General features: G+C 67.9%; 40 protein-coding genes (1 of these 40 running past the window's edge). 16 read left to right on the forward strand and 24 right to left on the reverse strand.

Annotated elements, in window-relative coordinates; all coding sequences use genetic code 11:
• From O9271_RS16255 to O9271_RS16270, 4 genes are all read right to left on the reverse strand, one after another.
• On the reverse strand, positions 1–709 hold the 5' portion of the coding sequence (locus O9271_RS16255; RefSeq protein ID WP_298271987.1) for a hypothetical protein. It extends 893 nt beyond the left edge of the window; the window shows 709 of its 1,602 coding nt (coding positions 1–709); its start codon is at positions 707–709; its stop codon lies off the left edge, out of view.
• Positions 710–726: 17 nt separating this feature from the next.
• On the reverse strand, positions 727–3,861 hold the full coding sequence (locus tag O9271_RS16260) for a SusC/RagA family TonB-linked outer membrane protein (RefSeq protein WP_298271989.1): 3,135 nt from the start codon (positions 3,859–3,861) through the stop codon (positions 727–729).
• A gap of 146 nt (positions 3,862–4,007) precedes the next feature.
• Positions 4,008–5,603 (reverse strand): amidohydrolase family protein, encoded by a 1,596-nt coding sequence (locus tag O9271_RS16265; RefSeq protein WP_298271992.1) that lies wholly within the window; start codon positions 5,601–5,603, stop codon positions 4,008–4,010.
• Positions 5,600–6,541, reverse strand: coding sequence for an ornithine cyclodeaminase family protein (locus O9271_RS16270; protein ID WP_298271995.1), 942 nt, complete (start codon positions 6,539–6,541; stop codon positions 5,600–5,602). Before O9271_RS16270 ends, O9271_RS16265 begins: the two co-directional genes overlap by 4 nt.
• Before the next feature lie 170 nt (positions 6,542–6,711).
• On the opposite strand from O9271_RS16270, the gene O9271_RS16275 reads away from it, so the two are divergent.
• Together O9271_RS16275 and O9271_RS16280 are read left to right on the forward strand one after the other, a co-directional pair.
• On the forward strand, positions 6,712–7,965 hold the full coding sequence (locus O9271_RS16275; protein WP_298271998.1) for an FAD-binding oxidoreductase: 1,254 nt from the start codon (positions 6,712–6,714) through the stop codon (positions 7,963–7,965).
• A 65-nt stretch (positions 7,966–8,030) separates the two neighbouring features.
• Positions 8,031–8,432: a GxxExxY protein gene (locus tag O9271_RS16280; protein WP_291267560.1), complete on the forward strand. Its 402-nt coding sequence runs from the start codon at positions 8,031–8,033 to the stop codon at positions 8,430–8,432.
• Positions 8,433–8,569: 137 nt separating this feature from the next.
• Here O9271_RS16280 and O9271_RS16285 read toward each other — a convergent pair whose 3' ends face one another.
• Positions 8,570–9,952: an MFS transporter gene (locus O9271_RS16285; protein ID WP_298272000.1), complete on the reverse strand. Its 1,383-nt coding sequence runs from the start codon at positions 9,950–9,952 to the stop codon at positions 8,570–8,572.
• A 37-nt stretch (positions 9,953–9,989) separates the two neighbouring features.
• On the opposite strand from O9271_RS16285, the gene O9271_RS16290 reads away from it, so the two are divergent.
• Positions 9,990–10,589 carry a rhomboid family intramembrane serine protease gene (locus O9271_RS16290; protein WP_298272002.1) on the forward strand — a complete coding sequence of 200 codons (600 nt, stop codon included), beginning with the start codon at positions 9,990–9,992 and terminating at the stop codon, positions 10,587–10,589.
• A gap of 21 nt (positions 10,590–10,610) precedes the next feature.
• Here the strand turns inward: O9271_RS16290 and O9271_RS16295 are convergent, their stop codons facing one another.
• Positions 10,611–12,140, reverse strand: coding sequence for an HDOD domain-containing protein (locus tag O9271_RS16295; protein ID WP_298272005.1), 1,530 nt, complete (start codon positions 12,138–12,140; stop codon positions 10,611–10,613).
• 102 nt (positions 12,141–12,242) lie between these two features.
• Between O9271_RS16295 and O9271_RS16300 the strand changes: the two genes are divergently transcribed.
• Positions 12,243–12,629 (forward strand): RidA family protein, encoded by a 387-nt coding sequence (locus O9271_RS16300; protein WP_343213932.1) that lies wholly within the window; start codon positions 12,243–12,245, stop codon positions 12,627–12,629.
• Between the two features lie 123 nt (positions 12,630–12,752).
• Here the strand turns inward: O9271_RS16300 and O9271_RS16305 are convergent, their stop codons facing one another.
• On the reverse strand, positions 12,753–14,315 hold the full coding sequence (locus tag O9271_RS16305) for an amidase family protein (RefSeq protein ID WP_298272013.1): 1,563 nt from the start codon (positions 14,313–14,315) through the stop codon (positions 12,753–12,755).
• A gap of 344 nt (positions 14,316–14,659) precedes the next feature.
• On the opposite strand from O9271_RS16305, the gene O9271_RS16310 reads away from it, so the two are divergent.
• Together O9271_RS16310 and O9271_RS16315 are read left to right on the forward strand one after the other, a co-directional pair.
• Positions 14,660–16,108, forward strand: a complete 1,449-nt coding sequence (locus tag O9271_RS16310; RefSeq protein WP_298272015.1) for an MATE family efflux transporter — start codon at positions 14,660–14,662, stop codon at positions 16,106–16,108.
• Between the two features lie 115 nt (positions 16,109–16,223).
• Positions 16,224–17,672 (forward strand): hypothetical protein, encoded by a 1,449-nt coding sequence (locus O9271_RS16315; RefSeq protein ID WP_298272017.1) that lies wholly within the window; start codon positions 16,224–16,226, stop codon positions 17,670–17,672.
• A gap of 58 nt (positions 17,673–17,730) precedes the next feature.
• Here the strand turns inward: O9271_RS16315 and O9271_RS16320 are convergent, their stop codons facing one another.
• Positions 17,731–19,911, reverse strand: coding sequence for a serine/threonine-protein kinase (locus O9271_RS16320; protein ID WP_298272020.1), 2,181 nt, complete (start codon positions 19,909–19,911; stop codon positions 17,731–17,733).
• Between the two features lie 579 nt (positions 19,912–20,490).
• Here O9271_RS16320 and O9271_RS16325 point away from each other — a divergent pair.
• The gene (locus tag O9271_RS16325; protein ID WP_298272024.1) at positions 20,491–21,300 is read left to right on the forward strand and encodes a hypothetical protein; all 810 of its coding nucleotides are present in this window, start codon (positions 20,491–20,493) and stop codon (positions 21,298–21,300) included.
• 9 nt (positions 21,301–21,309) lie between these two features.
• Here O9271_RS16325 and O9271_RS16330 read toward each other — a convergent pair whose 3' ends face one another.
• The 4 genes from O9271_RS16330 to O9271_RS16345 all read right to left on the reverse strand — a co-directional run bounded on the left by O9271_RS16330 (position 21,310) and on the right by O9271_RS16345 (position 26,982).
• Positions 21,310–21,882: a hypothetical protein gene (locus tag O9271_RS16330; protein WP_298272027.1), complete on the reverse strand. Its 573-nt coding sequence runs from the start codon at positions 21,880–21,882 to the stop codon at positions 21,310–21,312.
• Positions 21,883–21,905: 23 nt separating this feature from the next.
• Positions 21,906–22,331: an SRPBCC domain-containing protein gene (locus O9271_RS16335; protein ID WP_298272029.1), complete on the reverse strand. Its 426-nt coding sequence runs from the start codon at positions 22,329–22,331 to the stop codon at positions 21,906–21,908.
• A gap of 68 nt (positions 22,332–22,399) precedes the next feature.
• Positions 22,400–23,800 carry an alkaline phosphatase family protein gene (locus O9271_RS16340; RefSeq protein WP_298272032.1) on the reverse strand — a complete coding sequence of 467 codons (1,401 nt, stop codon included), beginning with the start codon at positions 23,798–23,800 and terminating at the stop codon, positions 22,400–22,402.
• A 23-nt stretch (positions 23,801–23,823) separates the two neighbouring features.
• Positions 23,824–26,982 carry a TonB-dependent receptor gene (locus O9271_RS16345; RefSeq protein ID WP_298272034.1) on the reverse strand — a complete coding sequence of 1,053 codons (3,159 nt, stop codon included), beginning with the start codon at positions 26,980–26,982 and terminating at the stop codon, positions 23,824–23,826.
• Positions 26,983–27,164: 182 nt separating this feature from the next.
• On the opposite strand from O9271_RS16345, the gene O9271_RS16350 reads away from it, so the two are divergent.
• Positions 27,165–28,364, forward strand: a complete 1,200-nt coding sequence (locus O9271_RS16350; protein ID WP_298272037.1) for a hypothetical protein — start codon at positions 27,165–27,167, stop codon at positions 28,362–28,364.
• Between the two features lie 34 nt (positions 28,365–28,398).
• Here O9271_RS16350 and O9271_RS16355 read toward each other — a convergent pair whose 3' ends face one another.
• Entirely contained in the window at positions 28,399–29,655 is a 1,257-nt protein-coding gene (locus tag O9271_RS16355) for a hypothetical protein (RefSeq protein ID WP_298272040.1), read from the reverse strand.
• 71 nt (positions 29,656–29,726) lie between these two features.
• Between O9271_RS16355 and O9271_RS16360 the strand changes: the two genes are divergently transcribed.
• The 3 genes from O9271_RS16360 (at position 29,727) to O9271_RS16370 (ending at position 36,104) form a co-directional block, all read left to right on the forward strand.
• Positions 29,727–31,490 carry an amidohydrolase gene (locus tag O9271_RS16360; RefSeq protein ID WP_298272043.1) on the forward strand — a complete coding sequence of 588 codons (1,764 nt, stop codon included), beginning with the start codon at positions 29,727–29,729 and terminating at the stop codon, positions 31,488–31,490.
• Positions 31,491–31,639: 149 nt separating this feature from the next.
• Complete coding sequence (locus O9271_RS16365) at positions 31,640–34,690, forward strand: SusC/RagA family TonB-linked outer membrane protein (RefSeq protein WP_298272046.1); 3,051 nt, start codon at positions 31,640–31,642, stop codon at positions 34,688–34,690.
• Position 34,691: 1 nt separating this feature from the next.
• On the forward strand, positions 34,692–36,104 hold the full coding sequence (locus O9271_RS16370) for a hypothetical protein (RefSeq protein WP_298272048.1): 1,413 nt from the start codon (positions 34,692–34,694) through the stop codon (positions 36,102–36,104).
• Positions 36,105–36,181: 77 nt separating this feature from the next.
• Here O9271_RS16370 and O9271_RS16375 read toward each other — a convergent pair whose 3' ends face one another.
• The 6 genes from O9271_RS16375 to O9271_RS16400 all read right to left on the reverse strand — a co-directional run bounded on the left by O9271_RS16375 (position 36,182) and on the right by O9271_RS16400 (position 45,853).
• Positions 36,182–37,174: an alkaline phosphatase family protein gene (locus tag O9271_RS16375; RefSeq protein ID WP_298272051.1), complete on the reverse strand. Its 993-nt coding sequence runs from the start codon at positions 37,172–37,174 to the stop codon at positions 36,182–36,184.
• 87 nt (positions 37,175–37,261) lie between these two features.
• Positions 37,262–37,879: a GNAT family N-acetyltransferase gene (locus O9271_RS16380; protein WP_298272053.1), complete on the reverse strand. Its 618-nt coding sequence runs from the start codon at positions 37,877–37,879 to the stop codon at positions 37,262–37,264.
• Between the two features lie 9 nt (positions 37,880–37,888).
• Entirely contained in the window at positions 37,889–39,559 is a 1,671-nt protein-coding gene (locus O9271_RS16385; RefSeq protein WP_298272056.1) for an amidohydrolase family protein, read from the reverse strand.
• Positions 39,556–43,737, reverse strand: coding sequence for a serine hydrolase (locus O9271_RS16390; RefSeq protein WP_298272059.1), 4,182 nt, complete (start codon positions 43,735–43,737; stop codon positions 39,556–39,558). The genes O9271_RS16385 and O9271_RS16390 overlap by 4 nt, the downstream gene beginning before the upstream one ends.
• 12 nt (positions 43,738–43,749) lie before the next feature.
• Positions 43,750–44,346, reverse strand: coding sequence for a TetR/AcrR family transcriptional regulator (locus O9271_RS16395; protein ID WP_298272062.1), 597 nt, complete (start codon positions 44,344–44,346; stop codon positions 43,750–43,752).
• Positions 44,347–44,470: 124 nt separating this feature from the next.
• On the reverse strand, positions 44,471–45,853 hold the full coding sequence (locus O9271_RS16400; RefSeq protein ID WP_298272205.1) for a hypothetical protein: 1,383 nt from the start codon (positions 45,851–45,853) through the stop codon (positions 44,471–44,473).
• Positions 45,854–46,001: 148 nt separating this feature from the next.
• On the opposite strand from O9271_RS16400, the gene O9271_RS16405 reads away from it, so the two are divergent.
• A complete protein-coding gene (locus O9271_RS16405; RefSeq protein WP_298272064.1) occupies positions 46,002–46,475 on the forward strand; it encodes a DUF1269 domain-containing protein in 474 nt (157 codons plus the stop codon).
• Between the two features lie 394 nt (positions 46,476–46,869).
• Entirely contained in the window at positions 46,870–47,700 is an 831-nt protein-coding gene (locus tag O9271_RS16410) for a M48 family metallopeptidase (RefSeq protein WP_298272067.1), read from the forward strand.
• A gap of 16 nt (positions 47,701–47,716) precedes the next feature.
• On the opposite strand, the gene O9271_RS16415 is transcribed toward O9271_RS16410, so the two are convergent.
• The 4 genes from O9271_RS16415 to O9271_RS16430 all read right to left on the reverse strand — a co-directional run bounded on the left by O9271_RS16415 (position 47,717) and on the right by O9271_RS16430 (position 53,231).
• Complete coding sequence (locus O9271_RS16415) at positions 47,717–48,616, reverse strand: hypothetical protein (protein ID WP_298272071.1); 900 nt, start codon at positions 48,614–48,616, stop codon at positions 47,717–47,719.
• A 21-nt stretch (positions 48,617–48,637) separates the two neighbouring features.
• Positions 48,638–50,095 carry an RluA family pseudouridine synthase gene (locus tag O9271_RS16420; protein WP_298272074.1) on the reverse strand — a complete coding sequence of 486 codons (1,458 nt, stop codon included), beginning with the start codon at positions 50,093–50,095 and terminating at the stop codon, positions 48,638–48,640.
• A 41-nt stretch (positions 50,096–50,136) separates the two neighbouring features.
• A complete protein-coding gene (locus tag O9271_RS16425) occupies positions 50,137–52,500 on the reverse strand; it encodes a TonB-dependent receptor (RefSeq protein ID WP_298272077.1) in 2,364 nt (787 codons plus the stop codon).
• A gap of 65 nt (positions 52,501–52,565) precedes the next feature.
• Complete coding sequence (locus O9271_RS16430) at positions 52,566–53,231, reverse strand: TetR/AcrR family transcriptional regulator (protein WP_298272079.1); 666 nt, start codon at positions 53,229–53,231, stop codon at positions 52,566–52,568.
• Between the two features lie 213 nt (positions 53,232–53,444).
• Here O9271_RS16430 and O9271_RS16435 point away from each other — a divergent pair, with 213 nt between their 5' ends.
• The 3 genes from O9271_RS16435 (at position 53,445) to O9271_RS16445 (ending at position 55,591) form a co-directional block, all read left to right on the forward strand.
• Positions 53,445–54,050 carry a Crp/Fnr family transcriptional regulator gene (locus tag O9271_RS16435; RefSeq protein ID WP_298272083.1) on the forward strand — a complete coding sequence of 202 codons (606 nt, stop codon included), beginning with the start codon at positions 53,445–53,447 and terminating at the stop codon, positions 54,048–54,050.
• Between the two features lie 99 nt (positions 54,051–54,149).
• Positions 54,150–54,779: a hypothetical protein gene (locus tag O9271_RS16440; RefSeq protein WP_298272085.1), complete on the forward strand. Its 630-nt coding sequence runs from the start codon at positions 54,150–54,152 to the stop codon at positions 54,777–54,779.
• A 35-nt stretch (positions 54,780–54,814) separates the two neighbouring features.
• A complete protein-coding gene (locus tag O9271_RS16445; RefSeq protein WP_298272088.1) occupies positions 54,815–55,591 on the forward strand; it encodes a DUF4386 family protein in 777 nt (258 codons plus the stop codon).
• Between the two features lie 53 nt (positions 55,592–55,644).
• Here O9271_RS16445 and O9271_RS16450 read toward each other — a convergent pair whose 3' ends face one another.
• Complete coding sequence (locus O9271_RS16450) at positions 55,645–57,219, reverse strand: S8 family serine peptidase (protein ID WP_298272090.1); 1,575 nt, start codon at positions 57,217–57,219, stop codon at positions 55,645–55,647.
• Positions 57,220–57,671 lie beyond the last annotated feature (452 nt).

The following is a 57,671-nucleotide window of genomic DNA, read 5'->3' on the forward strand; positions in this document are numbered from 1 at the left end:
TGCGCGCCGCGTACGAATTGGCGAGGCGCACGAACTGGTCGCGCGTGAGACTCTGGTATAGCCACGCGTCCGCCGGGAAGGTCATGGACGGTTGCGTCTGCGCCACGGCGATCGCCGAATCGAGCTGCCGGATGGCGAACGCCGCCACCTGCCGGTACTCCGTGAACTGCGGGGTGCGCACGGTGTCGAGCTGCGTGGACTCGTCGATGAGCGGCGCCTTGTCGAAATAGAAGCCGATGTGCCCGTACGACAGCCCCTGCATGAACTTGCCCATCGCCTTGGCGCGTGCCGTACGCACGGGGTTCTCGATTACGAGCCCGCGGTTGATCGATCCCACCACGTCGTTGACGGACGACACGGTACGGAACAGCTGGAACCAGGGCGTTTCGTTCACGAAGCGGCGCACGTTCACGGGGCTGTTGTTCCACCCCTGCCGCGGCTCGGCGCTCAGTTCGAGCTGGCCGAAGTCGGCGAAGCCCGAGGTGATTTCGCGCGCCATGGTGCTGAAGGCCCACGAGGGATAGTCATCGTGTCCCGCCACCGGCCACCAGGTGCGGAAGGAGGTGGCCACGAAGTTTTCGGTAGTGAGCGGCTGCGCCGTGGCGCGCTCCGCATCGGGGCGATTGGGATTCACCACGTCGAGGTCCTGGCAGGACGCCGCAACGAGGAGCAATCCCACCGGCCAGACGAACTTCTTGAGTGTGTGCATGATGAGTCGTGCGCCGGTCAGAAGATGATCTCAACACTACCCGTGATCGTGCGGTAGCGAGGATAGTCGAAGCTGTCGAGGCGGTTGAGGACCGAGCCGACCTCGGGGTCGTAGCCCTTGTACCGCGTGAAGGTGAGCATGTTGCGGCCAATCAGCGACACGCTGGCCTGCTCGGCGCCGAGGCGCGCAAGCGCAGAAGCAAAGGTGCGCGGCAGCCGGTACTTGAGCGACAGCTCGCGCAGCTTCACGAAGCTTGCGTCTTCCACGAACCAGTCGGTCGGACTGTTGGCCGCGTACAGCGCCACGTAATAGTCCGTCGTCTTCTTGAGCTCCTCTGCCTTGCCCGCCTGGTCCACGTCGGTGTGACGCCCCCACTGGTACATGCGCTGCCGCGTCTGGTTGTACGCGTCGCCGCCCACCTGGGCATCCCACAGCATGAACAGCTGCACGCCGCGCCAGCCAATCGTGTTCGACCAGCCGAGGCGGAAGTCGGGGTTACCATCACCGATCTTCACCACGGCCGCATTGCCCACCGAGTCGAGGGCCGTGATGGGCTGACCCCACCGGTACACGCCGTTGCCAATGGTGGCACTGGTGCCCCAGAGCCGCTTCGTCACTCCCTCGGTGAAGCTGTTGCCGGCACCCACCCACACCAGGAGCCCCTCATCGTTCACCTGGAACTCGTTGGCACGCGCGCCCACACTGGCCGGCAGTTCACCGGCACCGCGCATGAAGCGGAACCCGTACATGTTGCCCAGCGTCTCGTTCGCGCAGCGGAAGGCGATCGTCTGGGTGACAAAGCAGGGCCGGTTGAACTCGGTAATGCGGTTACGTGACCGATCGGCCACGAACCCGGTCCGCCACGAGAACGTGGGGCGTCGAATCACCTGCGCTTCGAAGGTGCCTTCCCACGTGCTGCCAGTCACCGTGCCCGCATTCTGCCACTGGTTGGCGTAACCGAAGTACCCGGCCAGCGGAATGAGGATGAGCTGGTCGGTGGTCTTCTGCCGCGCACGCGACAGCTGCAGCGAGTAGCGGTTCTTGATGATGGCGTCGAGGCCGAACTCCGTTTCCTTCGAGTACTCCGGGCGCAGATTGCGATTGCCCAGGTTCGCCTTCACCAAGCCGCCGCCTTCCACGAAGTTGAAGGTCTCGAACTGGTCGTTGAAGTCGGGACGGCCGCCGGCGGTACCCTGCGAGGCGCGCAGCTTGAACTCGTTGAAGAACGACTTGAAGGGGAACCACGCCTCTTCCGACAGCCGGTACGCGGCCGAGCCGCGGTAGTACCAGTGGACCTGCTGGTCGGGGCCGAACAGCGAGCTGCCGTCCTGGCGCGCCAGCGCGTCCACGATGAGCTTGCCGCGCCAGTCGGCGGCGCCGCTCACGAAGAACGAGTTGGTCTTGATCGTTTCGCTCGTACTCGACACGAAGCGCACGGTGGCGTTGTTGAGGCTGTTCACCCCGGGCGCCGCGAAGATCTGGCCACTCGCATTCACCAGATCGTTGGTTTCCCGCTCGATGAGGCCGCGCACGGTGCTGCGGAGCGTCACGTCACCCACCCGCTTGAGCAGGTTGGCCGACAGCGACGCATTGAGGGCGTTCGTCACGCCGTTGAAGCGCGAGATCTCCCCGGGACCGCCGTTGGCGAATCCCTCCGTCTTCACCCCCTGATCGAGGAAGAAATCGTTGGCGCGATCGGAGCGGTCGTAGGAGAGATTGGCGTCGACCGTAAGCCAGGAGCGCGGCGTGTAGCGTCCCTCGAGGCTGCCCTGGAGGCGACCGCGGTTGCGATTGCGGCTTTCCGTGGACAGCACGTAGAGCGGGTTCTCTTCGCGCCCCTCGAAGTCCGGCTGGAAGACGTACGGGGTCCCGTCGGGGTCGCGCTGCCGCAGGTTGACGTCGGGGGCCTGATTGATGAGGTCGAAGAAGACATCGTCGTACAAGTTGAGCCGCTTCGACTTGCTGTAGTACGCGCTCACGCCGAACTGCAGGTCGCTGCGCGGACGATGATCGAGGTTGAGGCGGAAGTCATTCTGGTCGTAGCGCCCGCTGTTGAGCACCACGCCATCTTCCCGCTGATTCACGAACGCGAAGAACCAGTTGGTCTTGCCGCCGTTCTGTGCGATGTTGAGCGAGTTGCGCGTGAAGTTGCCGGGATCGAAGAACTCGTCGACCTGGTTGAAATACGTCCCCGGCGCGTACGGCCGATCCTGAATGCGCTCGAAGGCGGGGCGCGGTACGCGCTGTTCACGTGGTACCCGCTGGCCGGCCGCATTGGTGTAGGCGCCGGTCTCGTCGGCCAGGAAGAAATGCTGGTTCGCCCAGTCCACGGTGCGCGCGAGCGAGTTGGCCCCGTACTCGGTGCGCAACGTGAACTTCGTCGTCCCCTCGGCCAGGGTGTTGCCGCGGCGCGTGCGAATCTGAATGACGCCCGCCGACGCGCGGGACCCGTACAGCGAGGCGGCTGAGGCGCCCTTCACCACCTCGATGCTTTCAATGTCCATGGACTGCAGGTCGGCGCTGGCCGCGTCGAAGGACTGCGACTGGATGACGCCGTCCACGACCACCAGCGGCGCGTTCGACTTGCTGATCGACGTGGGGCTGCGGAGCTGGATGTTGGTGCCGCCACCAGCCTGCCCGGTGGGCACCACGCTCACACCGGCGATCTTGCCCTGGATCGTTTCCAGCGCGTTGGTGGCGGGCACCGGCGCATCCTCCGCCGAAACGCGTCCGACCGAGAAGGGCACCCGCGTACCGCTGGTGGGGTCCACCACGCCGGTGGTGACGATGGCCTGCAGGTTGAGCGCCGCGGCCGTCATCTTGAGGTCATACGTGAGCGTCTGCCCGGCCACGACAGCCACCCCGGTGCGCTGCACGCGCCGATAGCCCAGGCGGATGGCCTCGAGCCCGTACGAGCCCGCCGGAACCGACGCGAACAGGAAGCGACCATCGGTGCTGGTGCGCGCCTCCAGGCGGGTGGTGCCACGGGACAGGAAGAGCTGCACGGATTGGAGCGGCTGCCCCGTCGCCGAGTCGGTGACGACTCCGCTGACGCGGCCGGCAGCGCCGCCCTGCGCCGACAGCGGCGCGATGAGGGCACCGCCAAGCAGCAGTGCCGCGAACGACAGCGTCGCGGCAATTCGGTTGACCATCTGGCCTCCAGACATGGTGAACAAGCGCGGGAACTCCCTACCCGGTACGGTTACCACGCCTGTCGTGTTGACGCCAGATTTCGCCGATTGGCCAGGCCTGATGGCGACTCGTCCCCGACGCCGCACGACGCCGGCACACCGACGCGTCAGCGCCGTCGGAGCGCCTTGCCGGCCATCACGTTGGTGGCAGTGCCGTTGGCCACGGCGGCGCGGCCGTTCACGAACACCCAGCGCATCCCGGTCGCCATTTTGCGCGGTGCGGTGTACGTGGCTGCTTCGCGCAGCTCCGCGGGATCGAAGACCAGCACGTCCGCAAAGGCCCCGACACGCAGCACGCCGCGGTCGGCGAGGCCGTAGGTGGCCGCAACCTGCCCCGACGCCGAAGCGACCATGCGCTCCATGGAAATGACCGGCTTGTCGAGCACGTAACGTCGGATCTTGCGCGGATACGTGGCGAAGAGCCGCGGGTGCCCGTCGGAGCCGTCGCTGCTCGTCATCACGAACGGGTCGCGCATGAAGGTCTCGATATCGGTTTCGGTCATGTTGAAGCTCGCCACGCCCATATCGATGCCACGCAGCACCAGATCGAGCGCGGTCTCCACGGCGGGCTGGCCCACCTCGGCCGCTACCTGCCTGAGTGTCTTGCCCAGGTAGGGGACCGCATCGATGTTGCCGTCGATGAGCAGGAGCGTCGAATCGCCGCCACGACGCCGGAGATTGTCGCGCATGTCGGCCAGCAGTTGCGCACGCAGCGTGGCATCCGCCGCGCGCAGGCGCAGCGAGTCGCGACCACCCGCCTGGGCCCAACGCGGCATGAGCGCAGCGCTGAGGCCCGTTCCGCTGGCCGTCCACGGGTACTGGTCGGCCACCACCGGGCACCCGCGGGCGCGGGCCTCGCGCATGATGGCCAGCACGCTGTCGGCGCTGCCCCACAGATCCACGCCCAGCGCCTTGATGTGGCCGATGTTGGTGGTGAGTCCCGATTCGCAGCCAATGCGGATGGCTTCGCGGGTGGAGGCGAAGAGGCCGATGCTGTAGCTGCTTTCGTCACGCTGATGGGTGTCGTAGACGCCACCGAACGGCTTGGCCGCCGACACCACGTCGATGACCTCGTCGGTGCGCGCGTACGTCTGCGGCACGTAGAAGAGGCCGCTGCCCACGCCGTAGGCCCCTTCCTGCATGGCCTTGGCAATGAGCGCGCGCATGGTGGCGCGCTGGGCCGGCGTGGCGGAAGCCGAGGAGTTGCCCATCACGCGGCTGCGCACCGTGCCGAAGCCCGTGAGCGCGTAAGTGTTGGTGCCCAGCCCGAGCGCCTCCGAGGAATCGAGCACCTGCTGCACCTCCAGCGGTCCCCGACCGTCGGCCCCCAGCACGACCGTGGTGATCCCCTGCATGAGCGACGACAGATTGCGCCGCCGTTCGAGGCCGAGCCGCGGCAACCCTTCATAGGCGTGCGTGTGCGGATCGATGAAGCCGGGCGTGACGATCTGCCCGCGGGCATCGATGCGCTGGCGCACGACCGTGTTGGCGGGCACCGGCCCCACGAACACGATGCGCGCACCGCGGATCCCCAGCGCCGCCTCACGCGGCGCGGCGCCCGTGCCGTCGTACACCCGACCACCGGTGATGAGGACGTCCACGGTGTCCTGCGCCGCCAGCGCCACTGGTGTTGCCACAAGGGCCACCAGCAGGGGAACGAGAGCGTGCCGGTGCGATCGGCGCAGCAGCGACCGAGACATCATGAGGTGACCGGAAAGTGGACGGCGGCAGCCAGCTGCGCCGCGGCGAGGTCTTCGAGCGCGTGCCCCACGGACTTGAACAACGTACGATCACGCGCGTCGCGTCGCGCAATGACCTCGCCGCGCAGCACGGCCCCCAGATCCCCCACGATCTGCTCACGGGAGAGCGTGCCGTCGGCGAGCGGTTGCACGAGATCCCCGGCTTCACGCAGCGCGCTTTCGGCGTGGTCCACCACGATACGCGCGCCGGCCACTGCCGCGTTGTCGGCCTCGCGCATGCCCGGCGTGAAGCCGCCCACCAAATCGAGGTGCGTACCGGCGCGAAGCCACGCGCCCTGCACGATCGGCTCGTGCGCCGTGGTCACGCAGCTCACGATGTCGGCGGCCGCCGCCGCCTCGTCGAGCCGCGATGCCGCGCTCACGGGAAGCCCTTCGTCGAGGAGCGTGGTGGCCAGGCGCTGCGCCGTGGTGACATCACGCCCCCAGAGTTCGACCTGCGTGAGCGACGGCAGCAGCGCGCAATATGCCCGTACCATCCAGGGGGCGAGTCGCCCCACGCCCACCACCAGCAGGCGCGTTGGAGCGGCCGCCAGGAGGGCACGGGCCGCCAGCGCCGAGGTGGCCGCCGTGCGGCGGACGGTGAGGGCGTCGCCGTCGAGCAGCGCCCGCGGTGCACCGGTGAGCCGGTCGAGCAGCAGGTACGAGGCGTCCACGGTATGGCCCCCGTGATGCGCCGCGGTCGGGATGACCGTGACCAGCTTCACACCAATGGCCTGCGCATTCCACGCGGGCATGAGCAGGAGTGTATCCGCCGACGACAGGGCGTGCGCGGTCCGCACCGGCGCCACGGGGGGCACCATGAAGGCCGCCGCCAGCGCATCGGCCAGTGGCCCCCACGGCAGCGCGGCGTGGACCTGTTCAGCGGAGAGTTGAGGAAGCACTTTGTGCGCGGTTGGTGTGCAGCGCGCGGCCCGGCGGTCGCGGCAACGGCCCAAGGTACCACCCGGCGCGTCGGGTCGCAGCAGGCGCCGGGGGGAGCGCCGAGCGGCGGCCTCACCGGTCATGGCAGACATGACGGTATCGAGTCACAAGGCATTCACTCTGGAGTCACATGCGCAGTCAGCAGCCGTGGGAAACACGTGAGTGGCAGCGTCCCTTGCACGTGGTCATCGTGGGTGGCGGGGTCATGGGCGCCGCCACCGCGTGGTTTCTGGCTCGCGAGCAGGGCGTGCAGGTCACGGTCATCGAACGGGACCTGGCCTATACGCGCGCGTCGAGCGCGCTCAGCGTGTGTGCCATCCGGCAGCAGTTCTCCACCGCCATCAATATCCGCATCTCGCAGGACAGCCTGGCGTTCTATCGCGCCATCGGTCATGCGCTGGCCGTGGGCGATGAGGTGCCCAACATCGGCCTCGTCGAGCCGGGATATCTGTACCTGGCCGCCACCGCGGGGGGCGCCGAGGTGCTGCAGGGGCAGCATGCGCTGCAGCAGCAGCATGACGTCCATACGGCGCTGCTGGCGCCGGCGGCGCTCACCGCGCACTTCCCGTGGCTGCAGGCGGACGATCTGGTGCTGGGATCACTCGGTCTTTCCACCGCCACGAGCGGCGAGGGGTGGTTTGACGGCTATGCCGCGCTGCAGGCCTTCCGTGTGGCCGCCGTCGGTGCCGGCGTGACGTTCCTTGAAGACGAGGCCGTCGATTTCGTGGTGGAGACGCACGACGGGCCGGCCACGGTGCGCGCCGTACACACGGCGGGAGGCCGGTCCCTTGCCGGCGACGCCGTCGTGATTGCGGCCGGCGCCTGGTCGGCGCGGGTGGCCGACCAGCTGGGCGTGGCGCTGCCGGTACACGCGCGTAAGCGTGACGTGTTTGCCTTCGAGGCCGACGTGGAGTTGCGCGACGCGAACGGGGGACTGGCGCCGCTGGTGATCGATCCGAGCGGGGTCTGGTTCCGTCCGGAGCTGCAGGCCGGCCGCTTCCTGTGCGGTGCGCCCCCACGTGATGGTGACCCGGACGACGTGCCGCTCGATCAGGTCGATCGCGGCCTCTTCGACGAGGTCATCTGGCCCGTGCTGGCCGCCCGCGTTCCGGCCTTCGATGCGCTGCGCGTGACGAGCAGCTGGGCGGGGTACTACGAAATGAACAGTTTCGACCACAACGGCCTGGTGGGGTTGCTCGCGCCCTACGGCAACGCCTACACGGCCTGTGGCTTTTCGGGGCACGGGCTGCAGCAGGCGCCCGCAGTGGGTCGCGGCCTCGCAGAGCTCATTGCCACGGGCCGCTATCTCACGCTCGATCTGTCGCCGCTGCGTGTTTCACGCATCGCGGAAGGGCGGCCGCTGCTGGAGAAGAACGTGATCTGACCGCACGCCGGCACCTGGTAACGCACGCGATGACGCGCGACTGATGCCACGCGACAGTGTATGGCATGCGCCCCATCGATCACCTCACCGGTGACATTATCGAGTCGGCCATCGAGATCCATCGTGCGCTGGGGCCCGGGCTGCTCGAGTCGGCGTATGAGGAACTACTGGCCGGTGAACTGCATCGTCGCGGATTTGCGCTTCGACGTCAGGCCATGATCCCGTTCTCGTGGAAGGACCAGCGCGTCCAGTTCGGTTTTCGTGTGGATCTGCTCGTGAACGAGCGGGTGCTTGTGGAAATCAAGGCCACGGATCGTCCCAATCCGGTCTTTGCTCGGCAAGTGCTTACGTACCTGCGTCTCATGCAGTTGCCGGTCGGCCTGCTCATCAACTTCGGCACCTACCGTCTCGTTGATGGGATCCAGCGCGTCACCAATCACGATGCTCCCTACGTCGACCCCCCCTGACGTCGTCTGGCCAACCCGGCATAAAGGGGGAACTGACTGCTGGAGAAGCGGAGAAAAGGAGGGTCCGGTGCGAAAGCTCGATGCCCCGCCGGCGCCGCGTGGCTCCCCGTTTCTCCGTTTCTCCGATTCTCTGCATGTCAGTTCGGCGTCACCGCGCTCGTGTGCGGGCGCATGATGGTCGCGATCACCACGGCGCCGGTGAGCCCCAGCAGGGCGAGCGCGACGAACGCGACCGCCGAGCTGCCCGTGGCCACCCGCACGCGACCGATGAGGTCCGGCCCGAAATGGCCGCCGAGGTTGCCGATGCTGTTGATCCACGCGATGCCCGCGGCGGCGGCACTGCCGCGAAGAAACGAGGTCGGGATGGACCAGAAGGTGCTCATGCTCGAGAGCACGCCAGCCGCCACCAGCGACAGCGCCACCAGTGACGCCACCACGTGCGTACCAACCACGGCGAGCAGCGCCAACCCGGCCGTGGTGCACAGCAACGCCGCCGTGACGTGCCAGCGGCGCTCACCGGTGCGATCGGAGTGCTGCCCCCACCAGAGCATCGACGCCCCGGCAATGCCCCACGGGATCATCGCCAGCAGCCCCACCTGCAGGTAGGCCGTGCGGGCGAGGCCGAGTTCCTGAATGATGGTCGGCATCCAGAAGTTCACGCCGTACAACGCGACCGCCAGCGTGAAGTACACGAACGCCAACGCCCACACGCGGCCGCTGCCGAACGCGGCACGCAAGCCACCGTGCCCACCACGGCCGGCAGGGGCGGACGCGGACGCGGCCGCGGCATCATCGGCCGCCAGACGGGCCAATACGAGCGTACGCTCGGCCTCACCGAGCCATCGCGCCTGCGCCGGTCCGTCGGGAAGCCACAGCAGCACGGCGACACCCATCACGAGACTCGGTGCACTCTCCAGCACGAACAGCCAGCGCCATCCGGCCCACCCGCTCACCCCCTCGAAGGCGTCCATGATGAATCCCGAGAGCGGCGCCCCCAGCACATTGGCCACCGCGACGGCCGTCATGAACTTCGCATACGCGCGACCGCGACGATCCGCCGGAAACCAGTAGGTGAGGTAGAGCACGATGCCCGGGAAGAACCCCGCCTCCGCCATACCCAGCAACAGGCGCAGCGTGTAGAAACCGAAGACATCGGCCGTGACCCCGAAGAGCGCCGGCAGCGGCCCCCAGGGAATGACGTCGACGAAGGCAAAGGAGGCCGACACGAGTGCCCACGTGATCATGATGCGGGCAATCCATCGTCTGGCGCCGACGCGCAACAGCAGCAGGTTGCTGGGCACCTCGAACAGAAAGTAGCCAAGGAAGAAGATGCCAGCACCGAATCCGTAGACAGCATCGCTCCACCCCAGTTCACCGACCATCTGCAGCTTGGCGAACCCGACGTTCACCCGGTCGAGGTAGGCCACGATGTAGCAGGAGAACAGCAAGGGCAGCAGCCGCCAGCCGATGCGGCGAAACGTGGCCGCTTCATCGGGCGTAGGGAGCGCAGGACTCGTCATGCCGCGAACTTACCGCCCCGCATTACACTTCGTGCTCATGCCCCGCAGATCGCGCACCTCGCTCACCGACTCGGCCGCGCGCACGACGCGGCAGGTCACCCGCTCCCTCCGTACCCAGGCCGTCACGCTGGGCACGATGCTGGGGACGTTCTGGGTGACGTTCGCGGTCAACAGCCTGCTCGGCGGAGCACTCACCGGATTCGGCATCGTGCCGCGCACGACCGATGGGCTGCGCGGCATCCTCTTCGCGCCGTTTCTGCACGGTAACGTCAATCACCTCGTTGCCAATACGGTACCCTTCGCCGCGCTCGGGTGGATGGTGATGTTGCGCGACGCACGGCATTTCCTGCCCGTCACGGCGTTCGCTATGCTCGGCGCCGGCCTCATGGCCTGGACACTGGGGGCGCCGGGGTCGGTCCACATTGGCGCCAGCGGCGTGGTGTTCGGCTACCTCGGCTTTCTGCTGCTGGCTGGCGTGTACGCGCGCAGCTTCTGGAGCATCGCGCTCAGTCTGGTCACGGCGAGCCTCTGGGGCGGCCTCGTGCTCGGCATTGCCCCGAGCCAGCCGGGCATCAGCTGGCAGGCTCACCTCGGGGGGTTCCTCGGCGGTATCCTCGCCGCGCGGCGCTACACGTAGCCGGCGGCGCGCGCCGCCAGTTCACCCGTTGCGGCGACGCCCGATGGCGTCGACCACCAGATCGGCGATCGACGAGGTGAAGCGGATGGTCGCGCGATCGGGGCTGGCGGCACCGCCCAGCCGGTCGCAGTACAGGCAACCCACCACCTTACCCCGAACGACGAGCGGAAACACTCCAAACTGCGCCACGTCGAGCTGCTGCGCCCAGCGCAATTCCGAGTGCGTGAAGCTGCGGTCGACCGGCAGGTAGCTTGCCTGTCGCATCTGGGTCAGGGCGACCACCGGACCGCCTCGTGGGGACATTGGGAACTGGAACTGGTCGATCAGGGTGTCCACCCCGTCCCCGAGACCGGTTCGTGCCACGAGCTGCTGGCGATCCGTCGTCAGGAAGCACGCCAGCACGCGATCGTACGGGCCACCGCGCATGATCGCCTCGAGCGCCTGCAGCAGCACCGCGCCAATCGAGGTGCCTGAGGCGGGGTCCACATGCTCCTCCAGTTCCGCGCGCAGGCGTCCGCGCAGCGTGAGCTCACGGGAGACCGTGTTTTCGACGTCCCCATCGGGCTCCAGCGTGGCGACCTTCGCCCCGAACCCTGTGCGGGCCGATGTGGCCAGCTGCTTGAAGCGGAGCCGATCACCGGCATCGGGGGAGCGCTGGAGCAGCTCGCGCGTTTCCTCGAGCGCAGCGGCCACGATGCCAGTGACCTCCTCGCGGTTGAGCTTGAGACGGCTCCCGTGCTGGACCATCACGCGGTCCAGGGCGACGGTGATCTGCGACGGTGTCGCGCCGGACCGATAGAGCGCTTGCGTGAGGTCGTGGCTGAAGGCTGCAACGGCCGCCGCGCGCGAGGTGGCGGCGGTGGTGTGGGCGTAGATGCCTTGGACTACGGAGTCCGGCAGCCCCCATTGGCGCGACAGCTCCGCCCCGAGGTCGGCATACGCGAACCCGAGCACCAGTTCAGTGGCTTTCGCCTCGGATTTCCCCTGGTCCTGCATGAGGGTGCGGATGAGGTGGTGATCCTCGGGGAAGTGGGCGGCAATGAGCACCTCACCGAGGTTGTGGAACATGCCGCCGAGATGCGCCTCTTCCGGTTCCGGGAGCTCCAGATACGTGGCCGTCGCGCGCGCATGGTTGGCCGTGAGCAGCGACAACAGCATGAGCTCCTTGAGCTGCGGACTCTTCCGCGAATAGTTCTCGAAGAGCAGCAGGCTGCTGGCCAGCTGCCGCACCGTGCGCGCCCCGAGCAGCAGCATCGCATGCGTCACCCCCTGAATGGGACGCCCGCCGCGGCGGTAATGCACGCTGTTGGCCGTCTTCACCACACCGAGCGTCAGGCTGTACTCGCGCAGCACCACGTTGGTGAGCCGCTGCAGCGAGTGGGCATCATCGTCCATGGACGAACACATGTCGACGATCTGCTTCGACAGTGCCGGAAACTCCACCCCCTCGTGGATGCGCGCCAAGCGCGCCCGGATGGGACAGGTGTCGGCCAGAGGGGCCGCAGGACGGGGTTCGGTGGTCACCATACCGGGATTATCGGCAGCAGCCACGCAGAACTTCGCCGATCGGGGGGGGCGGGTGCACATTCCCCTGTGGTGACGGGCGGGTGCCCGCTGCCGTCCACCAGCATGTTCGACCCCAGCCACCCCCCCATGCCGCGTACCGCCATCCACAGCGACCACGCCCCCAAGGCCATCGGCCCCTACTCTCAGGCCATCTGGGCCGGGGACCTCCTCTATTGCTCCGGCCAGACCCCCATCGATCCGGCGGTGGGCACCCTCATCGACGGCGATGTGGAGGCGCAGACGCATCGCTGCTTCGACAACCTCCAGGCCGTGGTCGAGTCGGCGGGACTTACCATGGACGACGTGATCAAGTGCAACGTGTATCTGGTGGACATGGCCGATTTTCCGCACATGAACCAGGCCTACGGGGCGCGCTTCTCGCAGCCCTACCCGGCGCGCACGACGGTGGCGGTGGCCGGGCTGCCGCTGGGCGCGCGGGTGGAGATCGAGCTCGTGGTCCGGCGCGGGGTCTGACCCCAGCTCTGACCCCAGCTCTGACCCCAGCTCTGACCCCAGCTCTGACCCCAGCTCTGACCCCAGCTCTGACCCCAGCTCTGACCCCAGCTCTGACCCCAGCTCTGACAGCTCTGACTGGGGTCAGGGTGCGGTGGGGAGCGCGGGCGGGCGCCAGTGCCGGGTGAGCCGTTCGTAGTCGTAGACGTAGCCGATCAGCTTGAACTCGTCCCAGGCGCGGCCGAAGAACTGCAACCCCGCCGGCAGGCGATCACCCCGCGTGTAGCCCATGGGCACCGTGATCGCCGGGAAGCCGGTGCTCGGCGAGAAGAGCTGGCTGTTGTCGCCATGCGGCGTGTTGAGGTCGCCGATCAGCCGCGGCGGGTTGCTCCACGTGGGATACACGAACGCGTCGATCCGGAGCGAATCCATGAGCTGCGTCACGGCCACGCGCAGATCGGCCCGCACCCGCTCGCGGCTCGCGCAGCCAGCGCTCGTCGCGGGGTCATCCGTACTTGCGGCCGCCTCGCGCAGCCGCAGTTCCACAGTGGGATGGAAGCGCCGGCTGCGCAGGATATCCGCCAGCGTCTGCACCGGGGCATTCGGGGCCCGAGCCGCGAAGTAGCCCTCGAGATCGGCCTTGAAGCGATTGCATCCGCCCTGCTGGCGCCGCTGGATCATGTCGAGCGAGTCCACCCGCACCGAGTCAATTATGTCCGCACCGGCGCGGCGCAGATCGGCGAGCGCGCGTGCGAACACGGCGCGCACTTCGCCGTCGAGCGTGGGGCGATCGTAGGCCTGCCGCAGCACCCCGATGCGCGCCCCCTTGAGCGCACCCCGCTTGAGCGCCTCGGCATAGCGCGCCGCCCGCCGCGCATCGGCCGGGGCCGTGATGCTGTCGGCCGGGTCGCTGTGCGCGATCACGTCGAACACCGCCACGGCATCGGCCACGCTGCGCGCCATGGGCCCGGCGATGTCGGCGGAGGCATTGAGGGGAATCACGCCGGCGCGCGAGGTGAGCCCCATGGTGCTGCGAATGCCCACCAGCGCCTGGTGCGCCGACGGCCCGCGTATGGAATTGCCGGTGTCGGTGCCGAGGCCGAGCGTGCCGAATCCGGCCGCGACGGCGGCTGCGGTGCCTCCGCTGGACCCCGCCGTGACGCGATCGAGCGCATACGGATTCTTCGTGTAGCCCGGCAGAATCGAACTCACGGTCTCGTAGGGCGTGAAGGCCCATTCGGCGAGATTGCTCTTCGCCAGCACGATCGCGCCCGCGGTCTTCACCTGGCGCACCATGGTGGCGTCACGCAGTGGCTTCCACCCCTCGAGCGCGAGTGAGCCGCCGGTGGTCTGCAGTCCCGCCGTTTCGAAGTTGTCCTTTACGATGAGCGGGATGCAGTGGAGCGGCCCGACCGGCCCCTCGGCGGCGAATCGGCGATCAAGCGAATCGGCGATCGTCAGCGCATCAGGATTCTGCAGCACCAGACTGTTGACGGCGGGTCCGCGCTGGTCGAGCGCCTCGATGCGCGCGAGATAGCCTTCCACAAGGGCGCGGCACGTCAGCCGCCTGCCCTTGAAGGCGCCGTGAATGGTCGCGATCGACGCGGTATCCACGGGAAAGCGCCGCGACACCGGTTGCGCCGCCGCGGGTGGTGCCACCGCCGCCACAGCGGCAAGCAGCCCCCCGGTGAGCAGAAGTCTGGTCATCCGCGAAGTATGCAGCCGAGTGCGCACTCCCCACTATTGCGACAGGTGAACCGGCGCGGTACGATAGGTGTCACGTTCTGTTTCGACCTTCCGGAATCCGCCGATGATTGTGCTCGCCATCTCTACCACCCCCAGCGACCGCATCTGCATGCGGCCGGTGACGGCCGACGTCGTCACGGTGGTATCGCATCGCGAAGCAGGGCCTCTCCGGTAGCCGCGGCACTTCGGTCGCGCCTCGGGTTCACACGCCCCTTCTGCTTCGCCTGGCAGAGGGGCGTTTCGTTTGTCCTCCGTGAGGATTCATGCACCATCCGCCGCCACAGTCTTCAGACGGTTCAACACACGTGGTATCCGCCCACCCCGCACCGAGTACGCCTGAGCGTACCGACACGGGCGAGCAGGCCGAGCGCACCAGTCTCTGGCGTGACATCCGCGACGCCGTGCGTGGTGCCGAACACGACTATACGCAGGGGGCCATTGGGCGAGCGATCTTTCTGCTGGCCGTCCCCATGGTGCTGGAAATGTCCATGGAGAGCGTCTTCGCGGTAGTCGACGCGTTCTTCGTGGGGCGGCTCGGGCCGGCCGCGGTGGCCACGATCGGCCTGACCGAGTCGCTCATGGTGGTCATCTACACGGTGGCCATGGGACTCAGCATCGGGGTCACCGCGACGGTGGCCCGGCGCATTGGCGAGAAGGACACCGACGGCGCCGCGCGCGCCGCGGTACAGGGATTGCTGCTCGGCCTGCTCCTCTCGGTGATCCTGGGAGTGGCCGGCGCGGTGTTTGCGCATGATCTGCTGGCGCTGATGGGCGCCGATGCCGAGGTCCTGCGCATGGGGACGGGCTTTACGCGGGTCTCGCTCGCCTGCAACAGCGCGGTGTTCCTGCTGTTTCTCATCAACGCGGCGTTTCGTGGTGCCGGCGACGCGGCCGTGGCCATGCGCGTGCTCATGTTGGGCAACGCGATCAACATCGTACTCGACCCGTTGCTCATCTTCGGGGTGGGACCGTTCCCGGCGTTGGGCATCGACGGTGCCGCCTGGGCTACCGTCATCGGCCGCACCGTCGGATTCCTCTGGGCGCTCTGGCACCTCAGCACCGGCGAAGGGAACCTGCATGTGCACCGTCGGCACGTGCGCGTGGAGCCCGGCACCATGCTGCACATTGCCACGCTCTCCGGGTGGGGGACAGTGCAGGTGGCACTCAGCTCCATGAGCTGGATCGCACTCGTGCGCATCACGTCGGGATTCGGTGCCACGGCGGTCGCCGGCTACACCATTGCCATTCGCATCCTGCTCTTTGCCCTGATGCCAGCCTATGGGGTGGGCGCCGCCGCGGCGACGATGGTGGGTCAGGCGCTTGGCGCAGACAATCCCGCACGCGCCGAACAGGCGGTGTGGGTGGCCGCACGCATCAACATGGTGGTGCTGGGACTCACCGGGGTGCTGTTCTGGTTCACCGCCCCCACTCTCGTGGGATGGTTCAGTGATGTCTCCGCCGTGCGTGACGTGGGGGTGACGGGGCTGCAGATCATGTCACTCGGCTTCCCGCTGTACGCCTTGGGGATGGTGCTCGAGCAGAGCTTCAACGGCGCGGGCGATACTCGCACACCCAGCTGGATGAACTTCGTGGTGTTCTGGGTGCTGCAGCTGCCGCTGGCCTGGTACATGTCGCAGCACACCGCACTCGCCTGGCGCGGCGTCTACATCGCGGTCGTGGGCGCGTATACGGCGCTGGCGGTGATCAGTGCGGTCTTTTTCCGACGAGGAGGGTGGAAAGCCAAGCAGGTGTAGGTGATGGGTCCGGGGAACCGCCTGCCGCATTCGCACGTTAGAGGTGGGTTTATCTCGTTCGGCGCACCGTCGCGTCCGATGTGAGCGCCTTTCCTCTCCGCAATCCACGCCTCTCGTGTTCTTTTCTGCACTTCGTGCGCCCACCGGTGCGCCGCGCCGGTGGGTCGGCGCCGCCCTCGTGGGGCTGCCGCTGCTCGCCGCCCCGGTGGCGGCACAAGGCCCCCCGGTTGGCCGCCCCCCCGGCGCGCCCGGCGGTGGCCCGCCCGGTGGCATGCCACCGGGGGCCATGCGCCCCGATTCGGCCACGCTGCAGTCGCAGGCCATTCGTGTCTTTCTCGACTGCCAGGGACGCATTCGCGGATGTGACCGCGATTTCATCGTCACCGACGTGAACTTCGTGAACTGGATGCGCGACCGCTTCGATGCCGACGTGCAGATTCTGGTCTCGGGGCTCACCAACGGCGGCGGTGGCACGGAGAACACCATCACCTTCATTGGCCGCCGCGCCTTCGAAGGCATGGCGGACACGCTGATCCTCAATACGCTGCCCAATGATCCCGACGATCGCATCCGTCGTGAATTGGCGCGCGTCTTCAAGCTGGGACTCACGCGCTACGTAGCCAGATCGCCGATCGCGTCTCGCGTGCAGGTGGCGTACTTCGCGCCGTTCGGGCGCCCCGCGCAGCAGCAGGCGTCGGCGGCCGACCTCAAGGACAAGTGGAACCTCTGGACGTACACGACCAACATGAATGCGTTCGTGCGCGCCGAGGATCGGCAGCAGTCGGTGAACGCGTCGCTGTCGCTGTCGGCCAATCGGGCTACCGAGAAGTGGAAGATGAACTTCTCGCTCAGCGGCAACCTCAATGAGCAGCGCTTCGAGATTCCGCCGACCGCCACACGCCCGGCCTTCACGGTGACCAACGAGCAGCGTACGTACAATGCGACCTCGCTCATCGTACGGTCGCTCTCGTCGCACTGGTCGGCCGGGCTCAAGCTGGGCGCTGGCTTCTCCGACTTCCTCAACCAGGACCTGGCGCTGCGCGCCCAGCCGGCCATCGAGTACAATCTGTTCCCCTGGACGGAGCAGACGCGGCGGCAGCTCACGTTCCTCTACAACGTGGGGCCCAACTACTACGACTATCAGCGCACCACGGTCTTCGATCGTGACAATGAAACCCGGTTCAGCCAGCAAGCCACCGCCTCGTATGTAGCCCGGCAATCCTGGGGCTCGAGCAACGTGTCACTCGACTGGTTGAACTACCTGCACGACTTCAATCGCCATGCCCTGACGCTCAGCGGCAACGTGGATCTGCGCCTCGGCCGCGGCTTCTCGCTCAACATCGGCGGCTCTGCCGCGCGCATCAACGACCAGATCTACCTCCCGCGCGCCGGCAACACTGAGGAGGAAATCCTGCTGCAGCGGCAGGCGCTGGAGACGGGCTTCCGCATCACCACGAACATCGGCATTCGCTACACCTTTGGCTCCATCTACAACACGATCGTGAACCAGCGCTTCAGCAGCCTTGGCTCCAGCGGCGGCCGGTTCTCCTTTTTCTTCTTCTGATTTCGCCGGCGAGGCTCACGTCGCTCATCGCCGCGGCGTCACTGGCGGACGCCGGAGTTCACCGCGCCAACGCGTCGCGCCAGGGGGCGAGTTCGTTGTACAGGCGCGTCGCCAGCGCGCCGGGGAGCGTGGTCTTCACCACGTTCCCGCGTTTCGTGTCACGCACTACGAGCTCGAAACGGGGCTGTGATCCGTCTTCTCGCGGCTGAAAGGCCGTGGGCGGCAACTGTGCCACGAAGGCGTTGAAGACCGGACGATTGCCCGAGGCTTGCACGTCGGGAATCGCCACCGCCGGCACGATCGAACCGCCATCGAGCGGGACCGCCTGCCCATCACGCAGCAGCTCCACCGACGCGACGTCGCCGCGCTTGAAGTCCACCAGCCGTTCGGGGTCGGTCTTGGGCCAGGGCGTGCGGTCCGACGACACTTCCATCACATACCCGGCGCGTCGACTGGCCGCAGCACGCGTCCAGCCACTCCACCGTTCGATCGGGTCGGCGATATCGTAACCGGATCCATCGCTGCGCTTGTACGTGGACTTCCAGCTGTTCACCTGTTCGGCCCGCCAGACCACCAGCGGCGTGGGCATCACCACCACGCGCAGGTCGTCGAAGCGATGCTGATGCGCCCTGGTGTCGATACCACGCGCGATCATGGCGCGCAGCGGCGCATCGGGGTAGCGCGAGCGGGAGGCCGCGACGTCGGCGATGCTGTCCGCCATTGCCTTCGCGCGCTTGGCCGCGTCGGTGCGCGCGCTGTCGTTCCGTCCGCGTCTGGTGGAATCTCGCTTGCCCGCCGCGCCAGCGGCGCCCGGTTTGCCCGAGCGTCCGGCGGCGGTGCCGGGGAGTCCGGCCAACGACGCGGCACTCGGCGGGCGCATACTGTCCGACTTCGGCGCCGACATGGCGGCGACCGCCACGGTGGCGGCCGAATCCGTCATCACCGTGGCCGGCGCAGCGGGAGAATCGCTGGCGGGTACCGGCACCGGGACGTCACGATTGACCGCCCAGAGCGTCAACGCCACCGACACCGCAGCGACTCCGCCCGCCACGTATGGCCATCGGGCCTTGGGCGGTGTCGCGTCACCCACCGTCGCGGTCGCCCCGGTCGTGGAGGCCGTCGCCGGGGGCTCGCGCGACACGCTCGTGCGCTCCCCCGACGAGAGGCTCACGGCGGAACCGGGCGTGCGGGCCACGAGACTCGCCGTGCGCACGTCGAGCGCGCGCCGATACAGTTCCGCCGTCTGGCTGGGCGTCATCGTGCTGATCGCCATCATGAGCTCTTCCGCGAACGCGATGACCGTGTCGTAGCGGTCGGCGGGCTCCGGTGAGAGCGCCCGATTGAATACATCCTGCAGCGTTTCCGGCCACTCCACGTCTTCGCGCGCATCCCGCAACGCCTGCGGACGGCTGGTGAGTCGCTGAATGAGCGACTCTTTCGTGCTCTCGCCGGAGAATGCCGGTTTGCCCGTGAGAGCAAGGTACGCCACCAACGCCAGGGCGTACTGATCGCTGCGTGGGTCCAGGCCCTCGCCGGCCAGCTGCTCGGGCGACATGTACTGCGGGGTCCCCACGGCGAAGCCGGTGCGCGTGACCTTCTGGTCACTCACGCCGTACGTGCGCGCAATGCCGAAGTCCACCAGCTTCACGAGATACGTGCCGTCGTGGCGACGCGCGAGCATGATGTTGTCAGGCTTGATGTCCCGATGCAGCATGTTCTTGTCGTGCGCGGCCTGCAGCCCGTCGGCGGCCTGACCGATGATGTCGGCGGCCACGTCCGGGTGCAACGCTTCGGCGTGCAGCAGATCGTCCAGCGAGCCGCCGTCGACATACTCCATGGCGAGGTACACCATGCCGTCGCCCGTGTCGCCGAAATCGAAGATGGCGGCGATGTTCGGATGCGACAGCTGACTCGCGTTCTCCGCTTCGCGGGTAAAGCGCTGCAGCGCTTCGGGTTCGTTCATCAAGGCCGAACGCATGATCTTGATGGCGCTCTTGCGCCGCATGCGAACATGCTCGCCGAGATACACCTGCCCCATACCGCCTTCACCCAGCCGCGACTCGATACGATAACGCTCGGCGATGACGGTTCCCACCAAGTCTGCACTCTGGCCTGAGCGGATCAGGCGGGTGCCATCCTTGGCGCAGAAATCCACGTTGTCGTCGTATGCATCACCGCAACGCGGGCAGATCTTGAACTGAGTCACGCGCGACTCGGGGTTGAGGACCACGGCATTCATGCCAATGGGCAATGTAGCATTTGGCGCGCCCCGAGAGAGCAGACTCGGCCATAGTCGTGGCGAACCGGGCACTGTGCCTTTCTGTTGACCATCACGATGCTTCTCTCCCTGCATCAGGACACATAGGGTTCCCGCCGACACCCATGGCCTGTCCGCCCTCCACGAGGCGGTGCGCGCGCTTTGTGGCGCCAGGGACCGCATCGACGGGCATGCCGCTCCGGTGCTCGGTGTCAACCGTACCGCGGTGTACGCCATCAACCTCACGGAGCAGGGCCCGATCAGCCCTGGCCACGTGGGGCCGCAGCTGGGACTTTCCTGCGGTGCGGTGGACGACGGGCCGCGCGGCGAACCGTGACGCGGCAACCACGCCATCAATGACCTGGTTCACCCACCGCTTCGAGGGGCGCCTTGCGCGCCGCGCGGCTGGCCCAGGTGGAGGCGGCGCTTCGGGGGACGGCGCCGTTGCCTTGGGCGCGCAAGCGATGAGCCGCGCCCATTGGAACGCCATGCTTCACCCGGTACGTTCGGCGGGAGCGGGCGTGTGGCCCAGCTGGACTTCACTTATCCGACGAGTGCTTCATGCGTGGTCGCGTTGCGGGACAGCTGGTCGTGGTGGCGGGCATGTTGGGCGTGGCGGCCTGTGCCGACGGCGCCGGGGATTCGGCCGCCCAACCACCCGCCACAGCTACCACGGCGCGGGTACGAGCGGCGGCGGTGGTGGCCGGTGGCACACTCTCCGGCACCGTACGCGAGCAGATGGCCGTGGGGCCGTACGTCTATCTGCGCCTCGAAACCGCGGCCGGCGACGAATGGGCGGCGGTGAACGAGGCACCGGTGCACACGGGAGACAGCGTCACGGTCTACAACGTGATGCTCATGGAGCAGTTCGCCTCACCAACGCTCAAGCGCACCTTTGCGCGGATCTACTTCGGGTCGCTCGATCCGAACGCCGGTGCCGGGAGCTCGGGCGCGGACGCCACCGGTCCCAATGGCCTGTCGGGTGCGGCCGACCCGCTGGCGGGTTCGCCGGGGACGCCCGCGGCGGTGAACGCCAAGGTGGGCCCGGTGCCGCGTGCGACCGGTCCCAATGGCCGCACCATAGGGGAACTGTACGCGCGCGCATCCACCCTCGCCGGCACGACGGTCGCCGTGCGGGGCGTCGTGGTGAAGTACAACGCCGGCGTCATGGGGAAGAACTGGATTCACCTGCAGGACGGCAGCGGCGATGCCGGGGTTGGCACGCATGATGTCACCGCCACGTCCCTCGAGACGGCCGCGGTAGGGGACACCGTCACCGTGACGGGCACCGTGCGCACCAACAAGGACTTCGGCGCCGGCTACGTGTATCCGTTGGTGCTGGAAGACGCGAAGGTCACGCGCCGTCCCTGACCGGCCCCCTTAGCGTGCCGCCGCTGGGGGAACCGACGGCGGCGGGCGGTGTCCCGGCGGCGGACCGCTGGGGTGCATGCGACAAGCGGGCGGCTGCTCAACCGAATACGTGAGATTGACAATGCGCCAGGTCACCCCCACCTGCACGAGGGTGAACTGGTCGATGCCACAGTGGGACCAGACGCCGTTCTGCCACAGGTCGTACGGCAACCACACCGAGGCCATGCTGCCGGCGACCCGCACCTCCGCATCGAACCCCCGTTCGATGATGGGCGCCCGCTGCCCCGATGCCCGTTGCGAGGCGGCGGTGCGCATCGTGAAGCCCGGTGCGCCGTTGCGCTCGCGCGCCGCGTAGACCTGTCCGCTGTCGGTCATGAGATTGGACAGCCGCACCATGTCGCCGCGATTGATGGCGTCCATGGCGGAGTCCACGACGGCCATGACGGCGGCGCGCGTGGCACTGGTGCCGCCCGCCGGTGCGCCGCGCGGTGCCTGCGCCCCTGCGGTTGCGATCCAAGACGAAAGCAGGAGGAGCACGCCCATGAGTGGGCGAGCGCCGGCGGCGGAACGAAGTCGTGGCATGGAGGGCGGCGGCTGGACGTGGATTATCGCGCGCGCGATTCGGCGTGCGCGCGATAGTTGTCGAGAATGGCTTGCCAGCCATCGCGCTGCATCTCGAGCGGATGCTCGTGTTCGGGCGTGAAGGTCTCCCGCACCTCAGTGCCACCGGCCAGCGGAATGAACTGCACCGTGACCACGCGCTCGGGGCCCAACGCGAAGCGCAGCAATGCACCGGGCTGCACATCGAGGAAGGTGCCCTCGAAATCGAATCCCATCGAGCCGTCGCGCGCCTCCATGCGATAGGAGAAGGTACCCCCGATGCGCACATCGTTCGTGGCATGGGGGCAGTGCCAATCCGGCGACGCGAAGTTCCACGCCATCACCGACGCCGGCTCGGTGAAGGCCGCAAAGGCCGTTGCCGGGTCGCAGGACAGCTCGACAGATACCGTGATGGGCTCAAGGGTGCTCATCCAACGCTCGCAGCAGGAGAAGTGGGTCGGCAATCCGATAGACAAGTTAGCCGCCGCACGGCATCCAGCTACCGCCGGAGCATCCCGGACTGGAGCACCCCGTCGAGTGCAGGAAACGGCACACCCAGCAGTGTGGCAATGAGCGGGGCCACATCGGTGAGGTCCATGATCGGGACGACCATGCCCTCGCGTACTCCCGCACCCCAGGCCACGAACCCCGTGAGAATCTCCGGCATGTCCGTGGGAAAGTGTCCGTGTGTGCCGCCGCTCGAGGCGCGCACCGCCGCACCCGTTCGCGCGCTGCCCATCCGCACGCCATTGCTCGCCGTGAGCGCGAACGGCACCCGAGGGTCGGCACCGATCCGATCCAGTTCGGCCCGTTCGACCACGCGATAGAGGCGCCGCTCTGCCGCGGGCGCGGCCGCGAGGGCCCGACGCGCGGCGGTCACGGCCGCGGTGTCACGCGAGTCTCGCAGGTGCAGGAACGCTGCGCCGCCTTCCACGTGAAAGACGGTACGCCAGGTGGGACCGCGCGCACTGTCGAGCAGTCCGGCGCCGGCCAGACGCACGTTCGGGTTCACCTGCAACTGGGTATTCACGAAGCCGTGATCGCCGGTGATGATGAACGTGGTGCGATCGAGAATGCCCGCGCGCTCCGCGGCGTCCACCAGTTGCCCCACCGCGCGGTCGATCGCGGAGACGGCGCGTGCCACACGATCGCCTGAGCGCCCCGCTTCGTGCTGGAAGTGATCGGTGCCGATGAGATGCAGCGCGGTGAGCGCGGGACGACGGGTTTCGAGAATATGCGCCGCCATGGCCCCCAGTCGGTCATCACGCGTCAGCCAGTCGCCATGGAAATTGCGACGCACATCGAGGCGGCCAGTCGCCTCGCGCTCGAGCTCCTCCACCAATCCCGGCGTGGCGAGCTGACGCATCGGCAGGATCCGCTCGACCGTGCTGTCGAGTGACCAGACCTCAGGGACCAGAAAGTCCACCGGTGCGCCGACTGTTACCGGCCACATCACGGCGGCGGTCTTCTTGCCGACCTTTCGCAGGGCCGAGAACAGCGTCGGCACCTTGATGGAATCCGCCTCCCAATACCACCGACCCGTCGCTCCCTGCGGCTCGAACGGGCTGTTGTAGTAGATGCCGTGGCGCAGCGGCGTGGCACCGGTGAACAGCGTCGTGTGCGAGGGATAGGTGACCGACGGAAACACCCCCCGTACGCCAAGGGCGTGCGCGCCGTCGCGCGCCATCTGTTGGATTGTGGGGGCGCCGAACGCCGCCGCATCGCGATAGAACTCGGGGCGGAGGCCATCGATGGAGATGAGCACCACGTGGTCGGATGGGGCCGACTGCGCGCGGAGCGCTGTCGCCCCCGGCGTGACTGCCCCCACGAGGGCGCCCACCGCGGCCATATACCGAAGCGCGATGGACGCGACAGAGCGGAGGTTCTTCGTGCTGATCATGCGGGATTCCGGTGAACTGGGCATCAGAACTTGTAGGCCAGTCCGGCCTGGATCTGGTACGGATTGCCCGACTTGCGCAGCACACCAGCATTCTGGTTCACGGTGTAGCGATAGCGCCGCGTGGCCTGATCGAACCCGGTCACGTTGAGCAGGTTCTGTGCAGACCCCGCCGAATAGATGGCACCCCAGTCGCTGTTCAACAGGTTCGGCAGGTTGAACACGTCGATGGTGAGCTCGGCGGCCTGACCGCCGAAGGTGCGAATGGTCTTGGCGACTCGGAGATCGAGACGATCCTGCCAGGGATTGTACAGGGCGTTGCGCTCGGCGAAGCGGCCGAGGTTCTCGCGTACGTAGTCGGCGACGATGCTGGCGCGGTTGTCCATGAGCTGCTGCATGCCCGTGGCGATGGCAGCGGGCGTACCGGGCGCCGCCGGATCGAAGAGGAAGGCCAGATCATTCGAATTCGGCGAGCCGTCGGCGTTGATGTCACGACTGGTCACCAGCGAGAACGGGGACCCGCTCGATCCCACGTAGCGGGCACTGATGCGGAAGCCATACACCGACGGCAGCGAGCCGAAGAGCACGAGCTTGTGCCGGAAGTCGCTGTCGGAGCGCCCCCACAGGCTGCCCAGGTTCCGAGGGTCACCGGCCGTGGCCGTGTTGAGCGCCGTGCCGGCCACGCAGCAGTTGTACGACGTATTGTCGCGCGTGCTGTTGAGCGTGTACGAGGCGTTCAGCGCGGCGTCGCGGTAGGGGCTGGCCCCCAGCTCCACCGTCCACGTCTTCTGCTCGAGCGAGCCCTCCGGCACCAGCTCCAGGACGCGGCCGATCGCCTGCGTCTGGAACGAGTTCGTGATGAACGTGTTGCCCGCCGCATCGATGCTGGAGGTCGGCACATAGATGGGACGATTCAGTTCGTTGTCGAGGGTGAAGAACGGCTGGGCGGCGCGATTGCGATCCACGTAGTGGTAATTGTCCCAGGTCCGCGCGTAGAACAGCGACGTGCCAGCAGTCAGCCAGCTGGCGATGCGACGTTGGTACGACAGGTTGGCCTTGGCCGTGCTGGGCACCTCGAAGTCCGGGCTGATGAGATCCACGCGGGTGGCCGTCGGCACCCCCGGCAGCAAGCCGGGAATCGTGCTGCGATCACGCCGGAACGCCACGTAGTCGGGGGCGGGCACCTGCGCCCCACGCACGTCGATACCGGCCTGCTCCATCCCGCTGTTCAGGATGTGGTTCACGTGCGCGTAGTAGTGGGGCTGCGCCGTGAACACGCCGGCACCGGCGCGCAGCAGATTGCGGCCATCACCGGTGGCATCCCACACGAGTGACGCGCGGGGCTGGATGTTGTCCCAGTCGGTAGGCGTGCGATCCGTGCGCAGCCCCAGCGCCTGATCGAGTGTCGGGTTGTAGCGCGCAGCCGTGAGGAAACTCGTCACATCGTAGCGCACGCCCAGCGTCGTGGTCAGCCGCGGCGTAAGTTGCCACTCCGTCTGGGCAAAGGCGGCAGCATCAAGCACCCATTGCCGCGCGGTCGGCTCCGGTTCGAGCAGTGGCACGTTGCGGCGATAGCGCGCGGCCCGGCCGGCCTCGAGATCGGCAAGAGAGTTGAAGTTGTACTGACCGCCCGTCTCAATGGACAGGTAGGTGTTGAGATAGGTCAGCGAGTTATCCACACCAAAGGAGATGGTCTGCCGACCGCGCTGCATGAAGGTGGTGTTCACCAGCTGATACTGCGTTTCGCGATTGCGCTCGGGCGCGAACCGATGACCGCCAAACTGGACCGTGACCTGGCCGTTCGAGCCATCGGGAAGCCGGGAGTTGATGAGGACCTCACCACGCGGCAGCACGGCGTTGGGTTCCCAGGCGCGCTGCGCGTAGCTCACCGCCAGCTTCGCTTCGTTCTGGACGTTCGGGGACAGAGTGGAGCGAAGCGAGACGAGACCGCCGTTCTCGAGGGAGTTGAAGCTGTTGCGCGCCTCCGCCAGCAGGGGACGGCCCTGATCGTTGACCCCACTCTGCGGGTTGTTCCAATCGGAGAAGTTGTTGCGAATCGTGAGCAGATGCTTGTCGTTCAGGCGGTAGTCGAGGCGTGCAAAGAGCGTATTCGCCACCGGAGCGCGACTGTATGCGCCGAACGCCTGGGCCGGATCCATGCCGTAGCGCCGCTGGAGGACGTCCACGAGACGGGTCAGCGAGTCGCGCGCAATGCGGGCCTGGATCTCCTCCTGCTGGTCACGCAGGTCCAGCACGAAGAACGGTTCCTGCTGATCCTGCCGATCGAAGGCCACGAAGTAGTGCAGCTTGTCCTTGATGATGGGCCCACCGACGGACCCACCCCACTGCGTGATGCGCTGCTGTCGCAACGCCCGACTGCGTCCGAGGAAGTCCTCCGTTGCCGACAAGCTTTCGTCGCGATGAAAGACGAAGGCGTTGGACTCCACCGTGTTCGTGCCGCTCTTGGTCACGGCACTGATGGCGCCGCCCCCCTGACGGCCTTGCGTGACGTCGTAGGAGTTGGTGACGATTTCGAATTCGCGGATGGCGGCCAGCGATAGCGTGAAGGGCCCGCGCCCCACCTGACCGCCACCCAGCTGGTTGCGCGCGGACACGCCGTCGATGCGCACATCGGTCGAGGTGGCTCGTGCACCACCAATGTTGAAGCCGCCGCCCGATGTGGTGGGCGCGAGCAGGGCAAGGTCGGTGAAGTTGCGATTCTGCACCGGCAGTTCCTCGATCTCCCGCGCTGAGACCTTGGTCGATGCGCCTAGCCGTTCACGACGCGCGCCAGTCCCGATTTCGTCGGTGACGCGCACGGGCTCGAGGTTGGCCGCCGACGGCACGAGACGGAACACGAGTTCCAGCCGATCACCCAGCGACAGCGTCAATGAGTCGCGAAGCTGCGCCTGATAGCCGATGCGGCGCACAGTCACCGCGTAGTTCCGGCCGAGGGGCAACTGCGGGAACAGGAAGCGGCCATCCGCTCGTGTCTGTCCGCGACCGGTATACCCGGTGGAGGCGTTGCGCACGATGACCTCCACGCTGGGCAGCGGTGTCCCAGTGCTATCGACGACGCGGCCGCCGATGGCCGCGTCGGTACCCTGTGCCAACAGCGAGCGACTGCCCAGGGTATACGCGAGTACTGCACCGAGCGTCAGCACGAAACGCAAGCGACCAACCATGGTGTTGCTCCGAGAGCCAGGGAACGGGAACGTGGGATCGACCACGCCAAGCATTCCCTGCTCGTGTCACGGTGCTCCGCGCGCGTGCCGAAGAATCAGTCACGTCACCGTCACGCGTCGTCACGCGCCGTCACGGTGCCGTGTTGCGCAACGGGCACGCCGACCACGAGATTGCCGGTACCATGATGAACCTTCGTTCTGTTCGCCGGCCGTGCGCCGTGGCGCTGCTCCTATCCATCACCGGGGCATCCACGGCGGTTGCACAGGGTGCAGCGGCGGCAACCGCCGCACCGGGTGCCGTCACGCGCGCCGATCTGGCTACGCGCTACCTGCTCATGGATGCCGCGTATGCGGCCGCCGACTCCAGCGCGCGCCTCACCGACAGCACGCGTGCGGCCCTCAACCGTATCTTCGATCGGTCCACCTTGAGCTTCTTCGGTGGACGTTTTGCCGTGACAGCGGCCATGATGGACACGGCCATCACCATGGCGGACCCGACCTACCGTTACGTGAGGCGCGAGCTGCCGCGTGATGTCGTGATCGACGGCCGCCCCGCCCGCGCCTTGCGCGATGCACTCGCCGCCCGGCTGATGCGCCTCGACAGTGCGGGGCCGCTCGCGCAGGCCATCGTCTCGGCGCGCGCCCGCACAGCGCTCCTGGTGGACACCGTGTCGGCTGAGCGAAGTGCCGAGTTTCTGGCGGAGCCGTCGACACTCGCCCGCGCCGTGGCCGCCGAGGTGAGCGCTCTCGAGAAGGGGCACAATCCCTATGCCCGACAGGTGGGCGACCTCTGGCGCAGCTATCGTGGTGCGAACGGTACCGCGGTGGCCATGCGCGTCATCGCGCCGCGCGCCGCCGCAACACGGGCGGTGGGCGTGCTGCTGGCGCTGCACGGCGCGGGGGGCGACGAGAACATGTTCGCCAACGGCTATGGCCAGGGCGTCGCTGCGCGTGTCGCGCGCGAGAACGACCTGCTCTTCGTATCGCTGGCGACCACGCCGTTCATGACCAGTCCCGTGCAGTTCGATTCGCTCATGGCGGTGCTGGGGCGTGATTACCGTCTCGACGCCTCACGCGTGTACCTGCTCGGGCATTCCATGGGTGCCGGCGCCGCCGCACGGCTGGCGCAGGAGCGCCCGCGCGCGCTGACCGCCGTGGCCTGTCTCGCCGGCGGGGCGGGCGTTACGGCCGCCGGTGCTCCGCCCGTGCTCTTCCTCGGCGCCCAGCTGGACCCCATCATCCCCGCCGCACGCGTCAAGGCCGCAGCGGCAGCGACCCCCACTGGGGTCTACGAAGAGCGCGTCAATGAAGGGCACACCCTCATGGTGCGCGGCGCCGTGCTGCGGGCCCTGCCGTGGATGCTCCAGCAGCCGCGCCGGTAACGCGCACCACCGGCCACCGCGCCAGATGTAATTGCTAGGGGCGGCTGAACACGGCGCCGTGCGGCGTGGCAGCCCCATGGCCACCGTGCGGCCACTGCACGCCTTCCAGACGGAAGCCCGGCTCGGTGCTGCCGGCCGCCCGAAAGCGCTGGTCAATCGAGAGACGTCCGGTACGTCCATCGAAGTCGGCGAGCAGCACGCGCGTCTTCATGGCCCGATAGCCGGTGATGACCACGCGACGCTCGTTGGGCTCGATGCCGATCCAGTGGGGCACATCGTCGGGACCAAGCGTCACGCGCGACACTTCCCGCGGGGCGCGCGGGTTCGACACATCGAGACTCACGACGGCGCTCCATGCCGGCACCGTAATGAGATAGTAGTTACCCGCCACGACCGGCACGGCGCACGACGTGCCCGGCTTCCGGGGAAAGGAGGCAACCAGCTCCGCACGTGGAGCCGCCCCGGCCGCCTCGTGCAGCAGGTACAGTCCGCAGTTGAAGGTGCTCACCAGCACGGAGCGACCATCGCGCAGCACACGTGGTTCGGCGCTGCGGTAGCCTTCATCACCGCGTGCACCGCCCGGCAGGTCGATGGTATGCAGCAACTGCAGGTCGGAGAGGCGCCAGAGCTGCAGCGCGCGCGTCGTGTCGGCGTTGTCCATGTCCGAAGTGGTCACCACCACGCGGTCGATGTCCGGCAGGATGGCCGCCGAGTACGGGCGCACGCGTCGGTCCACGCCGGGGGCAAGTGCCGAGGAGACCCGCACCACCCCACCGGCAGGGGTCATCTCCACCAGCCCACCGGCGGCCATGCCGGCACTGTCGTGCTGCATCTGAAAGGTGGCCAGCACGTTGTTGTTGGGGAGGCGCCAGAAGCTGTGGGGGTGCATGAGCGCGCCCACCTGCTCGAAATGCGTCACGAGCCGCGGGGCCGCAGGGCGCGTGAGATCGAAGACATACGACTCACCCGACCCGAAGTCGTTGGCGAACAGCTGGCGGTCAGCAGCAAGCGTGTGCTCCGTATGGTGCGTGCGACGACCACGCCCGGGCACCGCCAGCGTGGTGACCAGACGGCCGTAGCGCGCCGTGGCTGACGCCGGACGGCGTACGTCGTACACCGCCAGGAAGTCGGGGCCGCTGCTGTCCACCGACGATGCCCACAGGTACAGAAAGTCGCTCGGTGACGACGACGGCGTTGGCGCGGATACCGCGACCGGTATGGGTGCGGAGGATGTCAGGGGCGCGACGACGAGCGCCATGGCTGCCAGCGCGGTTGCGAAACGCAGGAGCATGCGTGATTCCGGGGTGGGGTGCTGCGGACAAGAATACCACGGCGCGGGCGTTTGCGTCGTAGCTTCTGCGTATGCCCGCCTTCTCCCGCTCCCGTAGCCATGCGGCGCGCGCCGCCGTGGCGCTCCTCGCGGCTCTCGCCGCCTGTTCGTCGTCCGCACGTGACGCGTCCGTCGCACCTGAGGCCGATCTGGTGCTGCTCAATGGCCGCGTGTACACGCTGACGTGGCCGGAGCCCGGCCGCGACGGACGTCCCAACGCCGCTGCGCCCTTCGACTCCGCCACGGGGTGGCGACACGACGCCACGGCGGTGGCCGTGCAGGAGGGACGCATCATCTATGTCGGAAGCGACTCCGGCGCCCGCGCCATCGCAGCGGCGAGCGCGCAGGTCGTGGATCTGGGCGGCCAGACGCTGCTGCCGGGCCTCGTTGATGCGCACACGCACGTGGCCGAATTGGGACAGTCGCTGGACCGGGTGAACCTCACCGGCGTGGCGACGGAGGAGGAGGCGGTAGCACGCATTGCGTCGCGTGCTGCCGTCACCCCCAAGGGGGAGTGGATCCTGGGGTACGGGTGGGACGAAGGAGCATGGGCGAATCGCTATCCCGACAAGCGGTTGCTCTCCGCGCGGGTCCCCGATCACCCGGTCATCCTGCGCAGCCTGCACGGCTTTGCCTCGTGGGCCAACGAACGCGCGCTCACGCTCGCCGGCATCACGCGCGAAACGCCATCGCCCGCCGGCGGGGAGATTCGCCGTGACGGCCAAGGCAACCCCACGGGACTGGTGCTCAATCGCGCGGTGCCGTTGCTCGACGATGCGGTGCCGCTCCCAACACCGTCGCAGCGGGATGCGCAGCTCCTGCGTGCGCTGCGCGTGATGGCCGAAGCGGGCTACACCGGTGTGCACGAGGCCGGCGTGGCGCCCGACGTCATGGACAGCTTCGAACGCCTGGCGAGCCGCGACTCGCTACCGTTGCGTGTGTACGCCATGCTCAGTGCCCGCGATTCGGCGCTGATTCGCCGGTGGATTGCCCGCGGCCCCTTCAGCGCCCCCCATGGCATGCTGGTCGTGCGTGCGGTCAAGGCGTACTACGATGGCGCCCTTGGCTCCCGGGGTGCGCAGATGCTGGCCGACTACGCGGATCGCCCGGGGCATCGGGGCGTGAGTGGGGGCGCCTACGGCTTCGATCAACGCCTCGTGGCCGATGCCATGACGGCCGGATTTCAGGTGGGCATTCATGCCATCGGCGACGCGGGCAATCGCGCCACGCTCAACTTCATCGACTCCGTGCAGCGTGCGGCGCCCGCCGCGCGCAACCAGCGCCATCGCGTAGAGCATGCGCAGGTCATTGCCCCCGCCGACATCGCGCGCTTCGCGAGCATGGGCGTGGTGGCGTCGGTGCAGCCCCCGCATGCCGTGGAAGACAAGGGGTGGGCAGAGACGCGTGTCGGGGCCGAGCGTATGGCCGGCGCCTACGCATGGCGTACGCTGCGCGAAGCCGGGGCCCCACTCGTCTTCTCGTCGGACCTTCCCGGCTCAGACTGGAGCCCGTTCTACGGCCTGCATTCCGCCATGACCCGTGAGGATACCAGCGGCGCGCCGCCGGGCGGGTGGTACCCCGCGCAACGCATGACCGCCGAAGAGGCCGTGCGCGGGTACACGGCGTGGGGGGCCTTTGCCGGATTCGACGAACGCGACGGCGGCACGATTGCCGTGGGCAAGCGGGCGGATTTCACGGTCATGACGGTCGATCCGTTTCGCGCCGCGCCGCGTGCGTTGCTGCGCGGGAACGTCGTGCTGACCGTGTCGCGAGGACGGGTGACGTACCGGCGGTGATTCCGGCGTCAATCCGCCGTCAATCCACCATCACACCACGAGGGGAGCTCACGAAACGTTCCAGAATCAGGCATGGCGGACCGCGGCCGGTAAACCGCAGTTTGGTGGGCGAGTTGTGACACAATCCTTCCACCAACGAGGGGCGTGAGATGCGCGGCAAGATTTCGGTGGCAGTTGTGGGACTCGTCCTCTTGCCCTCCATAGGATGGGCTCAAGGCACTGCCGTGGTGCGAGGACGTGTCACGGAGGCGGGGAGTGGCAATGTGATTGCCGCCGCCCAGGTCTCCGTGAGTACCACCCGTCTCGGCGGGTTGACGGACAACGACGGACGGTACGTCATTCGGGGCGTTCCCAGTGGATCCGTCACCATTCGCGTCGTGCGTCTCGGCTATCAGCCCACGACGAAGACGGTCACGGTACCGGCGAACGGCGAGGTGGTGGCGGACTTCTCGCTCACCAACGCCGCCAAGACCCTCGACGCCGTGGTGACGACGGCAACGGGTGAACAATCGCGCAAGTCGTACGGCAACGTGGTGGCGACGGTGCGCGCCGACTCCCTCGCCGAGAAGGCCGCGGCGACCAACGTGAACGAGCTGTTGCAGGGGCGGGTCGCCGGCGTGCAGATCGTGCAGGGCTCCGGGCAGACAGGCACGTCCTCCTCCATCCGCATCCGCGGCACCAGTTCGCTGTCGCTGTCAAACGAGCCCCTCATCGTCATCGACGGCGTGCGCATCGACAACTCGCCGGTTCCCGGCAACTACTCGACGCAGCGCATCAACAACTTCAGTGGTATCAACCCGGAAGAGATCGAGTCAGTCGACATCCTCAAAGGTCCGTCGGCCTCCGCGCTGTACGGGACGGCAGCCGCCAATGGCGTGCTGGTCATCAAGACCAAGCGCGGTCGCACCGGCGCCACGCGCTGGGGTGTCGCCGCCGAGTACGGGCAGGTGCAGCAGCCCGCGCAGTTCTTCGACAATTACCGCGCCTGGGGCCGCAATGTCGTGAACGGCAACCCCGGCACGGCCTCGGTCCTGTGCCGCATCAGCGACCAGTCCCTCGGGCGGTGCGTGCGTGACTCGCTCACCACGTTCAATCCGCTCATGAACCCCGAGACCACGCCGTTCGCCACGCAGCCCCGTCTGCAGCTCGGCGTGAATGCCTCGGGTGGCACCGAGAACCTGCGCTACTTCTTCAGCGTGGAGCGGCAGGAAGAAACCGGGCCATACCGCATGCCCGATGCCGAGATCACGCGCCTGACCACCGCGCGCGGCAAACGACCGACGGCCGAACAGATCGAGCCCAATCAACTCGATCAGACGTCCATTCGCGGCAACTTCACGTTTCCGCTTGGCAAGACCGCCGACCTCTCCGTGAATACCGGCTACATCGACCGCACGCTGCTCAGCCCGTTCGACGGCGGGTTCTTCGCGGGCCTGTCGTTCCAGTCGTACTTCGCTCCCGGCTTTCGCACGGCCTTCAACGGCAATTCGGCGCAGTTCACGGGCGACATCCTGTCGGTCAGCCAGTCGCGGCGCGATCAGCGACTGACCGGCTCGACGCAGCTCAACTGGAAGCCGTTCAGCTGGCTCGCCAACCGGGCGGTGGTGGGTCTCGATCAGGTGGGCGGGTACTCGTACCGCTTTGCGCGTGCCAACGAGGGAACGGTGACCGGCTGGGGTCCACCGGGACAGACGGGCGGCAAGGACGCCACGCGCAGCGCGTTCTCCCGCTACTCGGTCGATCTTGGCTCCACGGCGAGCTTCACGCTCACCCCCACCATCAGCACGAAGACGAGTGTGGGGGCGCAGTGGTTCAAGGACACGCAGTATGAAACGGTGGTTCAGGGCTATACGCTGCCACCCGGCGCCCAGACCCCCAACTCGGCGTCCATTCGCACCAGCAGCGAGTTCACGTCGGAGAACGCCACCTACGGTGCCTACCTGCAGCAGGACTTTGCCTGGAATGATCGGCTGTTCCTCACCGGGAGCGTTCGTACTGACCAGAACAGCGCCTTCGGCCGCAATGCCGGCAACACGCTGTATCCGCGCGCCGCGGTCTCCTACGTCATGAGCGACGAGTCGTGGTTCCCGCAGTCCTCGCTGCTCAACAATCTGCGATTCCGCGCCGCCTGGGGTCAGGCGGGCGTGCAGCCCAGCACCATCGCGGCGCTGCAGTTCCTGAGTGCCAACACCGTGCCGCTGGGTGGCACGGAAGTCGGTGCGTTGCGTCTGGCCGCCATCGGCAACTTCGATCTTCGTCCGGAGGTTACAACCGAGACCGAAGCCGGCCTCGATGTGGCGCTGTTGAACGGGCGCGTCAACGTGGAAGCCACCTATTTCAAGAAGCTCTCCCGCGACGCGCTCTTCCAGAATCCGCTGCCGCCAAGCTTCGGCGCCGGGGCGAGCCAGTGGCAGAACATTGCCGCCGTCACCAATGCCGGCGCCGAGTTGGCGCTCGACATGCGCATTATTTCGCGCAGCTGGTTCGACTGGAGCAGTCGCCTGAACGGATCGATCATCCGCAACAAGCTCGTGGATGCGGGGCGCGCGCAGCTCGCCGTGACGCAGGGTGCGCGCAACGTGGTGGGCTATCCCACCTTTGCCCTGTGGGCGCGCCCCATCAAGAGCTTCGCCGACGCGAACAGCGACGGGATCCTCACGGAAAACGAAATCGTCGTGGGGGACACCGCCGAGTACAAGGGGCCCACGCTTCCGGTGCGCGAAGCCGGATGGTCCAACACGTTTGCATTCTTCAGGAACAGCCTGCAGATCAGCACACTGTTCGACTATCGCGGCGGCCACTACAACCAGTGGGGGTTCGAGAATCAGCGGTGCATCTCGGGCAACTGCCGCGCCGTGAACGACAAGTCGGCGCCGCTCGCCGATCAGGCCGCCGCCGTGGCCACCACGAGCGCGCGGTTGGGCAATACGGTGTGGGGGTACTTCACGCCCAATGACTTCATCCGCTTCCGCGAGCTGTCGGTCTCGTACACCCTGCCCTCGAACATGGGCTCGAAGCTGGGTGCCCGCAGTACCACGATCGCGCTCGTCGGCCGTAACCTGGGCCTGCTTTGGAACCGCTTCCCCGGCATCGATCCGGAAACCAATGGGGCAGCGAACAACGCGGGTGGGGGAAACAACGACTTCTTCTCGGCGCCGCTCCTCCGCTACTGGACGCTGCGCGTCAACCTGGGGTACTGACATGACCACCCACATGACTGTTGCTCAGCGAGCCCTCGCGGCCGCATCGTCGCGCCGGCTCCGTCGCGCAGCTGCCCTCGTGTTGCTTGCCACGCTCGGCGGCTGTGAACGGGAACGCCTGCTGGGTGTGGAAACGCCCGATCAGATCCGCCCGGAGGACGCGGCGAGCCCGAACGGTGCCTTGGCCCTCCGGGCTGGCGCACTCCGCGACTTTGCCCAGTTCTTCGGTGGTACGACCAACGTGGGGGTGAACATCTACGTGGGTCTGCTGTCGGATGAACTGATCAATGCCCGTCCCGGGGCTGACCACATCGACCAGCGCGCGTTCAACGAGAATACGTTCCCCGCAGCCGCGTGGAACAAGTTCTCCGACAGCTACACGCAGGTGGTGCGCGCCATTCGTGCGCTCAATCAGTTCGTGCCGGCCAGTGCCACGCGGAATCGCGATGTGGGGCAGCTCTACGCGCTGCAGGGCATCACGCTCAACATCGGCGGGGAGCTCTTCTGCAACGGCGTACCGCTCGCCAGCGTGAACGACGCTGCACCGGAGGCGGCCACCCTCGTCACCACGCAGCAGCTGTATCAGCGAGCCATTGCGCAGGCGGACAGCGCGCTGGCCGCGCTGGGCAACGCGGCCACCGACCAGAACCTGCGCTATCTGGCGCGTGTGGCGAAAGCACGGGCGCAGCTCAATCTCGGGCAGTTCGAGGCGGCGGCGGCCACCGTCAGTGCCGGTGGCGACGGCGCGGGGTCGATTGCCGTGCCCACCGGCTGGCAGTATGCGGTGGAGTTCTCGCAGACCACCCTGGTGAACAGCATCTTCGACTGGATGGTGAACACCGCCAACTTCGGGCCGTCGGATCGCGAAGGCGGCAATGGGCTCGACTACCGCTCAGCGCGCGACCCGCGTGTGCTCACCTCCACCACGTCGCGCCTGGGACAGGATGGCTCCACCCAGGTCTTCACGGTCCTCGGGTACCCGAATGGCTCGGCTCCCACTCCGCTGGTGAGCGGGGTGACGGCTCGACTCATCGAGGCGGAAGCGGCGCTGCGCCGTGGGGATGCCATGACGTGGCTGGCGAAGCTCAACGAACCGCGTGCCGATGCCGCGGTGCGCACCCTGCGCAACATCGGTACGGCGGCCGACATCCTGCCGCCGCTGACCGATCCCGGCACCGCCGATGCGCGCGTTTCGCTCCTCTTCAGGGAGCGGGCGTTCTGGTTCTATCTCACCGCAACACGGGTGGGGGATCTGCGTCGCCTTCAGCGTCAGTATGCGCGACCGGCGACCGCCGTCTGGCCAACCGGCGCGTACTTCAAGGGCGGCACCTACGGAACAGATGTCACGCTCACACCGTCATTCGCCGAGCGGAACAACACGGCCTTCAGCGGCTGCACCGACCGCAATCCGTAGCCCCTCCGGCACACCGAAGGACACAGCGCTCACCGCAAGGTGGGCGCTGTGTCCTTCTGCCTGAACGGCACGCGTTGTCAGCGGCGACCTGCAGCCCCCACCAACGACACCCCCTCCATGGCTTTCGCCACGGCAACCGGCGGGGCAATGCGCAGGTGCTGCAGGATGGTCGGGGCGATGTCCACGATGGCCGCCGCCCCACTGGTGAAGCGCGGGGTGAGCGGCCGCTGGTTGATGACCATCCAGGTGGTCCGCTCGCGCGCGGACTGCCCGCCGTGGCCCTTGCCTGTGCGGGCGTCGCGCCCGTGATCGGTGGTAACGACCACCATCCACTGCTCGCCAAGTCGCGCGCGACGCTGCGCCGCGGCCCAGATACGCCCCACGCGTCGGTCGGCCTCCTGCACCGCGACGTGAAACGCCTCGCTGTCCCCATGCGCATGCCCGGCATCGTCGGTGTGCTGCAGGTACACCCACGACAGATCAGGCCCGCGCTCGGCGATGTACGCGGCGGCGCGCTCGGCAACATGCTCGTCGATGGCGCGGATGTACGCCGACGCGCGGTCGTGCGGAAAGGCCACCGTGTCGAGTTCGAAGCCGTCCGCCGCATGATCAAGGTGGAAGGCACCGGCATTGGGGCGCCCTTCACCCACCAGGACGGTGCGGTTGTCGAGCCACGTGGAGAAAATGGCCGTGACCAAGGTGGAGTCGGCCGCTTCGACAATGCGGAAGAGATTCCAGTAGTCGTAGTTGGGCGACTGGTTGCTGTTGCCGCGCACGTTGTGCTTGTTCGCCCAGGTACCAGTGAGCAGACTCATGTAGCCTGGCGCTGACACCGTGGGCGTCTCCGTGGGACCGCCCAGCTCGCCACCGACATGCGCGCGCGCATAACCGCCCTCCGCCGCGATCGCGTCCAGTGCGGGAGTGGGGACCTGCTCGATGACGTCGGCCGGTATACCGTCGAGCAGGATGAACACGGCCTTACGTACCGGAGCGGGCGTGCTCGCGGGAGAAGGCTGACACCCGAACAGCAGCGCGGACGCCAGAAGAGCGGAAACGACAGAACGGTTCATGCTGTCAAGCTGGCGACAACGACGACGGCGAGATGACCCCTGTGTATCGGTTCGACCACGATGCGGTACAGGTCGGGAGCGGGCGGGTCATTCGGAAGGAAGGAGCGGCACCTGCGCCCCGGCAGTGCGCGGCAGATCACCGGTGAGCCGCGGATCCGAAGCCACTTCCACCGCACGGCGATGTGGGATGAAGCCGGCACGCTGGTAGAAGGCCACCGCCTGCGGATGATCGAGCGTGCAGGTGTGCACATGCAGGCGATGGATGGGACGGTGCCAGGCGCGTATGAGCGCCTCGCTCATGAGCCAGCGACCGACTCCCTGCCCCACCCGATCGGCCACGAGGCCGAAGAATGCCAGTTCACATTCAGCCGGCGCTCGGAAATCCAGTTCAAGCAGGCCAATGTCCTGGGCCCCATCGCACACCGCGTACGCCTCCACGTCGGTATCGCCCAGCAGCGCCTCGAGTATCTCGCGCGGCATCCGCAGGCGTGAGAACCACAGCCACGGCGCCCCCACCGTGCGAAAAAGCTCGCGGTAACGGTCCACATCGGTGGCGCCCAGGCGCTCGAGACTGAACGCGACTGTCTCGCGACCCGTGTGTACGTTCGCGGGTGGCGACGTCATCTCGAGGAAGGTCACCACACTCGCGATGTGACCGGGCGGCACCAATGTGTATCCCAGGGGGAGTTCGGGGAAATTCGACATCGGTGGAGACTACCTCGTTGCAGCCGAACGTGGCGCCGCTGGGGGGCTGCCGACGCTCGCACGACCAGCAGGCTTTGCCGACGGCCGCATGCGCGGCAGAAACCGCCCCGGCAAGGCACCGGTCATGACGCCCGCGCGCAATACGAAGGTGCCGTTCACCAGTACGTGCACCACCCCGTCGGCGTAGTGATGCGGATCGGTATACTGGGCGCGATCTGCGATGGAATCCGGATGGAAGACCACCACATCGGCGGCCATCCCTGGCGCGAGCGTTCCGCGGTTGGCCTGCGCCAGCCACGCTGCCGGCATCTGCGTCATGCGCCGTACCGCCTCCAGCAGCGTGAGCGTGCGTCGCTCGCGCACATAGCGCGACAGCACGCGCGGAAATGACCCATAGCTGCGCGGATGCGGGTACCCGATGCCGGGCGTCACCAGATCGCCGTCGGTTTCGAACATGGCGCGGGGATGCCGGATGAAACGCTCGATATCGCCCTCGTCCATCCCCGTGAACACGCCGATGAAGCCGCCCTTGAGCTGCAGGGCGATGAGCGCCTCCACGGCAGCCTCCACGGTGCGGGGCTGGCCGAGGGTATCGAGGTAGTCGGCCAAGGTGCGGCCGGCCAGCTCCGGATGCGCGGCGACCTCGCGGAAGCGAATCGTCTCCGGACCGGGCCCGGTCTGCCGCGGAAAGAGCGCGCGCATCTCGCGCACGAGCCGCGCCCGCGTGGGCCGGTCGGCCACGCGCTTCGCGAATGCCGGCGGGCCGTCGGCGAGCGCCCACGCCGGAAACATGAGATCGGAGTAGGTGCTGTACGCGTCGTAGGGGTACACATCGAACGCCACGGCGGTACCGGCGGCGGCAGCCGAGTCGAGCAGCGCGAGGATGCGCGCGCTCCACCCCCACTGGGCCGCACCCGTAACCTTGAGGTGATTGATCTGCACGGGAATACCGGCCGCGTTGCCCACGTCGAGCGTCTGCTGGACCGAGGTCAGCACACCCGCGCCTTCATCGCGCATGTGCGTGACGTAGACACCGCCGTACGCAGCCGCCACGCGGGTCAGCGCCATGATCTCCGGCGGCTCGGCGTAGGTGGCCGGTGTGTACTCCAGCCCGGTGGCGAGGCCAAGCGCCCCCTGCTGCATGGACGAGTCCACGAGCGCCGTCATCCACGCGAGCTCTGCCGGGGTGGGGGCGCGATTGGCGAGCCCCATGACGCGCTTGCGGATCCAGGTATGGCCCGAGAACAGTCCCACGTTGGGGGCCATGCGTACACGCGCCATGTACTGATCGAGCGGAAACGGCTGGTCCTGACTGTGCTGCGGCGCCAGGATGGTGGTGATTCCCTGCCGAATGAAGTTCTCGGCCAGTGGATGCGAGTCCAGCGTCACCAGGTGTGCGTGATTGTCCCAGAACCCTGGCGCCACCACGTGCCCGTGCACGTCCACGATCGTCTTTGCACCACGCGCGTTGAGCGCCGGACCAATGGCCGCGATGGAATCGCCCACGATGGCCACGTCGGCCACCACGGCCGCTGCTCCGGTGCCATCCACCACCGTGCCTCCCGTGAGCAGCACATCGTACACCGGTGGCGCCGTACAGGCGGCCAGCAGCGCCGCGCAGGATACCGCCACACGCCGCGCCCCCCGCACCGGCAGGCGTGAATCTCTCCCGTTCATCATGGCACGGGCTCCGGTTGCACCCGCAAGCCCGTGAGCCCGCCCTGCGGGCCACGCGAAACGATCACCCGATAGCGCTCACGGCCGAACCACGCGTAGTACTCGGTCTCCACGTCGTCGCCAAGCATCCGATGCGTGAGATACTCCATGCGAGTGGGAGCACCCTTGCCGCTCAGCAGCGAGGTCACGGCCGCCTTGAGCCGAGGAAAGATCGTCTGTCGCACGAAGGCAAAGTCGGCGAGTTCGAGCTGGCCACTGGCGACCTTGCCAAGCATGCGCGCCACATACGCCGTGGCCGCCGTGTCTGGATCGGCGCGTGGCGTGGTCACCGGTGGCACCGGCGCCAGCGTCGTGTCGAAGAGCGCGGCCACCGCCGACGCGATCATCGCCGGCGCCATGGTGCGCCCGTTGGACAGCACCACGATGCTGAGATCACTGCCGACGTAGTACGAATTCTGGGTCACGAACCCTTGCCACGTGCCGCCATGCTCGTACAGCGGCGCACCACCGGCCTCACCGATGAACCAGCCGAAGCCATAGGGATGCGTGCGACCGCTGTTGAGGGTCATGGGCGTGAAGATTCGCCGCCAGCTTTCGGGGCTGAGCAGGGCGCGGGCACGCACGGCCCGGTTCCAGGCCAGCATGTCGCGCAACGACAGCAACAGTGAACCATCGGCGGTGGTGTTGAGCTGCGGTGCCACCCAGGTCGCATGTTCCCATCCCCCCGGCACGGGCACGTATCCGCGCGCCCGATGCGGGATGACCTGACTCTCGGTGATGACACGCACCGTGGGCATCCCCGCCGGCGTGAAGAGGCGCTGGCGCAGGTACTCGTGGTACGGCATGCCGCTCACGCGAGTCATGATGATGCCGAGCACCACGTAGCCGGTGTTCGAGTAGTTCCAGCGCGTACCGGGCGTGAACTCCAGCGGGAGTGCCGCCGCCATGCGCAGCAGCTCCTCGTCGGTATAGTCGCGCCGATAGTCGAATCCGTCGCCGGTGTAGTCGGGCAATCCCGAGCTGTGGTCGAGCAGATGGCGCAGCCGAATGGGCTCCCACGCAGCCGGCGCATTGGGCAGATAGCGGCGCACCGAGGCCTCGAGATCCAGTTTGCCGTCTTCCACCAGCGCCATGATGCCGGCACTCGTGAACTGCTTGCCCATGGACCCCGACTGGAAGATCGTTTCCTCGGTAACGGGCGTCTGATGTTCGAGCTCCGCGACGCCGTACCCCCGTGCCAGCAGCACGTCTCCGCGGCGCATGACGGCCAACGCCACTCCCGGCGCGCGCAGCCGCTCCATGGTGTGGCGCACCACGGAGTCCACGGCGGCCATGGTGGGGGTGCCGGTGCGGCGCAGGGCCCACGGCAGGGTGAGCGGCGCCGCCGTTGGCCAGACGCGATCGAGCGTACCGCCCCGGTACAGCGTTCCGCCCTTCATCACGTACGCCACCTCTCGCGTGTGGCGAATGTCGTGCAGCGGATTCCCGTCGAGCACCACCAGATCCGCCACCTTCCCCGCTTCGAGGCTGCCCAGCTCCTGCTCGAGCCCCAGCGCGTACGCCCCTTCCATGGTCGCCACGCGCAGCACCTCGTGCGGGTGCATGCCGCCACGCGCGAGCAGCGCCATCTCCCAGTGATTGGACAAGCCCTGGACTTCACCGTGGCCGCCCAGGCCGATGTGTCCGCCAGCGCGCAGCACGGCCGCGGCACCCGCGGCCACCTCACGATCCTGATAGTCCTCCGGGGGAAACCAGAGCAGCCGACTGGAGCTGCGCTGAAAGAGCTGCCCGTCGGGAAACCAGCGCTCCACCCGCGCATCCTCGTGCGGCCGCTCTTCGGCGAGGAGGCGATACACCGGCAATGCCGCGCCGAAGCTCACCACCACGGTGGGCGTATTCACGATGCCGGTGCGCGCGAACAGCTGGATGAGGTCATCGTGGAGCGGCGCTTCCGGCACCGCATGCTCGAGGCCGCTGAAGCCATCGATGGCGTGCGTGATGTCTTCCTTGCCGTCGGCCGCCCCCTCCGTGGTGGGCATCATGCCCAACTCACGCGCCGCCTCGATGAGCCATTGCCGCTGCTGACGATTGCCCACCTGATAGGCCTTGATGTAGGGCGTGCGATATACGTCGCGGTAGCGCGCCAGCGTGCGCCGCATGTCGTCGAGCGTTTGGGAGTCGATGCTGCCGAAGACACCCGGCCCCGTGGAGAAGACGCGCGGACTCGGTACGCCATCGGCCTCCACCATGTCGGCGACCGCGAAGATGTCGGGTGACACCTGGGGGTCGCGCACGGTCGTGACACCCATGGCGAGATTGGCCAGTCCGTTGGTGGATTCGGGCTGCGGGAGGTCGGCTACCGTGAGTGTCCCCTGCCCCGACCCCCAATGCGCGTGGAGATCGATGTAGCCGGGCACGATGAACTTGCCGCGCACGTCGATCACGCGCGCCTCGGCAGGCAGGGGGCGCGCGTCACGCGCACCCACATGCACGATGCGACCGTTGGTCACCTGCACATCGGCGTTGGCCATGACTTCCGTGCCGCGCATGGTGATGGCGGTCGCACCGCGCAGGACGACGGTGCCCACGGCCTTGGCTCGCGGCAGCGACACGGGAACGGGCACGGCAACGCTGGTGCCGGCAGGCGCGGCGTTTCGCGCGGCGGGACCCAGCAGCTGCACCGCGCCACCCTGGGCGGGAACGCGCACCTGTTGTGCATCGGCGGGCACACCACCAGGGGGCGCCGAGAGTGTGGAGGCGAGCGGCGCCGTGGTGGCCGTGATGGTCGCCCCATCATCGCTCCAGCGCGGTGCGTGCCAGAACGCCGGCGTGGCACTGAGACGCACCGGCGCGCCGCGCCCGTCCGCGCGCGCCTTCCACAGGGCGCCTCCCTCTTCGCTCCACGTCACGTAGGCGATCCAGCGCGCATCGGGAGACCACGCGGGCATGAATTCGCGCGCCTGCGGGGTACGCGTGAGCCGCTGCGGGGCCCCACCGGTCGTGCTGGTCAGCCAGATGCGACCGAGTGCGGAGAAGGCTCGGCGACCGTCGCGGGCCGTGGCCACATGGTGCGCCATCCGCGCGGACACGGCCCCGGTATCGAGCCGCTGCGGCGCGCGCAGCGTGGGCGTTACCTCGAGGGACACGCTCGCGGTGAACGGAATGACGGTGTCGCTGCCGTCGCGCACGCCGAGTCGGTGAATGCGGCCGCCGAAGGCCGCGTACAGCCAGCGACCGTCGGGCGAGAAGGCCGCGTTCGGTAGCACATCGCGCGAGGCGCGCGACTCCAGCTGATGACGGTCTACGGGATACGCGAGCCACCGTTCGGCGCCGGTGGCGAGATCGCGCGCCTTGAGCCCCGTGCGCCCCTCACGCACGGTGCCGTAGACAAGCGTGCCGCCGTCGGGCGACAGCAACGGCTTCATGGCGGGCATGCCCTCCACCACGACCGGCGTGGGCGCCCCCCCAGCCACCGGCACGCGGAGAATGTTGCTGCTCGGGCCGTTGCGGCTGCCGTAGGGGCGCGGCGTAACGGAGCTGAACCAGAGACTCTGGCCATCGGGACTCGGCAGGGGGCCGTACGGGCCGGGCGCCGGCGCCGAGACCAGCGGCTGCGCCGGGCCGTTGGTGTTCTCCAGCAGTCGGGTGCCCTCACCGGTGGCCACGTCGTAGCGCCAGAGCTCGGCCGCGCGGGTGGTGTAGGGCGTGGTCACCGTCACGACGATGGCGCGTCCATCGCGCGTCCACGCGGGCGACAACATGCCGGCGCGTGGCAGGCGGGTGAGCGGTCGCGCACCCGACCCATCGGCGTTGGCGATCCACACGTTGTCGGAGCCACTCTCGTCACTGATGTAGACCAGCTGTGCTCCCGTTGGCGAGTAGCGCGGCTGCGACTGGAACGCCCGCCCGGTCAGCAGCGGCTGGGCGCGACCACCAGCAACCGGCAGCGTGTACAGCTCGCCCAGCAGTTCGACGACGAGGGTGCGCCCATCGGGACTGACGTCGAGCGATACCCACGTGCCTTCGGTGGTGGTGAAGGCGACCGTACGGAACGGCGCCGCGGCGGACGGTGTCGACGCCGGCAGCGCCTGCGCCGGCGGCGCCTGCGCGGACAGCACCGGCGCGGACAGCGCCGCGGATGACAGGAAGGTGGCAGCAAGCGCCGTGGGAAGATGTCGCATGAATGACTCCGATCAGCCGGTAACGAGACGACGTACCTGTTCGCGGGCGAAGGATTCCTGCCACTCGGCACTCGCCGTGGGTGACGTCATGACGACGTGAATGGCCAGCCCCTCTACGAACAGCGCGAGTGCCGTGCCAATGCGTGCCACATCGGCATCCCCGGGGATCTCGCCCGTCTCCCGAAGCGGAGCCACCGCCTCCCGATAGAGAGCGTACCAGCGGTTCATGCGTCGCTCCTGCCCGCGTCGCCGTGCTGGCGATCCGACGGCACTGCCGTAGAATGCCACCAGCAGGCGCCAGAGCTGCCGACGCTCGGCATCGAGGGGCAACACCGCCGCGACGACCGCATGGACCCGCTCCATGCCGGGTGGCCCCACCGCCGCCGCGCTGGCACGCGCGAACGACCGATCGAAGGCGCGGTTCTTGGTGTGGCGGAGCAGCGCGTCCTTCGAGGGGAAGTAGTGGGTGAGCACGCCGGTCGTCACGCCGAGGGCCGCGGCAACACTACGCAGCGTCACCTGATCGAGACCGCGCGTCGCAATCAGCTGCGCCGCGGTGTCGGCGATGGCCTCACGCCGCGCCCGATGATCTCCGCGAGGGCGACTCACCGGCGGGACGGTGGGAGAATGATGCGGGCGATGGTTCGCATAACACCGGTTACGCTAACCTGCCAGCGCACCGGTGTCCATGACGCGGCGGCGTCCGCGGCAGGGCGATGTGACGGCGACGGTGCTAGTACGCGTACCCGAAGATGATGTTCATCTCGTCGGTACTGAGCAGACCGAACCCCACCGGCCGATCGGTCGTGTTGTGGTAGGTGACCACGGAGACCAGCGCGTCCCCCGCCTCGAGCACGAGAGGCGTGGGAAAATTGAGGAACGCCGGGTGTTCCCAGTCGGTGTTCACGTACACGCTGCTCTCGGTGCCGTTGGTGCGCAGGACGCGAATCTCGAAGCGCTCGCCCAGCGCGTGCATGTGCGACGTGAGCCCCAGTACCGTCGTGCGTACCGGCGTACGAAACACCGTGCGGATGGTGGTGCGCTGCCGCGCCGGCAGGGTGAAGCTGGTGTTGGCCAGGTTGAGCGTGCGCGCCTCGATGCGCACGGCACTGCGATCCACCGTGTACAGGTTCGCCGCGGCCTGACCGGGGAACGGCGCCGGCGACTTGTTCACGTAATGCACGTTCAGGTCGATGGCTGCGTTGGGGGGCAGGCGCAGCGCCACCCCGGGCGGGAAGCGATAGTCGAATTCCGGGGTCATGGCGCCAGCGAAGAACACATGGCAGGCCATGGGCAGCATGTTGACGGCAATCGGTACGCCCTCGGCGGTGCGCAGGTCGCGCACGACGTTGGCCGGTGGCCGCAGGTTGCACGGGAACGTGGTGCGCGACTCGTCGAAGGTATAGAGCAGCAGATGATGGCTGCCGGGGCGCATGCGTGATTCGATGCGCGTGACGTAGAGCGCTTCGCGATTGCCCAACGTGCGGTACAGGAACAGCTCCCGTTCGTTGCGTGGCGGCACCGGAAAGCTGTCCACGGTAAGCTGCAGCCCGGCGGCGCCCGCTGGTGGCGCCAAGGGGGTGAAACTGGCCACCTGCAGCCGGGCATCGCGCAGCACGGCGGTGTCCACCACGTGTCCCGAGCGAGGCGCCCCCGCTTCGATCCAGCGGCGCACGTACTCCAGCTGTCCCATGCTGAGCCCTTGCGTGGTACCCATAGGCATGAGGTTGCCGTAGTCGGCACTGTGGTGGCCGGGGATCCACGCGAGCTTGTGGTACAGCAGGGAGCTGTCGGCACGGAACGGCTTGATGCGCAGCAGGCCATCGGCGCGCGCCTTCGGATGGAGCGACGGGGCGCTTACCATCTGCTGGTAGCTCGAATCCGCCGACAGCACCAGCCCCGACTGCCGCGCGTCGCTGCTGCCGCTGCGGTGGCACCCGGCACAGCTGGGCTCGACGATGGTGCGCTGGATGCGCGCAAAGGTCCCGTCGGCCAGCGGGGCGGCGGCGGCGCCACCGGTGTCTCCGCCGGAGCAGGCCGAGAGCAGGGCCAGCAAACAGGCGGCAACGGGGCGCCACCGGCGCGGGGGGCGGCGACCGCTGAGCGAGATGGGCATGGCTCCATGCTACCGGGTGTGGCGCGACTCGGCAATTGAGCGGACCCGGGATGCTGCTCACCGTGGTGAGCGTCGGCCGAGCCGGACGCGCAGATCGCACCAACGCCCTCCTGCGGGGTACGCACCCCCACCTTCTTCCGGAGATGCCATGTCCGACGCGAACGTCCGTCACATTCTGATTGCCAGCTTCAACACCCCCGGCGGCGCCGAGAGCGGCGTGGCGCTCCTCAAGTCCGCCTCGATCGGCCTCGGGAACGTGGCCGTGATCACCCGCCATGCCAGTGGCGAGGTGGAGTTCACCGAGTCCCAGGACTGGGGCGTGGGCAAGAGCGCGCTGGTGGGCGCGCTGGCCGGGCTCATCCTGCCCGGCGTCGGCACCATCACCCTGGCGGCGGGTGGAGCGCTGGCCGCCTACTTCCTCGACCTCGGCTTCCCCGACGCGCTGCTCACGCAGATGGGCGAGGGGCTCACCACCAACTCCTCCATGTTGGTCGCGTTGGTGGATGCGGTCAGCAAGACGCGCGCGGGCGAGGTGCTGGCGCAGGGCGGCGGCGTGGTCGTGGCGAGCACGGAAGAATCGGAACTCGCGCGGGCCATGGCATCCATGCAGCGTGCGCCCTAACGAACGGCCCCGGGTGCGTGTGAAACCGCGCGCGCGTCCCACGATCGCCTGACCCCAGTTCACGTGGGAGCGCACGCGCAACGCCCCACGAGCGAGCCCGAGGAGAAGCGCCCTTGCGGAGGTTGATCTCGATCGTGCCTGAGCGGATCAATGCGGCACTGCACGGAAGGGGAACGGAACCCATCGCCCGTGATGAACGCCTCCACGATGCCACCCAGGGTGGCGTACTTGTCAGCGACAGAGTCCCACTGCTCCACGTCGGCCACGTACCGCAGGCGCGTATACGGCCTGCCTCTCCCGATCTTGCGCCGGGGGTCCACGCCCCGCATGGCGAGGCTCTCCTGCCGCTGGCGACCCCCCGGAACCCCTGAGTTCGGCTGCCGATTCACTTACCATGACCTTACTGTTTCGTGTCGCCGCGCCCCGCCCATCTGGGGTGCTCGGGTCGCTGGGGGCAGCTGCGCGGGCGGCCGCCTGCGCACTGCTCCTCGCCGGCTGCTCCATGGACGCCACCGAGGAGCGGCAGCTGGGCGCCGAGGCCGCCGCTGAGATCGAGCGACGCGTTCAGGTCGTGCGTGATGCGGAGGGAGAACAGGCGCTCGCCACCATTGGCAACGCCCTCGTGGAGGCCGGTGGACCGGTGGCGTATCCCTACACGTTCCGCATCGTGCGCGACTCGTCGGTCAACGCGTTCGCCCTGCCGGGCGGCTTCGTGTACGTGCACACCGGGCTGCTGCGCAGCGCGCGCGATGTCGCGGAACTGGGTGGCGTGCTTGGCCACGAGGTGGCGCATGCCCGGCTGTCGCACGGGGCGCAGCAGGCGCGCAAGCAGCAGGGGCTCTCCGCCGCGGTCACCGTGGTGTGTCTCTTCACCGGGCTCTGCGACACGGGGCTGTCGCAGGTGGCCATCAACCTGGGCGCAAACGCGCTCACCGCCAAGTTCAGTCGGACCGACGAACTGCAGGCCGATTCGGCCGGCATCGTGTACACCACACGCGCCGGTATCGACCCGCGCGGGATGGTGCGCTTCTTCGCGCGCCTGCGCGAGCAATCAGGCAACGTGCCGGCCTATCTCGAATGGGTCTCCACGCACCCCATGGAAGGCACCCGCATCGAGAATGCCGAACGACTCATCGGCCCCGGCGTACCTCGTGGTGCTCCCAGTGAGCTTGAGGCCGCCTTTGCCGTGCTGCAGGCACGGTACGGCGTCCCGGTAACTCGATAGCGCCGTTCCCCCGAATCTACTCGGCGAGCACCTGCGCGAGCACGTCCATGAGTCGCCCCCGCAGCACGCGCGCTCGCGCACTCAACGCCCGCTGCCGCCGCTGGTACTCGTCGCGCCCCGCGGCGGTTTCAATGCGCACGGGTTCCACGCCGAACGCCTGCAGATCATACGGCCCCGCCTGCATATCGAGATCCCGCAGCGCCATGGCCAGCTCGAAACAGTCAGCGAGCAAGTCACTCCCGACCCAGGGCATGCACGTGTACGCCCAACGGTAGAGGTCCATGTTGGCGTGAATGCACCCGGGCTGCTCGGCCGCATACCGTGTCTCGTACGCCAGGGGAAGCCGGTTGAACGGCTTCGCTGCCGGCGCAAGAAAGCGGAACGCGTCGAAGTGACTGCACACCACCGGTCGGCTCTCCACGAAGGCGTCGATCTGCTGCTGCGGCAGCCGCAGCGACGCCACGCCGTCGTGCCGGATGTCGTGCCCGCCGTACACCATGGCCCACTCGTGCATGCCGTAGCAGCCAAAGTGCGCCGGCCGATCACGCGTGGCCCGCAACAGCGCCAGCACCTCGGCCATGGTCGCGCGCTTTCCGGCGGCCATGGTGGCCACATCACGACGCAGGATGCCATGGGCAGCGCCGTACACCGGCGCCGTGAACCGCTCACGTGCCTCTGTGCTCTCGGCAATGGCCTCGTGTGCGTTTGGGTGCCACGCCTCCAGCTTCCCCGCGGAGTAGCTGTAATACTGAAAGAGGAAGTCCTGCACGGGATGCGACGCCCCGCGCGCGCGTCGCGCCCGACGCGCCTGCGTGTACGGCTGGATCCGGGCACGATGCGCCGCCGCGCGCGCCTGCCAGTCGGCGGTCGACAAGACGACCGGTAACGATGACGGGCTCGCGTGCAACTCGGGCATCCCCCAAGCTATCGCGAGTCGTCAGAAGGGGGCAGGCGCCTGCACCTCCACCGGCCTGGCCGTCACGGGGTGCACGAAGGCGAGCCGTTCCGCATGCAAGAGCAACCGCTCGTCGTCGTCCGGCGGCGTGCGGCCATACAGCCGGTCCCCCACGATGGGCGCATTCAGCCCCGCCGGGTGCGCCGCGTGTACGCGCAGCTGGTGCGACCGCCCGGTGTGCGGCGTGAACCGCACGCGCGTACGCCCGCCGTGGCCTCCCGGGTCCCGCGCCAGCACCTGCCATTCCGTATGCGCTGGCTTGCCATGCACCGGATCGTGAATGTTGCGCGGCCGGTCGTCGATGTCGGGACGGAGCGCCAACATGATGTGTCCCCCATCGTTCGCCACCAGACCATCGAGCACCGCCACGTACTGCTTCTCGATCTCCCGCAACGCGAACAGCCGCTGCAGGGTCTTGGCCACCTCGAGCGACTTCGCGACCAGGAGAAGCCCCGACGTGTCCATGTCCAGCCGATGCACGACCAGCGGGCCGGTGGCGTGGGGATATCGCTCGCGCAATCGCGACACCACGCAGTCCTGCAACGACGCGCTGCGCCCTGGCACCGTGAGCAGCCCGCTGGGCTTGTTCACCACCAGCAGCTGCTCGTCTTCGTACACGACGCGCGGCTCGGCCGGATCAATGGCGGCAGCCCCGAACAATGGCGGCGGATCGGCGGGGAGCCCGTCCAGCATGTGCGTGAGGATGGGCAGGCACTTGCCACGGCAGGCCGCGTAAAACACCCCTTCGCGCTTGTCCCCGGTGACCGACGGCGCGCCCCACCAGAACTCGGCCAACGCGACTGGCGTGAGCCCCAGGCGAAACGCCTGCGCCAGCAGTTTGGGGGCCGCGCAATCCCCGGCCCCCGCAGGGGGGGCCGCCGGCGCGAACAGTTCGCGCAGGGTACGCACCACGCCGCGCGCGTTGACGAAGCGGTAGCTCTCCTGAATCTGCGCGAGGAGGATACGGGAGCGAGCCGTACGCCGGGCATCGAGCGCCGCCACCGCCGCCGTGATGCGGGCGCGGCGAGCGGTATCCCCGTCGGTCGGCGCCGTGGCCAGCAGCGCCGCGCGCTGGGCGGCAAAGTCGAGCATCTCCACTTCGCCGGGTCCCCACACGACATCGCGCTGTGCACAATCGAAGGTGGGGGGCGCCCAGCCCGGCAGCTCCCACTGGCCCTGCAGCATGCCCGAGAAGGCACGCAGATAGCCGAGCGCGCCGTCGGGACTCGCGACAATCAGCACGCCGAACATCTTGCCGTTCCCCGGCTCGTGCAGGCGCCATCCCTGCGCCTCCGGTGAGCCCAGGGTGTCCATGAGCGCCGCCGCCGCCCGGTGCGCCAGCGGGTGCACGGCCCGGCGATCGAACGGCGTGGGAAATCGCCGGGGACGTGCGGGGGGACTCGCCGCCAGCGCGATCGGGTGCGGAACGCCGATCGTCACCGGCGGCGGGACACGGTGCGGGACGCCGGCGGCATCAGCCCTCAGAACTTCCAGTTGATGCCAAGCACCGGGAAGAACGCGATCTGCTCGCGCCACTCCACGTCTCGCGTCTTGCTGTTCCACTGCTGCACCGAGCGGTTGTCACGATTGGTGATGTTCTGCAGGTCGATATAGGTCGAGAGCCACGATCCGCGCACGAGGAAGCGCCGGTCGATGCGGACATCCAGCCGGGCATAGGCCGGTGTCCGGTCGCTGTTGATCCGCTGCACATCATACACGAGCCGGTTCTGCGCCGCGGCGGCAACCGTGTTCAGCGGCGTGAGCGGGCGACCGCTGGAGTAGCTGCCACGGGTGGAGAACTCCCAGTTGGTCCCCCGCTTCACGCCGAAGATCGCCGTGAAGAAGTTGGGCGCATCGTACCCGCCGGGGCGCCACTGGCCGTCACGGGCGCGATGCTCGACCCGGGAGCGAGTGTAGCTGATCTGGCCATACGTGGCGCCGGTGAACTTCTGCTGCAGGAAGAGTTCGAGCCCGCGCGACCGGCCGGTGCCTTCGCTCGTCATGGGAAAGAGCAGGTCCGACACCCCGTTCTGGTCACCGGTGTTGGCCAGCGACAGCTGCGGGTAGGCGCGCGCCACCGGATAGTCGCGGTACTGGCGGTCGAAGGCCTCCACGCTGAGCAACAGATTCTCGCGCGGGGTCCAGCGAGCGCCCAGCACGCCGTGATCGGCCTGCATGGGGGAGAGTGAGGCGTTGGCCGGGATGTTCGCCGTAAAGACAATGGGTACCTGCTGGTGGTAGCGCCCCCACGTGCCGGACAGGCTCAGCTTGCCGGTCGGACGCCAGGTGACCGCCGCGCGAGGCGCGAGACGGGAGGCCTCCGACTGCCCGAAGCGGTCGCCGCGCACGCTCGCGGCAAGGTCGACGGCCCCGACCGTGCGCACGAGTTCGAGATACGCCCCCGCGATGTCCACATCGTCCGACCGATCCACGGCCACCGTGTCGACGCGCGTGCGGGCGGCCGAGAAGGGGTTGTTCACGCCGAAGGGCGAGGCGACCGCGGAGTTGATGGTCAGGCGCCGGGCCGTGGCCCCCACGTTCACGTCGGCGAATCGGGGGAAGTTGAAGGTGGCGTCGTAGCGCAGAATGTACTCATTCTCGCGGGCATCGTTGGCCCACACGGGAGTGGCACCGAACGCCTCTTCGCGCACGCGCACGTCATTGGCGCCGGTGCTGGCACTCGCGACGAGCGTGCCCACGCCACGGGCCCCCAGCAGGCGCTGCCACGAGACGCCGCCGGTCCAGCGATCACCGCGAACACGAGTCGTGCCCGGCGGATCCGGATCCTCGGTGTCCGTTGCCGTGCTCGTGAAGTCGATACGATCGAAGCCGCCAATACCCACGAGCTTGACGACGTCGCGGGCCCCCGGACGCCACGCCACCTTCGCCTGGAAGTTGGTGGTGTAGGGCACCGCCGTGAGACCGATGAGCGGCGCGACGAGATCGAGATAGCTTTGCCGACCCGACAGTATGTAGGTCGCGCGGGAACCGAGGGGCCCCTCGGTCACGATGCCGGCCCCGGCGTTGCTCATGTCGAACTCGGTGCGGCGGCCATCGCTGCTGCCCTCACGCAACGAGATGTCGAGCACGCTGGAGAGCCGATTGCCGAAGCGCGGGCCGAACGCGCCGGCGTAGAAGGCCACGTCGCGTACCAGTTCGTTGTTGATCATGCCGATGGGCCCGCCGGTGCTTCCCTGCCCCGCGAAATGGTTGATGTTCGGTACCTCGATACCATCCACGAGGAACAGATTCTCCATGGGGCTGCCGCCGCGCGAGATGATGTCGTTGCGGGTATCGTTGCCGGTCAGGACGCCGGGGAGCGACTGCACCAGGCGGCTCACATCCCCAATGGCCCCGGGAGCGCGGCGGATCTCCTCGTAGCTCATGGTGATGCGCGAGGCGGGGGTGTTGCGCGGGGCCACGAACGACGCGTTCCCGGCCACGACGCGCGTGGCCGCGAGCGTGGCAGCCGACGATTCCAGCTGGACCTCCACCTGTGTCGGGCGCCCCGGGTTGACGAGCAGGTCGCTGACCGTGGTGGGGCGATAACCGATGCGCAGGACCCGGATGGTCTGGGTGCCGACCGGCGCGCCGGCGATGGTGAACCGGCCCTCGCTGTCGGAGAGGGTCCCAATGGTGCTGCCTACCACCTGAAGTTGCGCCTCGGCAATGGGCTGTTGCGTGTCGCGGTCGAGCACGCGCCCCTGAATGGTGCCGGTGCGGGCGGGCTGAGCGGGCCCGGCCGTTGCGGGGCGTGCGCCCTGCGCATCAAGCCGTGGTGGAGTCGCCGCCACGAGCAGCGCGGCGGCAGCCGCCGCCAGATGCATGGTGCGCAAAGTGAACATGAACACTCCTGTGTGAAGAGGTAGGAAAAAGATTGGTGTTAACCAAAGCCGCAAAAAATTGCCGCTCAGGGGGTGGAGCGGAGCCCGCGCAGCAGGAGGTGGGCAATCCCCATCCCGATCTGCTGTGCCGCCCGCGTGTCGACGATCTGCGAACACGCAGACATCGAGGCCGTCCCGTGCAAGCCGAGCCAGAGCATCATGGCCACCTGAAGGGGCTGGTATGATCTCGCCTCGCCGGCCGCACACAAGGCCTCGCAGACCCGAATGAGCACGCCGAACGCCGGATCGTTATGGAGGTCTGCCGTTCCGTCAGGAAGAATGCCGATGTCCGGTCGGTCGACGAACATGACCCGGTACCGCGCCGGCTGCGCCAGCGCGAAGCGCAGGTAGGCGTCACCGAGGGCGAGGACGCGCTCGCCGGCGGCGGCCTCGGGACGATCCGCCTCATCGAGCGCGCGAGCGAATTGCAGAAACCACTTCTCCAGGACCGCCGCGATCAGGGCCTCGCGATCGCGGAAGTGGCGGTAGATAGTGGTAGGCGTGTACTGCGTGGCCTCCGCCACTTCCCGCAAGGAAAAGGCCCCATACCCCTTCTCGAGCAGCTGTTCCTCCGCGACCGCCAGCAGCAGATCCCGCAACCGCCCACGCTGCGCCTCACGCCTCTCCGCCGACCGGTGGCGGAGACGTTCAGCTCGCGAAAGCAGGCCGTCCTGCGGTTCCTTGGTAGCCATGGTCTTTTAGGTTACACTGTTAACATTGATTGTCAAGCCCGGCGCCCGGACCACTCGACCGGCTCGGCCCCGATACCCTTCCCCACCCACCGGAGCACGCATGTTCGTGTTTGGCCATGTCGCTGCAGGAGGCCCCGCCCTCTGGACACAACTCACCACACGTGGCGTGCCTCCCGAAGCGCCGGTGCCGCTGCTGTCGGTACCCTCGGTCTGATGGCAGACACAGTCCGCGGGAGCGAAGGGGCCGAGGTCGTGCGGCGGGTGCTTTCGCGGCCCGCCCCCCTCACCGACACCGAATGGAGCGTGCTCCGGCCGCTCCTGCGACGCAAGGCGCTCCAGGCAAGGCAGCCGCTCCTGCGAGCCGGCGAGGTGTGCCGTGACCTGGCGTTCGTCGAGTGCGGATTGCTGCGGTACTTCCTGGTGGGCGACGGCAGGGAGTTCACCGGGAACTTCTTCTTCGAGGAGAGCGTCGCGGCCGATTACGGGAGCTTCGTGTCCCAAACCGCGGCCACACAGTGGGTGGATGCCGTTGAGGACTCGGTGGTCTGGCTCCTTGGCTACACGGAGCTGCAGCGCCTCTATGCCTCGTCGGCGGCGTGGGAGCGCCGAGGGCGCCTCATTGCCGAGGCCGTACTGGCGGCGGCCCAGCGGCGCACGGCCGCGTTGGTGCTCCAGGATGCCGAGGCTCGCTACCGTGCGATGGTCACGGAGCGCCCGAAGATCCTCGAACGCGTCCCGAAACACATGATTGCCGCCTATCTCGGCATTACCCCCGAAGCGTTGAGTCGCTTACGCCGGAAACTCGCGCGCGGGACTTGACCTGGATCAAGGCGGCGTTCCGGCGCCTCTCCAATCATTCGTGCGTCTCTGGCGCCACCAGCGCCAACACCCATCCCGCTCCACCGCTGGAGAGTGCGAATGCGTATCAGCCTGTGTCTGCTGGCAGCCGTGGCTTTGGTCGGCTCCGGATGCCGCCACGCGAGTCGGCCCCCCGCTACAGCGCCGGCCATTGGCAGCGCCCGTGCGTCCTCTGCGCAGGCCCGCGCCGAGACGCCGGAAAGCAGATTCGGTCTCGAAACCGATATCCTCTGGCCATTCTTTCCCGGGGCAACGCGGACGCACGTCACCGCCAAGCTGTGGCAGAAGGGGCAACTCCGTGGGGATGTCTACGCCGGGGTCAATGTGGACTTCCCGCAGGATCGTGAAACGGAAGGACGCTTTGCCGATTACAGCGTGGCCAGCGGCTACCGGCAGTACGTCTGGCGCGGGCTTCATGCCGAGTTTTCGCAGACCACCGGACTGGGCGTGCTGCAGGACCACGTCACCACGGGCAAGACCTACAACAGCTTCGATTGGTTGATGTCGGGATATGTGGGCTACAAGTACCAGTTCCCGGGCAGGAAGCTGTACATCGTGCCCCAATTCGGTATTGCCCGGGTCGTCTACAAGTCGAATCCCTGGCCGATCTTCGAAGACAAGACGCTGACGAGACAGGTGGGGGAAACGCCCTTCCCACTTGGGGCCTTGCGATTGGGGTACAGCTTTTGAGTACCCGGAGCCACCGCCCCGAACAGCACGGCGCGGTGCCCGCGTCCGGACACCAAGCGGGCGGTTTCCTGCATGCCGCCGGCGAGATGCCGCGACGCCGGTATCTGGCAGCCGGTCTGGTCCTGCTGGTGCAGGGGGTCTGCATCTTCGCGCCCATGGCCGTGCTTGGCGGCGCAATCCAGTGGCCGGAGAGCCTCGATTTTCCTCCGTCCCAGATGCTGCCGCTGCTGCGGGACCAGGTGAGTGCGGTACGCCTGGGATACGGCCTGTATCTCGGCTACTCCCTGCTCTTTCTGGCCACCGGCGTCGTGACCGTTCGGCTGGCGGCCCGTCCGGGCCCGCTCGGCTCGCTGGCGCTGGTGGCCATCGGGGCGGCCGTCGCGTCGTCGCTCGCGCGGGCGATTGGCATTCTGCGGTGGCTCACGGGCAGTCTGGCGCTGGCTGACGCCTATGCTCATCCTGGCCTGTCGGCAGAGGCCCGCGCGGCAATCGAAACCACGCAGGCGGCCATTAACGCTTGGGGCGGAGCCATCGGGGAAGCGCTTGGCGTGGCGCTCTTTGCCGCCATCTGGGCCATCAGCGCCAGCCTGCTGATCCTGCGCGACCGGCAGTTGCCCCCTTGGGCTGGCGTGGCGGGGCTCCTGTCCGGCGGACTCGTGGCAATGCCCGGCCTCGAACTGCTGGGCATTGCGCCACCGGTCTCGATCGTGCTGTCCACCACCGGAGTTCAGCTCTGGTTCATGGCCCTGGGGCTCCTGTTCCTCAGGCGCGCCGCGCGCCGCCCTGCGGCGCACGTGAGGATTGTGCCTTAGCTCCAAATGACAGGGTAATTGTTCACCAGGGGTCAGTGTCGCTGACGCCCCGACTACTTGACAGTAAGGACGCTCGAGGCCGTACCGAGCGTTGTGGAACCCAGACGCGCTGTCACGGTGACGGTGACGACGCCCGGGGAGCCAAACGTGAGCACCACGCGCCGCAGGTTCGTGCCAGACGTGGAACTGACCCCACCGATGGTCCACGTGTACACGACCGTGTTGGCATTGGCGGTCGACGTGTTGGTGGGGATACTCGCGTCGATGGTGCATACCCGCGCCACACACGACGACGTCAGCGTGAAGCTCGCCGTGGTCGGGGTGGGTGTCGGCGTCGGCGTTGGTGTGGGCTTGGGCGTCGGCGTCGGCGCCGGCGTCGGGGCGCTCACCCCGGGCAGCCGCTGCACGGAGAGCAACCGGTTGGGCGTGTTGGGCAGCAGTCCCGTCAGGCGTCCCACAACACTTTCGCCTAGCAACCAGGCCGCCACAGCATCTGGCGTGGCGGTCCTGGCCACGCCCAGATACGTGGCGGCGGCACCGGACACCAGCGGCGATGACATCGACGTTCCAGATGCCGTGACCAGAGCGGCGTCGCTCGACATGCCCGCGCCGGGAATCGTCGTCCCCGGGGCGCTCAAGTCCACGCACGATCCCCCGTTCGAAAACGCGGCGCGGGTATCCGTGGTACCATTGGCCGACGCACCGACGGTCAGGGCGCCGGGTGCCCGCGCAGGCGAGACGGTGCACGCATCGGTACTGGAGTTCCCGGCCGCCACCACCACCACGATCCCCGCCGCACGCAGGCGGTCGACGAGTGCATCGATCACGGTGCTGCCACCGGCCACGCCGAGGCTCAGGTTGGCCACCATGGGGCCCGCAACTCGCCGCTTCTCGGCGATCACCCAGTCCGCCCCGCGCACCAGCTCCAGCGAGCTGCCGGATCCCGAGGCGTTCATCACACGAACGTCGAGTACCGTGGCACTGGGGGCGACGCCGTACGTACGTCCCGCCGCCAGCGACGCGACGAGCGTCCCGTGCCCATGGGCGTCACCGCTTTGCTTGGGCGCGTTGGCAAAGGCATCGAAGCCTCCCACGACGCGTCCGGACAGCTCCGCGTGCGTCCATCGAATGCCGCTGTCGAAGATCGCAATGCGTACCCCCTGTCCGTCGCCGCCGAAGCGGGTCGTCCGGCCATCGAGCGGCAGCGATGCCTGGTTGAGGCGATCGAGAGCCCACGACGGGGTGGACTGCAACGTGGCGGCATACAGGGTGGTGGGGAGTACCGCCTCCACGGCCGCCACGTCGGGGTTGGCCCGCATGCGGGCGGCCTGGTCTTCCGTAACGGTCACGACGGCGGCGTGCAGTGACGGAAAGAGGTTCTCGTCGTCCAGTGCTGGCAAGGTGCGTGCCGCGGCCGAGCGGGAAGACCCGCTCGGGTCCGAGGCGATGGCCGCCGCAACGACCGCCGTGGTGGCGGTGGCGACGTCGGACGCGGTATCACGCAGCACGACGATGTAGGGTGTTGGCGGAATGGTCGGAATCGACAATGCCGCTTGCGTGGGGCCTTCCGTGCATGCGGCAAGGAGCCCAACCCCCAGAATGGCCAATGGTACCTGCAGGTGCTTCACGACAACGCTCCGTTTGAGGGCGAATGTCGTCCGAGCCATGCAACGAAATGCCGGGAACCAGAATGGCCCCGGGAGGGAACTTCGCGCTTCGGCGACCGCCCGGACTCACGACTCGGTGAGTTGGCTGGCTCTGCGGACCGCCGTCACCGGCGGGGTGCTCTTTTCGGACAACGAAGGTGCCCTCGGAAGATCGGCAGCTCGTCGCCGAACTTGAGCGTCTTCGGGGAATCTTCACGAAGTCTCTGGCGCGTGAGCGCGCTGCCAGCTGTGGCTAGCCGCTGTGGCGGCCCTGGTCGTTCTCGTGGCGGGCGCAGGGGTATCCATACGACGGTCAACCGCGTGACGTGGGACAAGCGGATAGGGAGCCACGGCCGCATTCACTCTCGCCGGGTCGGTGATTAGGCCGTATACTCGCCAAGATTTTTCCGAGCCGTTTCGGAAGGTCCCCGTCC

The sequence above is a fragment of the Gemmatimonas sp. genome (genome assembly GCF_027531815.1).
GTDB lineage: Bacteria > Gemmatimonadota > Gemmatimonadetes > Gemmatimonadales > Gemmatimonadaceae > Gemmatimonas.

What these genes read in the sequence shown, in the direction of transcription:
- O9271_RS16370 (WP_298272048.1), top strand. Translation starts at nt 34,692, where the DNA reads ATGACCACCCACATGACTGTTGCTCAGCGAGCCCTCGCGGCCGCATCG.
- O9271_RS16375 (WP_298272051.1), bottom strand. Translation starts at nt 37,174, where the DNA reads ATGAACCGTTCTGTCGTTTCCGCTCTTCTGGCGTCCGCGCTGCTGTTC.
- O9271_RS16430 (WP_298272079.1), bottom strand. Translation starts at nt 53,231, where the DNA reads ATGGCTACCAAGGAACCGCAGGACGGCCTGCTTTCGCGAGCTGAACGT.
- O9271_RS16275 (WP_298271998.1), top strand. Translation starts at nt 6,712, where the DNA reads ATGCGCAGTCAGCAGCCGTGGGAAACACGTGAGTGGCAGCGTCCCTTG.
- O9271_RS16300 (WP_343213932.1), top strand. Translation starts at nt 12,243, where the DNA reads ATGCCGCGTACCGCCATCCACAGCGACCACGCCCCCAAGGCCATCGGC.
- O9271_RS16330 (WP_298272027.1), bottom strand. Translation starts at nt 21,882, where the DNA reads ATGCCACGACTTCGTTCCGCCGCCGGCGCTCGCCCACTCATGGGCGTG.
- O9271_RS16345 (WP_298272034.1), bottom strand. Translation starts at nt 26,982, where the DNA reads ATGGTTGGTCGCTTGCGTTTCGTGCTGACGCTCGGTGCAGTACTCGCG.
- O9271_RS16260 (WP_298271989.1), bottom strand. Translation starts at nt 3,861, where the DNA reads ATGGTCAACCGAATTGCCGCGACGCTGTCGTTCGCGGCACTGCTGCTT.
- O9271_RS16290 (WP_298272002.1), top strand. Translation starts at nt 9,990, where the DNA reads ATGCCCCGCAGATCGCGCACCTCGCTCACCGACTCGGCCGCGCGCACG.
- O9271_RS16305 (WP_298272013.1), bottom strand. Translation starts at nt 14,315, where the DNA reads ATGACCAGACTTCTGCTCACCGGGGGGCTGCTTGCCGCTGTGGCGGCG.
- O9271_RS16435 (WP_298272083.1), top strand. Translation starts at nt 53,445, where the DNA reads ATGGCAGACACAGTCCGCGGGAGCGAAGGGGCCGAGGTCGTGCGGCGG.
- O9271_RS16400 (WP_298272205.1), bottom strand. Translation starts at nt 45,853, where the DNA reads ATGCCCATCTCGCTCAGCGGTCGCCGCCCCCCGCGCCGGTGGCGCCCC.
- O9271_RS16340 (WP_298272032.1), bottom strand. Translation starts at nt 23,800, where the DNA reads ATGATCAGCACGAAGAACCTCCGCTCTGTCGCGTCCATCGCGCTTCGG.
- O9271_RS16355 (WP_298272040.1), bottom strand. Translation starts at nt 29,655, where the DNA reads ATGCTCCTGCGTTTCGCAACCGCGCTGGCAGCCATGGCGCTCGTCGTC.
- O9271_RS16440 (WP_298272085.1), top strand. Translation starts at nt 54,150, where the DNA reads ATGCGTATCAGCCTGTGTCTGCTGGCAGCCGTGGCTTTGGTCGGCTCC.
- O9271_RS16325 (WP_298272024.1), top strand. Translation starts at nt 20,491, where the DNA reads ATGCGTGGTCGCGTTGCGGGACAGCTGGTCGTGGTGGCGGGCATGTTG.
- O9271_RS16265 (WP_298271992.1), bottom strand. Translation starts at nt 5,603, where the DNA reads ATGATGTCTCGGTCGCTGCTGCGCCGATCGCACCGGCACGCTCTCGTT.
- O9271_RS16410 (WP_298272067.1), top strand. Translation starts at nt 46,870, where the DNA reads ATGACCTTACTGTTTCGTGTCGCCGCGCCCCGCCCATCTGGGGTGCTC.
- O9271_RS16285 (WP_298272000.1), bottom strand. Translation starts at nt 9,952, where the DNA reads ATGACGAGTCCTGCGCTCCCTACGCCCGATGAAGCGGCCACGTTTCGC.
- O9271_RS16320 (WP_298272020.1), bottom strand. Translation starts at nt 19,911, where the DNA reads ATGAATGCCGTGGTCCTCAACCCCGAGTCGCGCGTGACTCAGTTCAAG.
- O9271_RS16415 (WP_298272071.1), bottom strand. Translation starts at nt 48,616, where the DNA reads ATGCCCGAGTTGCACGCGAGCCCGTCATCGTTACCGGTCGTCTTGTCG.
- O9271_RS16365 (WP_298272046.1), top strand. Translation starts at nt 31,640, where the DNA reads ATGCGCGGCAAGATTTCGGTGGCAGTTGTGGGACTCGTCCTCTTGCCC.
- O9271_RS16380 (WP_298272053.1), bottom strand. Translation starts at nt 37,879, where the DNA reads ATGTCGAATTTCCCCGAACTCCCCCTGGGATACACATTGGTGCCGCCC.
- O9271_RS16360 (WP_298272043.1), top strand. Translation starts at nt 29,727, where the DNA reads ATGCCCGCCTTCTCCCGCTCCCGTAGCCATGCGGCGCGCGCCGCCGTG.
- O9271_RS16385 (WP_298272056.1), bottom strand. Translation starts at nt 39,559, where the DNA reads ATGATGAACGGGAGAGATTCACGCCTGCCGGTGCGGGGGGCGCGGCGT.
- O9271_RS16425 (WP_298272077.1), bottom strand. Translation starts at nt 52,500, where the DNA reads ATGTTCACTTTGCGCACCATGCATCTGGCGGCGGCTGCCGCCGCGCTG.
- O9271_RS16390 (WP_298272059.1), bottom strand. Translation starts at nt 43,737, where the DNA reads ATGCGACATCTTCCCACGGCGCTTGCTGCCACCTTCCTGTCATCCGCG.
- O9271_RS16405 (WP_298272064.1), top strand. Translation starts at nt 46,002, where the DNA reads ATGTCCGACGCGAACGTCCGTCACATTCTGATTGCCAGCTTCAACACC.
- O9271_RS16280 (WP_291267560.1), top strand. Translation starts at nt 8,031, where the DNA reads ATGCGCCCCATCGATCACCTCACCGGTGACATTATCGAGTCGGCCATC.
- O9271_RS16335 (WP_298272029.1), bottom strand. Translation starts at nt 22,331, where the DNA reads ATGAGCACCCTTGAGCCCATCACGGTATCTGTCGAGCTGTCCTGCGAC.
- O9271_RS16350 (WP_298272037.1), top strand. Translation starts at nt 27,165, where the DNA reads ATGATGAACCTTCGTTCTGTTCGCCGGCCGTGCGCCGTGGCGCTGCTC.